General features: G+C 69.5%; 51 protein-coding genes and 3 pseudogenes (1 of these 54 running past the window's edge). 34 read left to right on the top strand and 20 right to left on the bottom strand.

All coding sequences use genetic code 11. The features are described from left to right. Nucleotides 1–488 (bottom strand): annotated as a pseudogene (locus OHS70_RS13025) (amino acid permease); its annotated part reaches 234 nt to the left of the window's first position; the annotation flags it as partial. 162 nt (nt 489–650) lie between these two features. Here OHS70_RS13025 and OHS70_RS13020 point away from each other — a divergent pair. Then, nucleotides 651–1643, top strand: coding sequence for a 4-hydroxy-3-methylbut-2-enyl diphosphate reductase (locus tag OHS70_RS13020; RefSeq protein ID WP_328396954.1), 993 nt, complete (start codon nt 651–653; stop codon nt 1641–1643). A 66-nt stretch (nt 1644–1709) separates the two neighbouring features. Continuing rightward, nucleotides 1710–2450, top strand: a complete 741-nt coding sequence (ppgK, locus tag OHS70_RS13015) for a polyphosphate--glucose phosphotransferase (RefSeq protein WP_328396952.1) — start codon at nt 1710–1712, stop codon at nt 2448–2450. 135 nt (nt 2451–2585) lie between these two features. Here the strand turns inward: ppgK and OHS70_RS13010 are convergent, their stop codons facing one another. Beyond that, nucleotides 2586–3158: a DUF6542 domain-containing protein gene (locus OHS70_RS13010; RefSeq protein ID WP_328396950.1), complete on the bottom strand. Its 573-nt coding sequence runs from the start codon at nt 3156–3158 to the stop codon at nt 2586–2588. A 184-nt stretch (nt 3159–3342) separates the two neighbouring features. Between OHS70_RS13010 and ychF the strand changes: the two genes are divergently transcribed. The 3 genes from ychF to OHS70_RS12995 all read left to right on the top strand — a co-directional run bounded on the left by ychF (nt 3343) and on the right by OHS70_RS12995 (nt 6298). Continuing rightward, the gene (ychF, locus tag OHS70_RS13005) at nt 3343–4431 is read left to right on the top strand and encodes a redox-regulated ATPase YchF (RefSeq protein WP_328396948.1); all 1089 of its coding nucleotides are present in this window, start codon (nt 3343–3345) and stop codon (nt 4429–4431) included. Between the two features lie 786 nt (nt 4432–5217). Continuing rightward, on the top strand, nt 5218–5412 hold the full coding sequence (locus OHS70_RS13000) for a hypothetical protein (protein ID WP_328396946.1): 195 nt from the start codon (nt 5218–5220) through the stop codon (nt 5410–5412). 169 nt (nt 5413–5581) lie between these two features. After that, nucleotides 5582–6298, top strand: a complete 717-nt coding sequence (locus OHS70_RS12995; RefSeq protein WP_328396944.1) for a DUF4142 domain-containing protein — start codon at nt 5582–5584, stop codon at nt 6296–6298. Between the two features lie 310 nt (nt 6299–6608). On the opposite strand, the pseudogene OHS70_RS12990 reads toward OHS70_RS12995, so the two are convergent. Next, nucleotides 6609–7365 (bottom strand): annotated as a pseudogene (locus tag OHS70_RS12990) (SDR family oxidoreductase). Nucleotides 7366–7644: 279 nt separating this feature from the next. Here OHS70_RS12990 and OHS70_RS12985 point away from each other — a divergent pair. Then, on the top strand, nt 7645–8127 hold the full coding sequence (locus OHS70_RS12985; RefSeq protein ID WP_328396942.1) for a cupin domain-containing protein: 483 nt from the start codon (nt 7645–7647) through the stop codon (nt 8125–8127). Here the strand turns inward: OHS70_RS12985 and OHS70_RS39055 are convergent. Continuing rightward, the gene (locus OHS70_RS39055; protein WP_443062599.1) at nt 8115–8288 is read right to left on the bottom strand and encodes a hypothetical protein; all 174 of its coding nucleotides are present in this window, start codon (nt 8286–8288) and stop codon (nt 8115–8117) included. The two genes, OHS70_RS12985 and OHS70_RS39055, sit on opposite strands and share 13 nt — an antisense overlap. A 392-nt stretch (nt 8289–8680) precedes the next feature. On the opposite strand from OHS70_RS39055, the gene OHS70_RS12975 reads away from it, so the two are divergent. Beyond that, on the top strand, nt 8681–10255 hold the full coding sequence (locus OHS70_RS12975; RefSeq protein WP_328396940.1) for a S8 family peptidase: 1575 nt from the start codon (nt 8681–8683) through the stop codon (nt 10253–10255). A 216-nt stretch (nt 10256–10471) separates the two neighbouring features. Here OHS70_RS12975 and OHS70_RS12970 read toward each other — a convergent pair whose 3' ends face one another. Then, nucleotides 10472–11815 carry a glycoside hydrolase family 18 protein gene (locus OHS70_RS12970; RefSeq protein ID WP_328396937.1) on the bottom strand — a complete coding sequence of 448 codons (1344 nt, stop codon included), beginning with the start codon at nt 11813–11815 and terminating at the stop codon, nt 10472–10474. Between the two features lie 274 nt (nt 11816–12089). Between OHS70_RS12970 and OHS70_RS12965 the strand changes: the two genes are divergently transcribed. From OHS70_RS12965 to OHS70_RS12945, 5 genes are all read left to right on the top strand, one after another. Further along, nucleotides 12090–12842, top strand: a complete 753-nt coding sequence (locus OHS70_RS12965; protein WP_328396935.1) for a GntR family transcriptional regulator — start codon at nt 12090–12092, stop codon at nt 12840–12842. Nucleotides 12843–13079: 237 nt separating this feature from the next. Continuing rightward, the gene (locus OHS70_RS12960; RefSeq protein WP_328396933.1) at nt 13080–13262 is read left to right on the top strand and encodes an SPOR domain-containing protein; all 183 of its coding nucleotides are present in this window, start codon (nt 13080–13082) and stop codon (nt 13260–13262) included. 149 nt (nt 13263–13411) lie between these two features. Then, entirely contained in the window at nt 13412–13846 is a 435-nt protein-coding gene (locus OHS70_RS12955) for a (deoxy)nucleoside triphosphate pyrophosphohydrolase (RefSeq protein ID WP_328396931.1), read from the top strand. 141 nt (nt 13847–13987) lie between these two features. Next, complete coding sequence (locus OHS70_RS12950; protein WP_328396929.1) at nt 13988–14404, top strand: ATP-binding protein; 417 nt, start codon at nt 13988–13990, stop codon at nt 14402–14404. A gap of 147 nt (nt 14405–14551) precedes the next feature. Next, on the top strand, nt 14552–17134 hold the full coding sequence (locus OHS70_RS12945; RefSeq protein ID WP_328396927.1) for a SpoIIE family protein phosphatase: 2583 nt from the start codon (nt 14552–14554) through the stop codon (nt 17132–17134). A gap of 137 nt (nt 17135–17271) precedes the next feature. On the opposite strand, the gene OHS70_RS12940 is transcribed toward OHS70_RS12945, so the two are convergent. After that, a complete protein-coding gene (locus OHS70_RS12940; protein ID WP_328396926.1) occupies nt 17272–17982 on the bottom strand; it encodes a PspA/IM30 family protein in 711 nt (236 codons plus the stop codon). Nucleotides 17983–18023: 41 nt separating this feature from the next. Then, a complete protein-coding gene (locus OHS70_RS12935) occupies nt 18024–20150 on the bottom strand; it encodes a TPM domain-containing protein (protein WP_328396924.1) in 2127 nt (708 codons plus the stop codon). A gap of 121 nt (nt 20151–20271) precedes the next feature. On the opposite strand from OHS70_RS12935, the gene OHS70_RS12930 reads away from it, so the two are divergent. Beyond that, the gene (locus tag OHS70_RS12930; RefSeq protein WP_328396922.1) at nt 20272–21372 is read left to right on the top strand and encodes a hypothetical protein; all 1101 of its coding nucleotides are present in this window, start codon (nt 20272–20274) and stop codon (nt 21370–21372) included. Here OHS70_RS12930 and OHS70_RS12925 read toward each other — a convergent pair. The 5 genes from OHS70_RS12925 to OHS70_RS12905 form a co-directional block, all read right to left on the bottom strand. Beyond that, a complete protein-coding gene (locus tag OHS70_RS12925) occupies nt 21369–21629 on the bottom strand; it encodes a hypothetical protein (RefSeq protein ID WP_328396920.1) in 261 nt (86 codons plus the stop codon). The genes OHS70_RS12930 and OHS70_RS12925 overlap by 4 nt on opposite strands. A 578-nt stretch (nt 21630–22207) precedes the next feature. Next, entirely contained in the window at nt 22208–22993 is a 786-nt protein-coding gene (locus OHS70_RS12920; RefSeq protein ID WP_328396918.1) for a succinate dehydrogenase/fumarate reductase iron-sulfur subunit, read from the bottom strand. Then, on the bottom strand, nt 22990–24918 hold the full coding sequence (locus tag OHS70_RS12915) for a fumarate reductase/succinate dehydrogenase flavoprotein subunit (RefSeq protein ID WP_328396916.1): 1929 nt from the start codon (nt 24916–24918) through the stop codon (nt 22990–22992). Before OHS70_RS12915 ends, OHS70_RS12920 begins: the two co-directional genes overlap by 4 nt. Before the next feature lie 17 nt (nt 24919–24935). Continuing rightward, entirely contained in the window at nt 24936–25757 is an 822-nt protein-coding gene (locus tag OHS70_RS12910; RefSeq protein ID WP_328396914.1) for a hypothetical protein, read from the bottom strand. A gap of 57 nt (nt 25758–25814) precedes the next feature. Beyond that, nucleotides 25815–26054, bottom strand: a complete 240-nt coding sequence (locus OHS70_RS12905) for a hypothetical protein (RefSeq protein ID WP_328396912.1) — start codon at nt 26052–26054, stop codon at nt 25815–25817. Between the two features lie 318 nt (nt 26055–26372). On the opposite strand from OHS70_RS12905, the gene OHS70_RS12900 reads away from it, so the two are divergent. The 15 genes from OHS70_RS12900 (at nt 26373) to OHS70_RS12830 (ending at nt 46006) form a co-directional block, all read left to right on the top strand. Next, nucleotides 26373–28769 carry an ABC transporter family substrate-binding protein gene (locus OHS70_RS12900; protein ID WP_328396910.1) on the top strand — a complete coding sequence of 799 codons (2397 nt, stop codon included), beginning with the start codon at nt 26373–26375 and terminating at the stop codon, nt 28767–28769. A 327-nt stretch (nt 28770–29096) separates the two neighbouring features. Further along, nucleotides 29097–30998 (top strand): translational GTPase TypA, encoded by a 1902-nt coding sequence (gene typA, locus OHS70_RS12895; RefSeq protein ID WP_328396908.1) that lies wholly within the window; start codon nt 29097–29099, stop codon nt 30996–30998. A 448-nt stretch (nt 30999–31446) separates the two neighbouring features. Beyond that, entirely contained in the window at nt 31447–33066 is a 1620-nt protein-coding gene (locus OHS70_RS12890) for a peptide ABC transporter substrate-binding protein (protein WP_328396906.1), read from the top strand. Nucleotides 33067–33199: 133 nt separating this feature from the next. Continuing rightward, a complete protein-coding gene (locus tag OHS70_RS12885; RefSeq protein WP_328396904.1) occupies nt 33200–34129 on the top strand; it encodes an ABC transporter permease in 930 nt (309 codons plus the stop codon). Next, nucleotides 34122–35087 (top strand): ABC transporter permease, encoded by a 966-nt coding sequence (locus OHS70_RS12880; protein WP_328396902.1) that lies wholly within the window; start codon nt 34122–34124, stop codon nt 35085–35087. The genes OHS70_RS12885 and OHS70_RS12880 overlap by 8 nt, the downstream gene beginning before the upstream one ends. Before the next feature lie 11 nt (nt 35088–35098). Further along, the gene (locus OHS70_RS12875; RefSeq protein ID WP_328396900.1) at nt 35099–36157 is read left to right on the top strand and encodes an ABC transporter ATP-binding protein; all 1059 of its coding nucleotides are present in this window, start codon (nt 35099–35101) and stop codon (nt 36155–36157) included. Next, on the top strand, nt 36150–37298 hold the full coding sequence (locus tag OHS70_RS12870; protein WP_328396898.1) for an ABC transporter ATP-binding protein: 1149 nt from the start codon (nt 36150–36152) through the stop codon (nt 37296–37298). The genes OHS70_RS12875 and OHS70_RS12870 overlap by 8 nt, the downstream gene beginning before the upstream one ends. A gap of 131 nt (nt 37299–37429) precedes the next feature. Further along, complete coding sequence (locus OHS70_RS12865) at nt 37430–37924, top strand: GNAT family N-acetyltransferase (RefSeq protein WP_328396896.1); 495 nt, start codon at nt 37430–37432, stop codon at nt 37922–37924. 50 nt (nt 37925–37974) lie between these two features. Continuing rightward, the gene (locus tag OHS70_RS12860) at nt 37975–38940 is read left to right on the top strand and encodes a GNAT family N-acetyltransferase (RefSeq protein WP_328396894.1); all 966 of its coding nucleotides are present in this window, start codon (nt 37975–37977) and stop codon (nt 38938–38940) included. Between the two features lie 91 nt (nt 38941–39031). Continuing rightward, nucleotides 39032–40663: a peptide ABC transporter substrate-binding protein gene (locus OHS70_RS12855; protein ID WP_328396892.1), complete on the top strand. Its 1632-nt coding sequence runs from the start codon at nt 39032–39034 to the stop codon at nt 40661–40663. A 72-nt stretch (nt 40664–40735) separates the two neighbouring features. Further along, nucleotides 40736–41659, top strand: coding sequence for an ABC transporter permease (locus OHS70_RS12850; protein WP_328396890.1), 924 nt, complete (start codon nt 40736–40738; stop codon nt 41657–41659). Continuing rightward, nucleotides 41652–42644, top strand: coding sequence for an ABC transporter permease (locus tag OHS70_RS12845; RefSeq protein ID WP_328396888.1), 993 nt, complete (start codon nt 41652–41654; stop codon nt 42642–42644). The genes OHS70_RS12850 and OHS70_RS12845 overlap by 8 nt, the downstream gene beginning before the upstream one ends. Before the next feature lie 9 nt (nt 42645–42653). Continuing rightward, nucleotides 42654–43628, top strand: a complete 975-nt coding sequence (locus OHS70_RS12840; protein ID WP_328396886.1) for an ABC transporter ATP-binding protein — start codon at nt 42654–42656, stop codon at nt 43626–43628. After that, nucleotides 43621–44688: an ABC transporter ATP-binding protein gene (locus OHS70_RS12835; protein WP_328396883.1), complete on the top strand. Its 1068-nt coding sequence runs from the start codon at nt 43621–43623 to the stop codon at nt 44686–44688. Before OHS70_RS12840 ends, OHS70_RS12835 begins: the two co-directional genes overlap by 8 nt. 214 nt (nt 44689–44902) lie before the next feature. Further along, nucleotides 44903–46006, top strand: a complete 1104-nt coding sequence (locus OHS70_RS12830; RefSeq protein ID WP_328396881.1) for a hypothetical protein — start codon at nt 44903–44905, stop codon at nt 46004–46006. A gap of 31 nt (nt 46007–46037) precedes the next feature. On the opposite strand, the gene OHS70_RS12825 is transcribed toward OHS70_RS12830, so the two are convergent. Then, on the bottom strand, nt 46038–48209 hold the full coding sequence (locus OHS70_RS12825; RefSeq protein WP_328396879.1) for an alpha/beta fold hydrolase: 2172 nt from the start codon (nt 48207–48209) through the stop codon (nt 46038–46040). Between the two features lie 168 nt (nt 48210–48377). Here OHS70_RS12825 and OHS70_RS12820 point away from each other — a divergent pair, with 168 nt between their 5' ends. From OHS70_RS12820 to OHS70_RS12805, 4 genes are all read left to right on the top strand, one after another. Continuing rightward, entirely contained in the window at nt 48378–48572 is a 195-nt protein-coding gene (locus tag OHS70_RS12820) for a hypothetical protein (protein ID WP_328396877.1), read from the top strand. Nucleotides 48573–48609: 37 nt separating this feature from the next. Beyond that, on the top strand, nt 48610–49530 hold the full coding sequence (gene mshB, locus OHS70_RS12815; RefSeq protein ID WP_328396875.1) for an N-acetyl-1-D-myo-inositol-2-amino-2-deoxy-alpha-D-glucopyranoside deacetylase: 921 nt from the start codon (nt 48610–48612) through the stop codon (nt 49528–49530). Continuing rightward, nucleotides 49527–50063, top strand: coding sequence for a DUF6113 family protein (locus tag OHS70_RS12810; protein ID WP_328396874.1), 537 nt, complete (start codon nt 49527–49529; stop codon nt 50061–50063). Before mshB ends, OHS70_RS12810 begins: the two co-directional genes overlap by 4 nt. A gap of 245 nt (nt 50064–50308) precedes the next feature. Beyond that, entirely contained in the window at nt 50309–52534 is a 2226-nt protein-coding gene (locus OHS70_RS12805; protein ID WP_328396872.1) for a hypothetical protein, read from the top strand. Between the two features lie 133 nt (nt 52535–52667). Here the strand turns inward: OHS70_RS12805 and OHS70_RS12800 are convergent, their stop codons facing one another. Together OHS70_RS12800 and OHS70_RS12795 are read right to left on the bottom strand one after the other, a co-directional pair. Continuing rightward, complete coding sequence (locus OHS70_RS12800) at nt 52668–53594, bottom strand: hypothetical protein (RefSeq protein ID WP_328396870.1); 927 nt, start codon at nt 53592–53594, stop codon at nt 52668–52670. A gap of 251 nt (nt 53595–53845) precedes the next feature. Next, nucleotides 53846–54070 carry a hypothetical protein gene (locus OHS70_RS12795; RefSeq protein WP_328396868.1) on the bottom strand — a complete coding sequence of 75 codons (225 nt, stop codon included), beginning with the start codon at nt 54068–54070 and terminating at the stop codon, nt 53846–53848. A gap of 116 nt (nt 54071–54186) precedes the next feature. On the opposite strand from OHS70_RS12795, the gene OHS70_RS12790 reads away from it, so the two are divergent. Continuing rightward, nucleotides 54187–55011, top strand: coding sequence for a helix-turn-helix domain-containing protein (locus OHS70_RS12790; RefSeq protein WP_328396866.1), 825 nt, complete (start codon nt 54187–54189; stop codon nt 55009–55011). Then, entirely contained in the window at nt 54998–55201 is a 204-nt protein-coding gene (locus OHS70_RS12785; RefSeq protein ID WP_328396864.1) for a DUF397 domain-containing protein, read from the top strand. Before OHS70_RS12790 ends, OHS70_RS12785 begins: the two co-directional genes overlap by 14 nt. Here OHS70_RS12785 and OHS70_RS12780 read toward each other — a convergent pair. The 5 genes and pseudogenes from OHS70_RS12780 to OHS70_RS12760 form a co-directional block, all read right to left on the bottom strand. Continuing rightward, the gene (locus OHS70_RS12780) at nt 55194–55565 is read right to left on the bottom strand and encodes a DUF6193 family natural product biosynthesis protein (RefSeq protein WP_328396862.1); all 372 of its coding nucleotides are present in this window, start codon (nt 55563–55565) and stop codon (nt 55194–55196) included. The genes OHS70_RS12785 and OHS70_RS12780 overlap by 8 nt on opposite strands. Beyond that, on the bottom strand, nt 55562–55915 hold the full coding sequence (locus OHS70_RS12775; protein WP_328396860.1) for a DUF6193 family natural product biosynthesis protein: 354 nt from the start codon (nt 55913–55915) through the stop codon (nt 55562–55564). The genes OHS70_RS12780 and OHS70_RS12775 overlap by 4 nt, the downstream gene beginning before the upstream one ends. After that, on the bottom strand, nt 55912–56277 hold the full coding sequence (locus OHS70_RS12770; protein WP_328396858.1) for a DUF6193 family natural product biosynthesis protein: 366 nt from the start codon (nt 56275–56277) through the stop codon (nt 55912–55914). Before OHS70_RS12770 ends, OHS70_RS12775 begins: the two co-directional genes overlap by 4 nt. Next, entirely contained in the window at nt 56274–56642 is a 369-nt protein-coding gene (locus tag OHS70_RS12765) for a DUF6193 family natural product biosynthesis protein (RefSeq protein ID WP_328396856.1), read from the bottom strand. Before OHS70_RS12765 ends, OHS70_RS12770 begins: the two co-directional genes overlap by 4 nt. Next, nucleotides 56639–56776: pseudogene (locus tag OHS70_RS12760) on the bottom strand (DUF6193 family natural product biosynthesis protein); the annotation flags it as partial. The gene OHS70_RS12765 and the pseudogene OHS70_RS12760, both read right to left, overlap by 4 nt. Between the last annotated feature and the right edge of the window lie 392 nt (nt 56777–57168).

Genomic DNA, 57168 nt, shown 5'->3' with positions numbered 1-57168 from the left:
CGACACCAGATGGTCCAGGCCGTCGTCGCGCCGGGCAGCCCAGAGCGCCGCGAGCGTCGTCACCGCCGCCGCAACCAGCAGCGCGAGGCGCGGCACGCCCGAATCCGTGCGGGCAAGGGCATGCGGCAGCCTCCGGTCGCGGGCCATCGCGAACAGCAGCCTGCCCGCCGCCGCCTGCGCGGCCAGCGCCGCGAACGCCGCGCCGATCGCCTTGCTCACCGCCACCAGGTCGTGCAGCCAGGTGCCGACCGAGGCGTCCACGGCGTCGTAGAAGGCCGCCCCCTGCAGCGCCGCTCGGCGGCCGGCCGCGCCGACGACACCGGCTCCAGCAGGGCTGCCAGATATGTCTGCGCGACGAACAGCACCCCGGCGAGCGCCAGACAGAACAGCACCGCCCGCGCCACCTTCCGGGAGCCGCCCGTCACCTCCTCCGCGAACGAGGCGATCGCGTCGAAGCCGAGATACGACAGGACCGCGACGGACACCGCGATGCGCCCCGCCCGGGCCTGCCGGACCGCTCGCACCGCCGTCCCCCCGGCTGGGGCGCGTCCCGTGCCGTCATCGCGTCCCTCCATGGGCCCATCACCCGCTCGGGTACGGCAAGTCTGGTGCCGGTGGCCGATCACGTGCCTGTTCTGCGCGGCCTTACGATGGGTCGCATGACTGCTTCGACTCCTGCCCGACGCGTCCTGCTCGCCGCGCCCCGCGGTTACTGCGCGGGCGTGGACCGTGCCGTGATCGCCGTGGAGAAGGCCCTGGAGCAGTACGGGGCACCGATCTACGTCCGCCACGAGATCGTTCACAACAAGTACGTCGTACAGACCCTGGAACGGAAGGGCGCGATCTTCGTCGACGAGACGGCGGAGGTCCCCGAGGGGTCCATCGTGATGTTCTCCGCCCACGGTGTGGCGCCGACCGTGCACGAGGAGGCCGCCGAGCGGAAGCTCGCGACCATCGACGCGACCTGTCCGCTGGTCACCAAGGTCCACAAGGAAGCGGTCCGCTTCGCGAACGAGGACTACGACATCCTCCTGATCGGCCACGAGGGCCACGAGGAGGTCATCGGCACCTCCGGCGAGGCCCCCGACCACATCACGCTGGTCGACGGCCCCGAGGACGTCGCGAACGTCGAGGTCCGTGACCCGTCCAAGGTCGTCTGGCTCTCCCAGACCACCCTCTCCGTCGACGAGACCATGGAGACGGTCGGCGCGCTGAAGGAGAAGTTCCCGCAGCTCATCTCGCCGCCGAGCGACGACATCTGCTACGCCACGCAGAACCGCCAGATCGCGGTGAAGCAGATGGGCGCCGACGCCGACCTGGTCATCGTGGTCGGCTCCAAGAACTCCTCGAACTCCGTCCGACTGGTCGAGGTCGCGCTGGGCGCCGGTGCCCGTGACGCCCACCTGGTGGACTTCGCCGAGGAGATCGACGAGGCATGGCTGGACGGCGTGACGACGGTCGGCCTCACCTCGGGCGCCTCGGTGCCGGAGGTGCTGGTCGAGGACGTGCTGGAGTGGCTGGCCAAGCGCGGCTTCGAGGACGTCGAGATCGTCAAGGCGGCGGAGGAGTCGATCACCTTCTCGCTCCCCAAGGAGCTTCGCCGCGATCTGCGGGCGGAGGCGGCCGACCTCTCCGGAAAGTAGTCCGAACCCCCGAGAATGTGTACGCGCGGGCGGTGACTGTCAGCGCCGGGCCGTAACGTTGTGTCCATGAACGTGTTCGGAGTGGACATCGGCGGGTCAGGCATCAAGGGCGCTCCCGTGGACCTGGAGCGCGGCGACCTGGCGCAGGAGCGCCACAAGGTCCTCACACCGCATCCGGCGACGCCGGATGCGGTGGCGGACGGGGTCGCCGAGGTGATCGGCCATTTCGGCTGGACGGGCCCCGTCGGCATCACCTTCCCCGGCGTCGTCACCGGCGGCGTCACGCGCACCGCCGCCAACGTCGACAAGGGCTGGATCGACAAGGACGCGGCGAAACTGCTCGGCGACCGCATCGGCGGTCTGCCCGTCACGATCCTGAACGACGCGGACGCGGCGGGGGTGGCGGAGGTGACCTTCGGGGCCGGACGCGGCCGCAAGGGCACGGTGATCCTGCTGACGCTCGGCACGGGCATCGGCAGCGCGGTCTTCATCGACGGCCGGCTCGTTCCCAACACGGAACTGGGCCATCTGGAGCTGCACGGCCATGACGCGGAGAAGCGCGCCTCGACGAAGGCAAAGGAGAGCGAGGATCTCACCTGGGAGCACTGGGCCCGGCGGGTCCAGAAATACCTGGCCCATGTGGAGATGCTGTTCTCGCCGGAGCTGTTCGTCATCGGCGGCGGCGTCAGCCGAAAGGCGGACAAGTTCCTGCCGCTGATCGAAGGCGTGCGGGCCGAGATCGTCCCTGCGGAGCTGCAGAACAACGCGGGGATCGTGGGCGCGGCCATGGCGGCGGCGGGCCGCTAGACGGCAGGCCCGACCGGCGGAAACCTCCGGCGGCACGAGTGCGTCACCACGCACCGGCCGCAGGCGGCCGAGCACCGTCCCCGACGGGGGTGGTGCAGGCGGTCGGAGCCGTACGCCTTCAGGCCCCCGGCCGGCTCAGCGGCGGCGGGCGGGGCCGCCGGCCCCGTCGGGGCGGCCGCGACGGCGGCGGCGCCCCATCATCACCCGGACCTTCCGTACGCACGTGATGACCCCGGCGATCAGCGTGCCGCCGTACAGCCAGCCCGCGTGCACCGCCAGCGCGGTGACCACGGCCATCGCCTGCCCGCCGAAGCCGCCGCTGCCGCCGGAGATGGGCACGATCCCGACGGCGAAGGAGATCGGTACGGTGATCGGGGCCGTGACCAGGTCGGCCTCCCGCACCCACAGTGCGGTCAGCGCGCTCACCGGCAGGAACAGCAGCCCGTAGACCACGGCCGAGCCGCCCAGGATCAGCTGGTTCAGGCTGCCGAGCGCCAGCATCACGGCGGCTCCGAACAGCCCGGCCCCCAGGCCGGTCAGCCGCGGGTTGGGAAGCCGCCGCAGCAACGGCACGATCGGCGGCACCTGCCGGGGCGGCCGGACCGGCACGGGAATGACGGCGGGACCCTCGGCGAGCGTGCCCTGCGGTGACAACGGGGCCTGCGGCCGCTGCCGTGGCTGGGGGCTACTTGTCCTGTGCTGCTCCACCTGACCAACGTAGGTTGCCGGGAGGCCCGAAACAGGTACCAGACACGCCCTTTGGATGACGTTGGCACTGAGTTCGACGACCGGCGCCGTCGAAGCCTGCTTCGGCCCGCCCGTAAACTGGGGGATCGGCCCACCTCCGGGCTGTACGGCCACCAGCCAGTCCTCACTCCAGGAAGTCGCCAACGTGTCGCTCACGATCGGAATCGTCGGCCTGCCGAATGTCGGCAAGTCGACCCTGTTCAACGCCCTGACCAAGAACGACGTGCTGGCGGCCAACTACCCGTTCGCCACCATCGAGCCGAATGTGGGCGTCGTCGGCGTTCCGGACGCCCGGCTGACCAAGCTGGCCGGAATCTTCGCCTCGCAGCGGATCCTTCCCGCGACGGTCGACTTCGTGGACATCGCCGGCATCGTGCGCGGTGCGAGCGAGGGCGAGGGCCTGGGCAACAAGTTCCTGGCGAACATCCGTGAATCGGACGCGATCTGCCAGGTCATCCGTGCCTTCAAGGACGAGAACGTCGTCCACGTCGACGGCAAGGTCTCGCCGAAGGACGACATCGAGACGATCAACACCGAGCTGATCCTGGCGGACCTGCAGACCATCGAGAAGGTCCTGCCGCGTCTGGCCAAGGAAGCCCGCATCAAGAAGGACGTGGCCCCCAAGGTCGCGGCCGTCGAGGCCGCCCAGGCGATCCTGGAGGAGGGCAACACGCTCTTCTCGCAGGGCATCGTCCAGGGCTCGGAGAAGGCGGAGCTCCTGCACGACCTGCACCTGCTGACCACCAAGCCGTTCCTGTACGTCTTCAACGTCGACGAGGACGAGCTGGTCGACGACGGCTTCAAGGACGAGCAGCGCGCGCTGGTCGCCCCGGCCGAGGCGATCTTCCTCAACGCCAAGCTGGAGCAGGACCTCGCCGAGCTCGACGAGGAGGACGCCATGGAGCTCCTCCAGTCGGTGGGCGCGGAGGAGCCGGGCCTGGCGACGCTGGCCCGCGTGGGCTTCGACACCCTCGGCCTGCAGACCTACCTCACGGCAGGCCCGAAGGAGTCCCGCGCCTGGACGATCAAGAAGGGCGCCACCGCCCCCGAGGCGGCCGGTGTGATCCACACCGACTTCCAGAAGGGCTTCATCAAGGCGGAGGTCATCTCCTTCGCCGACCTGGTGGAGACGGGCTCGGTCGCGGAGGCCCGTGCGAAGGGCAAGGCGCGTATGGAGGGCAAGGAGTACGTGATGCAGGACGGCGACGTGGTGGAGTTCCGCTTCAACGTGTGAGCGGATGAAATGACACAGATGGGGCCCGACTCTTCGGAGTCGGGCCCTGGCTTTTGCCTGGTGCTGGGATGGTGCTGGGAAATCTGAACCCTCGTCACCCGTCATCCCTTGCTCGCCTCTGCCGTGCCGGGTTTCAGGCAGGGCTTGGGTGCTGAGCGGCCGCAGTCCACAGTCGGCTGCTGATCAGCCGCGATGCTCGTTGCGTGTGAGCTTCGTCCGTGCGGCTGGTGGAGTCACCGCCTTCGCGCCCTCTGACAGTCACCTTCGCCGAGCGCGATGCCGGCCGCAGCCGCAATCTCGCCGTACCCGCCTCTGTGCTCGATCCACGAGGCCGCTTGAGGTGAAGTAAGATTCAATCTACGTAATAATCGATCTACGTTCCCACTTGTCGTGGAGACGGCCATCTTCACAGCGCACGGGCACTTCTTCGGCCCCGTGGAGAAGGTCCTGGTCGTCGGCCGTACCGTGGAGGCTTCCGGAGAGGCCATGGCCGACTACTTCGGGCGGCCCGGAGCCGGTGCCGAACTCGCTGCCGAACTCCTCGAAACAGTCCCCAAGGAGCTGGCCCGGGGGGCCACCGCACTTCCCGGGGCAGTGGAACTGGTGCGCGCCTGCAGGGCGGCCGTACCCATAGCCGTCGCCGGCAACAGCCCCCCGGGAACTGCTGGACACGGCACTGGAATCGGCTGGTCTCGCCGACTGCTTCACCCACTCGTTCGCCGCCGACGAGGTGGGTGCCCCCAAGCCCGCACCGGACCTCTACCTCACGGCATGCGAGGCACCGGTGTGGCGCCGAAGCGTTCCGTCGCCTTCGAGGACTCGGCCACGGGCATCGCCGCGGCGCGTGCTGCCGGACTTTACGTCGCGGTCGTACCGTCCCTTCAGGTGGCCGACCTCGACCACGACTGGCTGGGCGCCAGCCTGGCCCAACCCGAATTGCTGAACTGGGCCAGGGAACTGGGCCACGGCTCCGTCCACTGACCGATGCGGCGTGCCCTCAGAGAGCCGCTCTCGATCCGCTTGACCAGGTCTTTGCGCGGCATTGAACAGCCCGGCGTCCGCGTCCGTACTCCTTGCTGCGTGCCGTGCCAGCCGCCAGAGCTCCCGATGACATGAACGACCAGTTCTCCATGCCGAATCGGGAGGCATCATGCGTTCGAACCGACGCGCGGCCCAGTCCCATACGTCGATACAGGTCACTGCGGTGATCGTTGCGGTGTGTGCCGCTGTCGCCACCTTGCTGATCGTGCTGCCAGGCGATGAGGACGAAGCATCGGCCGGTCCGGCGGCCGTGGGGGCTCCGCGGCACGGCAGCGGTCACTCCGCCGGAGCCGGCGCATACACCGGCACCGACGAAACGGGTACGCAGACTGCACCCTCAGGTCCACAGCCGGTGACGGAGGTGGACAAGACCTTCCTCGTGAAGGTGCGGCAGGCCGGCCTGTGGGAGATACCGGCCGGCCGACTGGCGCAGACCCACGCCTCCAGCGAGACCGTCAAGCGTGCGGGGCTGCACCTGCTCGACGGGCACAGCAAGCTCGACCAGCTGGTCCGCGAGGACGCCAGGATTCTCGGCGTCGCCCTTCCGAATGAGGCCACTGACGAACAACAAGGATTCGTACGGCAGTTGGAGAACGCCCAGGGGGAGGAGTTCGACCGTCTCTTCGCCAACCTCCTGCGCGCCTCGCACGGCAAGATCTTCGCCACGATCGGTGAAGTCAGGGCGGCTACACAGCACGACCTCATCCGCCGCCACGCACGTCAGGCGAACCAGACCGTTCTGGATCACCTCGAAGTCCTCGAGGACACAGGGCTTGTCGACGGCGCGACCTTCCAGGAAGTCGAGGCCGCTGTGACCCCCAAGTAGCGAATTCCGTACGGCCGACCGGCCGGCGCGGGATGAGAGGGTCACATCCCTGGATCTCTTCTTTGCACTGTGCAATGATTCCTCGGGAGGAGGGCCCGGCCCATGGCCGGTCCTGCCCGGGAGCTCGGCACTGGCACGGTGACTCTGCTCGACACGGCACATCGGCTCATCGGTCGGAGCCTTCCTCGCCAAGGCGGTTCGGAGCCTCTCTCCGTCTCCGACGTGACCCGGCGTCGGACAGCCCCTCCACAACGTCTTCAGCAGCCTTCTGGACGAAGACCCCTGCGTCGGGGGCGCCGGTGCCCGGGGGTCAGACCGGCTGGCCGATCGGGCGGATGATCACGGTGTTGATGTCCACGCCGTGAGGCTGACCGATCGCCCACACGATCGAGTCGGCGATCTGGTCGCCCGTGAGCAGGTGGCCGTCGGGGAGGGTGCCCAGGGTGTCCCAGAAAGGGGTTTCGACGCGGCCCGGGGCGACCAGTGTGACGCCGACGCCATCGGCCGTCACCATGCGGCGCGTGTTCTCCGCGAGGCCCGTGACCGCCCACTTCGTCGCGCCGTAGAGGTTGCCCGGCGTGTTCTGGAAGCCCGCCACGCTGCCGACCAGCACGATCCGGCCCCGGCTCGCCTGCAGGTGCGGCAGGGCGGCGTGGATCAGCAGGGCCGGGCCGAGTACGTTCGTCAGGACCATCTCGCGCCAGCCCGCCGGGTCGCCGTCCGCGAGGGTGTCGTGCGTGGCGAAGCGCCGCGTTGGCGACGACCGTGTCCAGACGGCCGAACTCCTTGACCGTTGCGTCGACCGCCGACTGGACCGAAGCGTGGTCCGCCGACTGGACCGAAGCGTGGTCCGCCGACTGGACCGAAGCGTGGTCCGCCGCATCGCCGGGGAGCGTCAACAGTCCCTCGGGGGACCCTGGTTCGGAGGCAAGGCCGTTCAGCCAGTCCGCGCTCCGGCCGGTGACGGCCACCCGGTGGCCGCGGTCGAGCAGCTGACGGGCCGTCGCGGCGCCGATCCCGCTGCCGCCGCCAGTGATCAGTGTGACGGGTGAGACGTGCTCAGGCATGGATCCCCTTGTGCAACTGGTGCTTGGGCAGGGGGATTTCATCACTTCGAGCACACTCGATGTCAATGACCGCCGGTGGACGCTCCCTCTGGGCCGCCAGGTGTGTGACACCGCCGTACCCGCGGTTCACGATGGCCGCGGCCGGGTATGTGAGGCAGGGCCCGGCTCTGACCAGCGCTTCAACGGGGATCCGCGGCAGCACGAGAACCACCTCACCCCTGTGGGCCGCGGTGGGCCGGACCGTAACGACCGCCGACCGAGGCGAGGAGAGGGAGACACGTGTCGTACCCGGAGCCGAAGTACCTGTCGGACGAGGGTGAGGTCAGTGCCGTCTTCCGCCCGGCGGACACCGCGCCCGAGCTCGTGACCCGGGGCGGCACCCGCACCCACTATCTGGCCACGACCGCCTCTTCAGGGGGCGAGTTCGGCCTGTACCGCGTGGACATGCCACCCAAGGCCGGTGGCCCCAAGTCCCACTTCCACAAGGCGATTTCGGAGTCGTTCTTCATCCTCGAGGGCACCGTCCGCCTCTACGACGGCGACGCCTGGACGGACGGGAAGGCCGGCGACTTCCTCTACGTACCGCAGGGCGGACTGCACGCCTTCCGCAACGACTCAGACGAACCGGCGTCCATGCTGCTGCTGTTCACACCGGGCGCGCCGCGCGAGGAGTACTTCGAGAAGGTCGCCGAGGTGGCTGCCCAGTGGCCGCCCGAGCGGCAGGCCGAGTTCTTCCTCGAGCACGACACCTACTGGGTGTAGCAGCGCGGCGCCACCGCGCCGGGTCCGTCGTGAGGCCCGCTCCGCACAGCGAAGGAGAGCGCGGGCATCGGGAAGTCGAGCTTCGCCGAAGCGGTGTCGGTCAGCGCGACGAGTGGGGTGCGGCCTCCGCCCGGAGACGTCGTGGGTGCGGACAGCGGCATTGCCTCTTCGTAACGCCACAGTGAATTCACCGGGCTCGGCGTGGACTTGAAGGAAACCGGAGCTGTCGCGAGGCCGAGGCCGGCCCCAGTGATCGCGGCGGCGGGGGCAGCGCCAGCGGGCCGTCCCGGCGGGCAAGTGCAGTTCACGGTCGGGACCATGATGGGCCGTCCTGATTCACGAGCATGGCCGCTGTGTGGCGCGGCTGTTACGACCCCTCCCTGCCTCTTGTGTGATTCCTGTGGATCCGTCAATCTTTCGCTCGGCAGGTGGACACCGAGCGCCGCGAGCTCAGCACAGCGCAGCAGCAGTCACCCAGGGGAACTTGCGATTCTCTTTGTCATGAGCCTGCCGACAACCCCCACATGCAGGACCAATGAGGAGGACCCCTCACATGTCAGAGACGCGTCATGCGCGGCGAAGACTCGCCACGACCAGCGCCATAGCTGTCGCCGCCCTCGCCTTCGGTACGGCATCCGCCCTGCCGGCCACCGCGGTCGAGCCGGCCCCCGTAGGCACCATCCAGAACGCCGGCGCACCCGGTGCCGTCGCGGGCAGCTACATCGTCACGCTCAAGGACTCGGAAGCCGACGCGAGTTCCGCGTCGGGCAAGAAGCTTGCGAGCAAGTACGGCGCGCAGATCAAGAAGACGTACAACGCCGCGCTCAACGGCTACTCCGTACGGCTCTCCGAGGAGCAGGCGAAGCGGTTCGCCGCGGACCCCGCCGTCACGTCGGTCGTCCAGAACCGGGTCTTCAAGATCTCCGGCAGCCAGCCGAATCCGCCGTCCTGGGGCCTGGACCGGATCGACCAGAAGGCTCTGCCGCTGAACCAGAACTACACCTACCCCGACACCGCGGGCGAGGGTGTGACGGCGTACATCATCGACACCGGTGTACGTATCACCCACAGTGACTTCGGTGGCCGCGCCTCCTACGGCTACGACGCGATCGACAACGACAACACGGCGCAGGACGGCCACGGTCACGGCACTCACGTCGCCGGAACCGTCGGCGGTTCGTCCTACGGCGTCGCCAAGAAGGCCAAGATCGTCGGTGTTCGTGTGCTCGACAACTCGGGCTCCGGTACGACCGAGCAGGTCGTCGCCGGTATCGACTGGGTCACGCAGAACGCCGTCAAGCCGGCCGTTGCCAACATGAGCCTGGGCGGCGGCATCGACACCGCACTCGACACGGCGGTGCGCAACTCGATCGCATCCGGCGTCACCTACGCGGTCGCCGCGGGCAACGACAGCTCCAACGCCTCCAACTACTCGCCCGCGCGGGTTGCCGAGGCCATCACCGTCGGCTCCACCACGAGCACCGACGCCCGCTCGAGCTTCTCCAACTACGGCAGTGTGCTCGACATCTTCGCGCCGGGCTCGTCGATCACGTCGAGCTGGAACACGAGCGACTCGGCCACGAACACGATCTCCGGCACCTCGATGGCCACCCCGCATGTCGCGGGTGCGGCCGCGCTGTACCTCGCGGACAACAGGAACGCGACCCCGGCCCAGGTCTCCACGGCCCTGACCTCGGCGGCCACGACCGGCGTCGTCGGCAGCCCGGGCACCGGATCGCCGAACCGCCTCCTGTACGTCGGCGGCGGCAGCACCCAGCCGCCCGGCAAGAAGTTCGAGAACACCGGCGACTACGCGATCCGCGACAACGCCACCACGGAGTCGCCCGTCACGGTGAGCGGTGTCTCGGGCAACGCCCCGGCGGCCCTCCAGGTGCCGGTGGTCATCCAGCACACCTACATCGGTGACCTCCAGGTCCAGCTGATCGCCCCGGACGGCACCGCGTACACGCTGAAGTCCTACGGGACCGGTGGCAGCACCGACAACATCAACACCACCTACACGGTCAACGCGTCGTCGGAGGTCGCAGGCGGCACCTGGAAGCTGCGGGTGAGCGACAACGCCGCGTACGACACCGGCAAGATCGACTCCTGGGCACTGCAGTTCTGAGCGTCCGGCGGTGAACCGGTGAACTGAACGACGTGAGGGGCGGTCGCCACGGGCGGCCGCCCCTTCGCCGATTCCGCGGTCCTGCGGCGTGCTCGGCCCGAGCATCGAGCCGGTGTGGGACGAGGGGACCGGCAGCTGAGCCTTCGAGCGGGCGAATGCGACAGGGGCGGGGCCCGGCGTGTGCGCCGGACCCCGCCCCTACCCCTGTCAGAAGAGTCAGTGGCGACGGCCCAGCCCGTCGTCGACGGCGGCCGTCAGTTCACCGTCCGCGGTGTCCCCGTCCAGCGACCAGAACATCGCGCCGCCCAGACCCCGGTGACGGATGTAGGAGGTCTTGGCGCGCAGCACCTTCGGGTCGTCGTACGTCCACAGGGTGGTGCCGTCGAAGAGCCAGGCGTGACCTCCCCTGCGGTCCCGGTGGACGGTGTACGTACCGGAGTCGGCGAGTCTTCTGAGGGCCTCGTAGTCCTCGTAGCCGGCCGCCCAGGTCGCGGGCGCGGGTCCGGCCGCCGACTGGTCCAGACCGTCGCCTCCACCGGTGACGCCCGTCCAGCCCTGGCCGTAGAAGGGCATGCCCACCACGAGCTTGTGTGCGGGTGCGCCGCGCCGCAGCCAGTCCCGTACGGTCTGGTCCACGCTGAAGTCGCCGCGGGCGGCGCGCAGCGCGGACTGCTGGGCGGTGTTCTTCTCGCCGGAGACGTGGAAGTCGTAGCCCTGGAGGTTCACGAAGTCGAAGTCCCGCATGATTCGCGGCACTTCGAAGCCGGCGTCTATCTTGGCCGGAGCCGTGGGCACGAACGCCGTCAGTTCGTAGTGCCTGGGCCGCTTCAGCGACTTCCCGTACGCGTCCAGCTGGGTGCGGAACTCGTGCGTCAGCGCGGTGAAGTTCTTCTTGTCCTCCGGCCGGTGGACGGTGTCCGTGTCACCGGCCGAGCCCGGCCACTCCCAGTCGAGGTCGATGCCGTCGAACAGCCCGGCCGCGGCGCCGTCGCCGCCCCGGGCCCCGTCGAACGGCAGGTTGCCCTTGATGTACAGGTCGATGCAGGAGGCGACGAACGCCCTGCGGGAGGCGGGCGTGCGCGCCGCGTCCGAGAAGTGGGTGGACCAGCTCCAGCCGCCCAGTGAGATGAGCACCTTCAGGCCGGGGTGCTTGGCCTTGAGCTCGCGCAGCTGGTTGAAGTTGCCGGCGAGCGGCTGCTCGGAGGTGTCGGCGACACCGTCGACCGAGTTCTCCGCGTCGAGCGGGCGGACGTAGTCCGCCCAGGCGTCGGCCTCGCCGGGGATGTTGCCCGTGAAGCACTTGCCGTCGGCGCTCACGTTGCCGAAGGCGTAGTTGATGTGGGTGAGTGCGGCGGCCTGGCCGCTGGTGTCGATGTCCTTGACCTGGAAGTCCCGCCCGTAGACACCCCATTGGGTGAAGTAGCCGACGCGCTTGTACGCCGGTTTCCCGTGCCGGCCCTCCTGGCTGCCGCCCTGCGCCGATGCGGCCGGGGCGAGAGCGGCGAGGAGCGAGAGCGAGCAGGCGGCAACGGCCGTTCGGACAAAGGTGCTTCGACGCATGGGACTCATTCCTGTGCGTGCCGTGAAGGGCTTTGGTGAAGCCTCCTGGGGAGGGCTTCTCTGAACGGATCCGTGGAACGGTGTCGTGCACGCAGGAACGTATTGGTCTGGACCATTAAGGTCAAGGGTCGACGGGGAATGGTGTGGCCGCACCCGAGGTAAACCCCTGGTTGGGCGTAAATCATCACTTCGAGTGAAACGTTGGCCCATGCTTGCGGTCAACCACCCACCGTTGCCACGCTGTTGCTGTCTGTCAACCTGTTGGGAGTGGCCCGTGACCTTCGGTGAGCAGCCCGCCTATCTGCGCGTTGCGAGCGATCTCCGCGAGAAGATTGTCAACGGATCACTGCCGCCGCACACGCGGCTGCCCTCACAGGCCCGCATCCGCCAGGAGTACGGGGTCTCCGACACCGTCGCCCTCGAGGCGCGCAAGGTCCTGATGGCCGAAGGGCTGGTGGAGGGGCGGTCCGGCTCGGGGACATATGTGCGCGAGCGTCCGGTGCCCCGCAAGGTCGCCCGCTCCGGCTTCCGGCCGCCGTCCGGGGCCAATCCCTTCCGGCAGGAGCAGGCGGCCGACGGGGTTCGCGGCACCTGGGAGTCCAGCACCGAACAGGAGGGCGCGGGCCCGGAGATCGCGGACCGGCTCGGTATCCGCTGCGGCGACCGCGTGATGCGTACGCGCTATCTGTTCCGGGACGCGGGCGAGGCGATGATGCTCTCCACGTCCTGGGAGCCGCTCGAAGTCACCGGCCGTACACCGGTGATGCTTCCCGAGGAGGGGCCGCTGGGCGGTTGCGGGGTCGTCGAGCGGATGGCCGCCATCGACATCGTCGTGGACAACGTGGTGGAGGAGGTCGGCGCCCGCCCCGGCCTCGCGGAGGAACTGCTGGCGCTCGGCGGTGTGCCGGGCCATGTGGTGATGGTCCTGGAGCGGACGTACTACGCCTCGGGCCGGGCGGTCGAGACGGCGGACATCGTGGTCCCGGCCGACCGGTATCGCATCGCCTACCACCTCCCGGTGAAATGAAGCCGATGCCGCAGGTGTGCCCCGAAAGGAGCGCGCCGACCGGCGCCGTGACGCGGGCCCGTCCGATACTTCTCGGGCAGCTGAAGGGGTGTATCCGGCCGGATACACCCCCTCTTGCTATCTCTTTGTGAAAACACGTATCCGCTCAGTAAAGGTCAGGCGTACGCTCAGGCATATGCGTAGTGCGGTTTCCTGGCGAGGGTTACGGGCAATCAGGCCGACCGAGGGAGGGGCGCGATGAACGACGCCGGTGGCGCTGTGCTTCCCTGGCTCGTCATACGGCAGGACGAAAGCGGCAACCGCTATCGCGTCGGCAGGTACGCCACCCGAAGCGAGGCGCAGCAGATAGCGGACGCCCTCGGCGACCGCGGACACGAGCAGCTCTACTCGGTCGAGCACGTCGGCCAGACCGCGTCCTGACGCGGCATGTGGCCGTGACGGCGTGGCGGCGCGCCAGCATCAACGCCCGGCAAGCCTGTCGGGACGCGTCGACACAGAGCCCCGCGGTGTGGGCAAGCAGTACCTGAGCTCTCCGCGAAGGGCGTCGGCGTCGCAGTAGGCTCCCGCGCATGACTGATCGCGTCGTGGTCGTGGCCGGAGCCGTGTACGACAAGGGGCGGCTGCTCGCCGCGCGGCGCAGTGCACCCGAAGAGCTCGCGGGGCGGTGGGAGCTGCCCGGCGGGAAGCTGGAGCCGGGGGAGAGCCCCGAGCAGGCGCTCGTGCGCGAACTGCGCGAAGAGCTGGGGGTCGAGACCGAGCCGGTGGAGCGTATCCCCGGCGAGTGGCAGCTCAAACCCGGATATGTGCTCCAGGTGTGGACCGCCCGGCTGGTCTCCGGCGAGCCCCGGCCGCTGGAGGATCATGACGCGCTGCGCTGGCTCGCGCCGGACGAGACCGACGCCGTCGACTGGCTCGACCCGGACCGGCCTGCCGTGGCGGAGGCCGCCCGCCGGCTGCGGGCCGGGTATCCGGGTATGCGCGACAACGGGACCACCCCCTCATAGGGGGCGCGGGCGTCCGCGCGTACGCCGTTCGTGCCACGGTGCGCCCCTTGCCTCCCGCGCGGCGATACCGCGTGCTGATTTGGGGTATGTGCTGATTAACCGCCTTAAATAGGACATGGCTCCCGCTGGTGGTCTGGGGAAGTGAGCGGCGTGATCGGCACCGACGGCGAATGCGCCGAGTGGAATTTTCCGGCCGAGGCCGATGTGGTGCGCACCGCCCGTCACGCAGTCCGTGACACGCTCCGGGGGTGGGGGCTGGATGCCGCTGTCTGCGATGTGACGGTCCTGCTGGTCAGTGAGCTGGTGACGAATTCCCTGCGCTATGCCTCCGGTCCGATCGGGGTCCGCCTGGTCCGGCCGGACGGCGACGAACCCCCGCCGGTCCTGCTCGTGGAGGTCTCCGATCCCCTTCCGGATCCGCCCACCGAGCGTGCCGCGCGACCCGAGGACGAGACCGGCCGAGGGCTGCAGTTGGTGGCCTGTACTGCTCGTCGCTGGGGGACGCGACGCGGCAGGACCGGTAAGACCGTGTGGTTCGAGCTGGCACTCACTGGTTAGAAGTGTGGAGGGACGACGATCACGCAGGACTCGGCTCAAAACGAACGAGACCTCTCTGTGATCGTGAACGCCGTGCCCGCCGGGGCCGTAGTGCTGAATACTGCGGTCATGGCCGGTCCGGTGCGGTGAGCTGGAGGGGACGGTCGCGTGAGCGAAATACCTGAGACGGCGAGCGGTGTCGTGTGGCAGAGCAGCCCGCCTGGCTCGATCTATGACTACATCAAGGTCGCGTCATTCTCGATCGGTCCCGACGGCCTGGTCGACCAGTGGAGCCGGCGTGCCGCGGAGCTCTTCGGTATCGCGTCGGACGAGGTCAGGGGCAAGGATCCGGTCGAGGTCTTCATGCCCGCCGAGCTTCGCCCGCGCGGTCATCGCAAGGTCGCAGAGATCCTGGACGGCAAGGAGTGGACGGGGCTGGTCCCGTTCCGCATCCCGGACGGCGGCGGGGTGCACGGCGTCGCCGAGGTCTATGTGATGCCGACCGAGACGGACGGTGGCCGGCAGGCCGCGCTCTGTATCGTCGTGGACGTACGCGCACTGCGCCGCATAGAGACGGATCTGGCCGCGTCGCAGGCGATTTTCGGCCAATCTCCCTTCGGGTTTCTGCTCTTCGGTACGGATCTCACCGTGCAGCGCGCCAACCAGCGCTTCGCGACCGTCTTCGGCGGCGCCGCCGAGGACCATCGGGGCCGCACCGTCCACGACTACCTCTCCCGGCCCGAGGCCGACCGCATGAGCGCGGCCCTGCGCCGGGTGCTGGAGACCGGCGAATCCGTCACCGACCTGCAGATCATCGGCACCGTGCCGGGCAGCACCGACCGCAGGCACTGGTCGATCAACCTCTACCGGGTGCACAGCGGAGCCGGCCGGCCCGTCGGGGTCGCGGGTCTCGGCACCGATGTCACACGCCGCCAGATCGCCGCCCGCGAGGCCGCCAGCGCCCGGCGTAATCTCGCCCTCCTCAACGACGCCGGCGCCCGCATCGGCAACTCCCTCGATCTGGAGACCACCGCCCGCGAACTCCTCGACGTCGCCGTCCCCGGCTTCTGCGACCTCGCGTCCGTCGACCTCTACCAGGGCCTGCTCACCGGCGACGAGGCCCCGCCCGGACAGGGATCGCCGCACGCCGAGGGCTTCGGCGGCGGCACTGCCGAACTGCGCCGGGTGGCGTTCGCCAGCGCCGTGTCCGACGCACCGCTGATGACCACCCCGGACTGCAGTCCGAACGGCACCCCCGCCGCGGTCGGCGAGGTCCACCGCTATGCCTTCAACTCGCCCTGTGCGAGCGCCCTGCGCACCGCGCGGGTGCAGGCGATCCCCGGCGAGGAGGGCAGCCTCGTCCAGTCCACGCTCGCCGTGCCGATGGTCGCCCATGACACCGTCGTCGGACTGGCACAGTTCTCCCGTGCCAAGGGGAGCGAGCCCTTCGGGGAACGGGACCGGGCGCTCGCCGTCGAGCTCGCCGCCCGGGCGGCCGTCTGCATCGACAACGCCCGCCTGTACCGCAGGGAGCACGAGCGCGCCCTGATCCTGCAGCGCAGCCTGCTGCCGCCCGGAGACCCCGAGGCCGCCGGACTCGACATCGCCTGCCGCTATCTGCCCGGCACCACCACCACCGAGGTGGGCGGCGATTGGTTCGACGTCATCGAACTCCCCGGCCATCGAACCGCGTTGGTCGTCGGGGACGTGATGGGCCGTGGACTGCGCGCCGCGGTCGCCATGGGCGAACTGCGCACCGCCGTCAGGACGCTGGCGCTGCTGGACCTGGAGCCGGCCGAGGTGCTCTCGGCGCTCGACGAGATCGCCCGCGGACTCGGCAGTCCCGGCAGCCCCTCGAACGGCCGCACCTCGGGCGGCAGTCAGGTCCCCTCCCGTGTCGCCCACAAGTCCCGCGAGGCCGACCTCTCCGAGGTCTATCTCGCCACGTGTGTCTACGCCGTCTACGACCCGGTCACCCGCCGCTGCACCTTCGCCAATGCCGGCCATCTGCCGCCCGTCCTCGTCGAGCCCGGCGAGGAGGCACTGCTGCTGGACGTGCCGCCGGGGATGCCGCTCGGCGTGGGCGGCGAACCCTTCGAGGAGGTGGAGGTCGAACTCCCCGAAGGCTCCCTCCTCGCGCTCTACACCGACGGGCTCGTCGAGTCCCGCGACCATCCGCTCGACGAGGGACTGCGCGCCTTCCGCACCGCGCTCACCGACCCCGTACGTCCGCTGGAGGACGTCTGTGACCATGTGCTGACCACACTCGACACCCGCCACGGCGAGGACGACATCGCGCTGCTGATGGCCCGGATACAGGGGCTGCCCGCGGAGGCCGTCGGCGACTGGCGGCTGCCCCGCGAGCCCCGCTCGGTGGGCCGCGCCCGCGAACTGGCCCGCGCCCAGCTGCTCACCTGGGGCCTCGAGGCGCTCGTGGACACGGTCGAACTGCTCGTCAGCGAGCTGGTCACCAACGCTCTTCGGTACGGCGAGGGGGAGATCAGGCTGCGGCTCCTGCGCGACCGGACCCTGGTGTGCGAGGTGTGGGACGCCGGCCTGGTCCAGCCGCGCCGCCGCCGGGCCCGCGACACCGACGAGGGCGGCCGGGGACTGCAGCTGGTCGGCCTGCTGAGCGCGGGGTGGGGCTCCCGCCGGACCCCGCGCGGCAAGACCGTGTGGTTCGAACTCGCCCTGCCTGACGGGAACTCGGCCTCCGAGCCCACGGTCGAGCAGCTGCTCAGCATGTTCTGACGCGAGGGCGGTCGGCGTGGGGGACGGGGCCGCTGAGCGGGCCGTTGCGCTGCCCGTCCTTCCTCTGCCCGTCCTTCCCCTACGGCTCGGTGCCCCCGCGCCTGACGGGAGCAGGGGGAGGAGCTCCCGGGGATTGCCTACGCCGCCTTGAGCGCGGCCAGCCGTGCCTCGATCTCCGCGTTGTCGCCCAGGCTGTCCAGCTGCTCGAACTGGGCGTCCAGCGACGACGCCGCGAGCTCCTGCTTGCCCATGGCCTTCGCCTCCTCGCGCCGCACCTTGTCCTCGAAGCGGTTCAGCTCGCTCGTCGGGTCGAGCACGTCGATGTTCTTCACGGCGTCCATCATCTGGTTCTGCGCCTGCGCCGACTTGGCGCGCGCCACCAGCTCGTCCCGCTTCGACTGAAGCTCGGTCAGCTTCGACTTCATCTGGTCCAGGCCGGATTTGAGCTTGTCCACGACCTGGGTCTGCGACGCGATCGTCGGCTCGGCGGTCTTCGCCTCATTCTCCGACTGCAGTTGGCGGCCCAGCGCCACCTTCGCCAGGCCGTCGAACCGGTCCGCATCCGCGCTCCGGCCCGCCGCGCGCAGTTCGTCCGCCTTCCTGCTCGCCGCGAGCGCCTTCTGGCCCCACTCCTCGGCGGCCTCCACATCCTCCTTGTGGTCCTGCTCCATCAGCCGCAGATTGCCGATGGTGCTCGCCACCGCCTGCTCCGCCTCCGCGATGTTGTTCGTGTAGTCGCGGATCAGCTGGTCCAGCATCTTCTGCGGGTCCTCGGCCTGGTCCAGCAACGCATTGATATTGGCCTTCGCCAGCTGGGCGACCCGGCCGAGAACGGTCTGCTTGGTCATGGCACTTCTCCTTGTGCGCCGTGGAAAAACGAGCAGTCGGCTCAGAAACGGCCACCGCCCAGCCGGCCGCGGGTGCCGCCGCCGCCGAAGCTGCCGGGCCCGCCGCCGAAGCCGCCGCCCCCGAACCCCCCTGAACCGCCCCCACCGAAACCGCCGCCATGGCCCCCGCCCCTTCCCCCGCCGCCGAACAGTCCGCCGAGGATGATCCCGCCGAGCACCGCGCCCCCGAGCCCACCCCCCGCGCTTCCTGCTCCTTGTACACCGCCCGGCCCGAACGGGTTCCCGTAGCCGCGCACATCTTCCTCGGCCAGCTGCTGCGCGTGCTGTGCCAGCGCGTCCGCCTGCTGCGCCTGAGCCAGCGCACCCTGCGGATCCCCGTCGGCCTCCCCTTCCCGCTCCGTCCCGGCCATCGCCCGCGCCTGCTCCAGCCGTCGCTGTGCCTCCGCCAGCCGGGTACGCGCCTCGGCACCCACCGCCCCCCGATGTGTGGTGATGTAGTCCGCGGCCGCCCCGATGCTCGAGCGCGCGGCGAGCATCGTCCGGTCCAGCAGCGCCCGGGCCCGCCGCATGCCCTGCTCGTTCTCGCGCGCCCCCGACAGCGCCTCGTCGAGCGCCGCGTCCGCCTCCTCCACCCGCCGCAGCGCGTCGATCGGGTCGTACGGTCCCGCCTCCACCTCCCGGCGCACCTCCGCCGCCACCGTCTCCGCGCGCGCGATCCGCCCCTGCAGTCCGGCCGTCGACACGCCCTCCTGCGTACCCTCCAGCAGTCCACGCGCCTCGGCCAGGTCCGTGTCCGTCTCGGTGAGCGCGCCCGGCAGCTTCCCCGCCGCCTCCGCGAGCTCCTGTGCCCGCCGGTCGACGGCGTCGATGAGCTGCCCGGCCTGCGCGACCGCGCCCTCCGCAGCACGTACCTGCACCGCCGCCGCGCCGTGGTCGGCCTCCTCGACCGCCTGCCGGGCCGCCTGAAGACTGTTCGCCGCGAATTCCAGCCGTTCCCTGGCCTGTTGCACATTGCCCGTCACGGGTGCGGACGCGGACGGTGCGTACCGCTCGCCCATCACGCCGAGTGCCGCCTGCGCGCTGACGATGCGGCCGTCGGTCTCCCGGAAGGCCTCGTCCGCGGCGGCGAGCGCCTGCGGGGCGTTGCGCTCCAGCTCGCGCAGCCGGTCGAAGTCCTCGGACTCCGCGTCGAGACGGCGATTGGCAGCCGTGCAGCGGGCGATGATCTCGTCCAGCATCCGGCGGCGGGCGGCGTCGTCCTCCGGATAGGCGTCGTCGAGCTGCTGACGCAGCCGGAACGCGGCGGTCAGCTCGTTCTTCGCCTCCGCCACGGCCTCGGTGAACGGCTTCGCCGCCTCCTCCCCGAACTGGGCGGTGGCGAAGCCCAGTTCCTCCTGGCTGGTGCGCACCGCGTCATCCGTGTCCACCAGCGCCTGCTTGGCCCGGGCGTCGAGTTCGGGCAGCGTCGTCTGCTCCTGCGGCGTTCCCCATCCCTCCTGACCGCCCTGCGGAGTGGTGCGGGTCGCGGTCCGCCGTTTGCGCCGGGCGTACGCGTACGCGGCCAGCGCCCCGGCGCCGCCGACCACCGCGACGGGCAGCACAAGATCACCTGCTCCCGTGCCGGCGCCGGTGTCCGTGCCCGGATCCGCTGCGCCCGGTGTGATGGAGACCTGAGGCACCGGCCGGCCGGACAGCACCGCGTCGTACCCGTCGGCAGCCCCGATCGCGGCGCCGGCCCAGTCGTTCTCCCGCAGCGGGGGCTCCACGGCCTCGCCGGCGACCTCCGCGAGCTGGGCGTCGGTCAGCCGGGAGCGGGCGTCGACGTAGTAGGCGTACTGCCGGTCGTGCGTGGCGACGGCGAGGAGGACGTCGTTCGTGCCGAGTCCGTTCTTCCGCGCCGTCTCGTCCGCCCACTCCTGTGCGGAACGGCCGGAGAAGTCGCGTACGTACACCACGAAGAGCTGCAGCCGCTGATGGTCGTAGAGGCGGTCCAGAGCCTGCTCGACCTGTGGTTCGCGGTCGTCCAGCGCACCGACGCGGTCGGTGATCTGTCCCTCGCGGGAAAGGCTGACGGGGTCGTCGGCGTGTGCGCCGCCGACGGCGGGCACGACCAGCCACCACGCCGCCACCAGTACGGCAAGGACAGCCCGGGTGGCTCTTCCTGTCACATTTGGGAGGCTATGCCGGGTGCTGCGGAGTCGCGACCGCAGCCGCGCACCGGCTGTTGACGGGCGACGCCTCCGATGGCCGAGCCGGGCCGGCCACCGCGCGTGGCTAGGCTTGCGCCGCATGGGAACAGATCACGGGGTGGGGATACGGGGGCGCCTGAGGGCGCTGGGCCGGACGCGGGTCGCGCGGGTGTTCGTACGGGGATGGCGCAGCCGGCGTCTGAGATGGCCGCGACGGATCGCTCTCGCCCTGGCGCTGGTCGTCCTCGTGCCGGCCCTCGGCGCCGCGGCAGCACTGCGTGTCAACTACATGGGGGACCTCAAGGACGGCACCCGCACCCGCGGACAGGACGCGATCTGGCTCGGCCACGCCTGGGTGGACGGCCGCAAGAAGGACGCCGACCTCGACGCGTTCGCCGAGCAGATCAGGGGGACGGGCATCAAGGACCTCTATGTGCACGCGGGTCCGCTGGAGCACGACGGCACGCTGCCCGCCGACCGCTACCCGCGTGCGCGGTGGCTGATCGACTCGGTCCACCGGCGGATCCCGGGCGTCCGCGTCCAGGCCTGGCTCGGCGATGTGCTGGCCACCGAGGGACCGGACGGGCTGCGCCTGGAGAGGCCGGCGTCCAGGGCCGCGGTGGTGCGCTCCACCCGGCAGATCCTGGATGCGGGCTTCGACGGTGTCCACTTCGACCTTGAGCCACTCCACTCAGGCGACCGCGACTACCTGTCGCTCCTCGACGACCTGGGCGAGCTGACGCGGGCACGCAAGGCCCCGCTCTCCGTGGCGGCCCACCAGATCGATCCGCTGCCGGCCGCCCACAGCGTGAACGGCGCGCTCACGGGCAGCCAGAAGTGGTGGTCGCAGGAGTTCTTCGGCGAGGTGGCCCGCCGGGTCGACCAGATCGCCGTCATGTCGTACGACACCTGGATGCCGCTGGAGGGCATGTACGGCGGCTATGTGGCCCAGCAGACCTCCCTCGCCCTCGAGGTCACCCCCGAGGACACCGATCTGCTGATGGGGCTGCCGTTCTTCCACGAGGACGACCTCGGCCACCACGAGAACGCGGAGACCGTCGCCGCCGCGGTGCGCGGCACCCGGCTCGGCCTCGGCCGCACGGACCGCGACCGGAAACGTTTCGGCGTTGCGCTGTACGTCGACTTCGCTGCGGAGGAAGCGGACTGGGCGGCCTACCGGGCGGGCTGGGGCGAACGCTAGGCCGCCCGGCGGAGAGCTTCCTTCGGGTCGTCGACGTACCGGCCCGGTGCGAAGAGCCCGACGGCGGCGATGATCGACCTGCGGCGCTCGGCGTGCCGGCCGCGGGACAGCCCGTAGCCCTCCGAGTGGATCTGCACCGTCGTGGCCACCGAGTCGTGCCGGTGCAGCCGGACCCGCAGTGACGAGCTCTGGAAGTGCACGAAGCGGATGCTGTCCCACGGCACCAGCTCGCCGCGATGCCCGGTGATGCCGTGCACGTCGATGCGCAGCGAGCTGACCTGCCAGTTGTGCAGTGCGATCAGCAGGCAGGTGAAGGTGAAGACCAGTACGGGCAGGGGGAGAACCAGCTCGGGTCGTTCGCAAGCGCCGTCAGAACCACGAGCACCACGCTCAGCGCCGTCGGTACCAGGGCGACCGACAGCTGGCGCCGGACGCGCGCGCCGAGCTCCCGCGGAAGTTCGAGGCGGTACGCGGACGTCTCCGGATGCACTGGTTCCCCCTCGGTAGCGGCGGAGGGAAGGCTAGGCCCTGTCCGGGCGATCTTGTCGGGCCCGCGACGACAGCTACGGCACCTCGCTGTGTTGTCGGAGTCACCCAAGTACGTCCAGTACGAGGGCGATCCTCCGCCTTGCGATGTGTCCCCTCGGCCCTGGCGGGCCTGGGGAGGCCCCATGCCTCGGCCCTGGCGGGCCTGGGGAGGCCCCATGCCTCGGCCCTGGCGGGCCTGGGGAGGCCCCATGCCTCGGCCCTGGCGGGCCTGGGGAGACCCCATACATCTGACGCCGCAGACTGATCCTCGAAGATCGCCCGGACAGGGCCTAGCAGCGCCGCCTGATCACTCCCCCCGGCGTCTGATCTTGTTGCCCAGCCACACCAGCGGGTCGTACTTCCGGTCCACCGCGCGCTCCTTCAGCGGGATCAGCGCGTTGTCCGTGATCCGGATCTGCTCGGGACACACCTCGGTGCAGCACTTGGTGATGTTGCAGTACCCCAGTCCGTGCTCGTCCTGGGCCGACTTCTTGCGGTCCAGGCCCGCCTCGGCCGCGGCGTCCAGGGGATGCATGTCGAGTTCGGCCACCCGCATCAGGAAACGCGGGCCCGCGAACGCCTCCTTGTTCTCCTCGTGGTCGCGCACCACATGGCAGGTGTCCTGGCACAGGAAGCACTCGATGCACTTGCGGAACTCCTGCGAGCGGTCCACGTCGGTCTGCTGCATCCGGTACTCACCGGCCTTGAGCTCCGGTGGCGGTACGAAGGACGGGACCTCCCTCGCCTTCGCGTAGTTGAAGGACACGTCCGTCACCAGGTCCCGCACCACGGGGAAGGCACGCAACGGGGTGATCGTGATGGTCTCGTCCCGCGAGAAGACCGACATCCGGGTCATGCACATCAGCCGCGGTCTGCCGTTGATCTCCGCGCTGCACGAACCGCACTTGCCCGCCTTGCAGTTCCAGCGGACCGCGAGATCGGGCGTCTGGGTGGCCTGGAGCCGGTGGATGATGTCGAGGACGACCTCCCCGTCGTGCACCTCGACGTCGAAGTCCTCGAGCGCCCCACCGTCCTGGTCGCCCCGCCACACCCGGAAGGTGGCCACGTACTGACTGGCAGCTGTCGAACTCACTCGTAGAGCTCCTCTTCGGCGAGGTACTTGACCAGCTCCTCTTTTTCGAAGAGGCCGAGCAGGTCGGGACGGATGGGCTCGGTCGTCGTGCGTACCAGATCGATCTGTCTGCGCTGCGGAGCGGCGGCCGCATCGGCGCCGCCGGGGTCGGCCGGCCGGCACAGCAGATTGACCCGCCGCCAGGAGCGCTCCATGGCGGGACAGTCCTCGCGGGTGTGCCCGCCGCGGCTCTCCGTGCGCTCCAGCGCCGCCAGTGCGATGCACTCGCTGACCAGCAGCATGTTCCGCAGGTCCAGCGCGAGGTGCCAGCCGGGGTTGAACTGCCGGTGCCCCTCGACCCCGGCCCGCCGTGCCCGTGCCCGCAGCTCGCCGAGTTTCCGCAGCGCCTGCTCCATCTCCTCCGCGCGCCGGATGATGCCGACCAGGTCGTTCATCGTCTGCTGCAGCTCCTGATGGAGCGTGTACGGGTTCTCCGGCGCGGCCCCTTCGGGCAGTCCCTCCGCGCTGAACGGGCGCAGCGCCTCGGCAGCCGCCGCGTCGATCTGGGCCTCGTCCACCGCGGGCCGCTCGCCGAGCCGCTCGGCGTACTCCGCGGCGTGCAGCCCGGCCCGCCGACCGAAGACCAGCAGGTCGGAGAGGGAGTTTCCCCCGAGCCGGTTGGAGCCGTGCATACCGCCCGCGACCTCACCGGCCGCGAAGAGGCCTGGGACGCCGATGGTGGCGGCGGTGTCCGACTCGACGGCGATACCGCCCATCACGTAGTGACAGGTCGGCCCGACCTCCATCGCCTCGGCCGTGATGTCGACATCCGCCAGCTCCTTGAACTGGTGGTACATCGACGGCAGCCGGCGCCGGATGACCTCGGCCGGCATGCGGGTGGACACATCCAGGAACACCCCGCCGTGGGGTGAGCCGCGGCCCGCCTTGACCTCGGAGTTGATGGCCCGGGCCACCTCGTCGCGCGGCAGCAGTTCGGGAGGACGCCGGTTGTTGTCCGGGTCCTCGTACCAGCGGTCGCCCTCCTCCTCCGACTGCGCGTACTTCTCCTTGAAGACGTCCGGGATGTAGTCGAACATGAACCGCTTGCCCTCGGAGTTGCGCAGGACCCCGCCGTCACCCCGCACCGACTCGGTGACCAGGATCCCCTTCACCGACGGAGGCCAGACCATGCCCGTCGGATGGAACTGCACGAACTCCATGTTGAGCAGCGGCGCTCCGGCCAGCAGGGCCAGCGCGTGGCCGTCGCCTGTGTACTCCCAGGAGTTCGACGTCACCTTGAAGGACTTGCCGATGCCGCCGGTGGCGAGCACCACCGCCGGCGCCTCGAGCACGAAGAACCGGCCGGTCTCGCGCTCGTAGCAGAAGGTGCCCGAGACCCTGTCCCCGTCCTTCATGACCCGGGTGACCGTGCACTCCTGGAAGACCTTGAGCCGGGCCTCGTAATCCCCGAACTCCTCCTTGTCCTCCTGCTGCAGCGAGACGATCTTCTGCTGGAGGGTACGGATCAGTTCCAGGCCGGTCCGGTCGCCGACGTGCGCGAGCCGGGGGTACTCGTGGCCGCCGAAGTTGCGCTGGGAGATCCTGCCGTCGGAGGTGCGGTCGAAGAGCGCGCCCCAGGTCTCCAGCTCCCAGACCCGGTCGGGGGCCTCACGGGCGTGCAGTTCTGCCATCCGCCACTGGTTGAGGAACTTCCCGCCGCGCATGGTGTCGCGGAAGTGGACCTGCCAGTTGTCGTGGGCGTTCACGTTGGCCATGGCGGCGGCGATGCCGCCCTCGGCCATCACGGTATGGGCCTTGCCGAAGAGGGACTTGCAGATCACCGCTGTACGGGCGCCCCGTTCGCGCGCCTCGATGGCGGCCCGCAGGCCCGCTCCTCCCGCGCCCACCACCACGACGTCCCACTGCTGCCGTTCGAGTTGCGTCATGTCAGAAGGCCCCAGAACTAGAAGAGTCGCGGATCGTCGAAGGCGCCGGAGGCGAGGAGGTAGACGTAGAAGTCGGCGAACGCCACGCTGATCAACGACGTCCAGGCGAGCAGCATGTGACGGGCGTTCAGTTTCCCGACCCAGCCCCACAGCCGGTAGCGCACCGGGTGTTTGGAGAAGTGCCGCAGCCGGCCGCCGATGATGTGCCGGCAGGAGTGGCACGAGAGGGTGTACGCCCAGATCAGCACGATGTTGACCAGGAAGACGAGAGTGCCGAGGCCCATGTGACCCCACTCGTAGTGCTCGTCGCGGAAGGCGAGCACGGTGTCGTACGTCAGGATCGAGGCGACCGGGAGGGCGGCGTAGAAGAAGTACCGGTGGATGTTCTGCAGGATGAGCGGGAAGCGGGTCTCGCCGGTGTACTTCGCGTGCGGCTCGGCGACGGCGCAGGCCGGGGGCGAGGCCCAGAAGCCCCGGTAGTAGGCCTTGCGGTAGTAGTAGCAGGTCAGCCGGAAGCCGAGCGGGAAGATCAGGATCAGCAGCGCCGGGGACAGGCCCCACCAGCTGCCGAAGATCTCCCAGTTGGGGCCGCCCCGCATCGGGACGCAGTTCTCGGCGAGGCAGGGCGAGTAGAACGGTGAGACGTACGGGGCCGCGTAGTAGTCGGCGCCCGAGAACGCGCGCCATGTCGAGTAGACGATGAAGGCGAGCAGTCCGGCGGCGGTCAGGGCCGGGGTGAGCCACCAGCGGTCCGTCCGCAGATGGCGGGGGCCGATGGCGGCGCGCGTGGCCCCGTGTACGCCGGTATTGATTTGTGGTGGTTCGGTACCTGTGGCCAACGAAGACTCCGGGTGGAGTGGGATCGGGGTACGGGCTGGGGGCTGCCTACGGGCAGGTCAGGGTGCGTGCCGGTCGCGAGCGCCCAGTCCCTCGTCGTCCGAGTCCGTCCACAGTGAGTTGTCGTACGGCGTGTCGGGGATGGTGACCAGCTCGGGGCGGCCCTGGGGCTTCGGCGCGCTGGGGGCGGCCGGGCCGGCGCCGCGCAGCTGATCGACGGTCTGCTCCAACTGCCCGACGCGTCGGACGAGCTCGTCGATGCGGTGCTGCATCGCCGTCAGATCTTCCTGCTGGGACATGACTTGCCCTCACTTCCGCAGGGTGCGGTGGCATCGCTCATGCGCCTGCGAGTGTCGCGCGTCACATCCCTGCTTGTGAAGGGATGTGCAGGGATTCCCGGCGCATGGGACGTCAGTGCGCCCCTCATGGTCGTTGTCTCGCCCCCTATTTTGTCCCTGTCTGTGGATGTATGTGGGATTCGTGGTTGCGCTGCACGGGTGACCTTCCGGCCGCCCCTCGCCGTGTCGGCGGCGACATCCGGATCCGGTCCACTTCAGTGGTGGGAATCGGTGTGATCATCTCTAAATTAGACAAAACAGGACGAAGAGGTACAAGCCATGTCCCTGGTCGACGCGCCACGCGGGAGGACATGCTCCCGAACGCTCCGTTCCGTCGCCCTGCTCGCCGGCGGAGTGCTCGCCCTGCCCGTCCTGGCGGGCTGCAGCCACGACAACGGGAGCGACGCCAAGGCCACCGCCCAGGACATCGCCGCCACCCCCCGGGACATGGTCACCGACGGCGGCACGCTGCGCTGGGCGGTCGACACGACCCCGGCCACGTTCAACGCCTTCCAGGCCGACGCCGACGCCACCACCGGCCGTATCGCGGGCGCCGTGCTGCCGTCCCTCTACACGCTCGACGGCCAGGGCCGCCCGCAGCGCAATCCCGACTACCTCGAATCGGCCAAGATCGTTGAGCGTGAGCCTCAGCAGGTCGTGCTCTACAAGCTCAACCAGCAGGCGGTGTGGAGCGACGGCCGTGAGATCGGCGCGCCCGACTTCGTCGCGCAGTGGCGGGCGCTCAGCGGCAAGGACTCCTCGTACTGGACCGCGCGTAACGCCGGATACGAGCGCATCGAGAAGATCGAGCGGGGCACCCACGATCTCGAGGTCAAGGTCACTTTCACCAAGCCCTACGCGGACTGGCAGTCGCTGTTCACCCCGCTCTACCCCAAGGAGGTGACCGGCACCCCCTCCACCTTCAACGACGGCGCCCGCGGCAAGCTCCCGACGACGGCCGGCCCCTTCCGGGTGTCGGCGGTCGACCGCAAGGCCGGCACCACCACCCTCGTGCGCAACCCCCGCTGGTGGGGAGCGCGGGCCAAGCTGGAGCAGTTGGTGCTGACCGCCGTGCCCCGCGAGCAGCGCCTCACCGCGCTCGCGGAGGGCAAGGTCGACCTGGCCGAAATCGACAGGTCCACGGCGGAGCGTATCTCCCTGGCCCGCCAGGCCCCGGGACCGGCCGGGCAGTCACCCGCCCACGGCCCCGGATCGGACATGGCACCCGCCGACGCGCTCGCGTCCTGGGCGCAGGCGAACGGCTCCGACCGGAAGAAGGCCCGAGCGGCACAGCTGGTCCGCGCGGAGCTCGCCGAGGCGCGGGCGGCGTACGGCGAGGAACAGAAGGCGCTGCGCGACTTCGTCGTCCGCAAGTCGCTGGAGCCCGCGTACACGCAGCTCGCCATGAACGGTGAGTCCGGACCGCTGGCCGACGAGCGCGTACGCCGAGCGGTGGCCAGGGCGATCGACCGCAAGGAACTGGCCAAGATCGTGCTGGGCCCGCTGGGCCTGCCCGCCGAACCTCCCGGCAGCCATCTCGCACTGGCCGGGCAGCGCGCCTACGCCGACAACAGCGGGGCGCTGGGGCAGCAGAGCACCCAGGAGGCCCAGGCGCTGCTCGCCGACGCGGGCTGGACACCGCTGGGGGCCCCCAAGAAGCACGTACCGGCGAAGGCGGGCGGCGAGGCCGGAGCCGGGACCAAGGACGGGAGCGGCACGAAGGAGACAGGCAAGGCGACGGAGAAGGGCAGCTCCGACAAGAACAACAAGAAGGAAAGCCCGGACAGGAACAAGAAGGCGTCCGACCGCGCGTCCGACGAGGGGATGTACATCGTCGGCGACGACAAGCCCGCGGGCCTTCGGAGCGGCTCCGGCGGTACACACGTCGTCGCGCCCGCCCCCGCCGAGGCCTTCGGGAGCCTTGCCGTCCGGAGCAGGGCCACGTCCCCCGACGGAAGCTCCGTGACCGTGCCGGGCACCCGTGCCCAGGAGCAGCAGGGCGGCATGGCCGGTGCGTACGCCCCGCCCGGCAGTGCGGCGCCCAGCCACCCCACGGCCGGTGGACCGCTCGGCAGGAACGGCAAGCCGCTCTCGCTGCGCTTCGTGCTTCCTTCAGGGCCGGGCTCGGAGCCGATGCGCGCGGTCGGCAACAAGATCGCGCAGATGCTCGACCGCATCGGTGTGCACACCGAGATCACCAAGGTCGCCGACGAGAGCTACTTCAAGGACCACATCGCCGCCGGCGACTACGACCTCGCGCTGTACTCCTGGCCCGCCACCGCCTACCCGGCGACGGACGCCCGGCCGATCTACGCCAAGCCCCGGCCCGCGTCGGACGGCTCGCTGCTGGTGGAGCAGAACTACACGCGGGTCGGCACGGACTACATCGACCAGCTCTTCGACCTGGCGGCCGGCGAGCTGGACGAGGAAGACGCCCGTGACCTGGTACGCAAGGCCGACGCCCGCATCTGGGCCGCGGCCGGCTCCATCCCGCTCTACCAGCGGCCCGAGCTGGTCGCGGTGGCGCCCAGGGTGGTGAATGCCGGAGCCTTCGGCTTCGCGACCCCGCGCTACCAGGACATCGGCTTCAAGAAGGCGCAGCCGAAGGCCGGCTCCCAGCCGGGTGCCGGGGCCGGCTCCAACGCCGGACCGAACCCGGGCACCGGCGAGAAATAGCAGGTCACAACCTCAGAAGTGGCTCAAGTTCCTTGCCCGCCGGTGTCGCCGGCGGGCAAGCTCGTGCCGACCCTCCTCGACCCAGCTCAGTCCGTGTCCGGCGCGCCCCCACACGCGCGCCGGCCTGCCGCGCCACCGCTCGATCCCCGCCCTGCCTCACCCCACCCGTGCCCGGCGTGATCCGTGCCTCGTTCGTCGTGTCCACGATCACTCAGGGAGGCCTGTTTCCCGGCGGCCCCGTACCATGGGACAAAGCCGTGGCGTATCTGCCCGGCGGGGCGGAGCGTCAGACGCCTTATTCCACGATCGAGAGAAGCGCCAGCCAGCATGCCCACGCGCCATGACATCCGTAACGTAGCCATCGTCGCCCACGTCGACCACGGCAAGACCACCCTGGTCGACGCCATGCTGAAGCAGGCCGGCGCCTTCGCCGCCCACCAGCAGCTCGACGACCGCATGATGGACTCGAACGACCTGGAGCGTGAGAAGGGCATCACGATCCTCGCCAAGAACACCGCGGTGAAGTACCACCCGAAGTCCGGCGGGGATCCGATCACGATCAACATCATCGACACCCCCGGCCACGCCGACTTCGGTGGCGAGGTCGAGCGCGGTCTGTCGATGGTCGACGCGGTCGTGCTGCTCGTCGACGCCTCCGAGGGCCCGCTCCCGCAGACCCGTTTCGTGCTGCGCAAGGCCCTGCAGGCCCGGATGCCGGTCATCCTGTGCATCAACAAGACGGACCGCCCGGACTCCCGGATCGACGAGGTCGTCAACGAGACCTACGACCTGTTCCTCGACCTGGACGCCGACGAGGACCAGATCGAGTTCCCGATCGTCTACGCCTGTGCCCGTGACGGCGTCGCGTCGCTGACCAAGCCGGAGGACGGCACCGTCCCGGCCGACAGCGACAGCCTCGAGCCCTTCTTCTCCACCCTGCTCGAGCACGTCCCGGCCCCGGAGTACGACGAGACCGCGCCGCTGCAGGCCCACGTCACCAACCTGGACGCCGACAACTTCCTCGGCCGTATCGCGCTGCTCCGCGTCGAGCAGGGCGAGCTCCGCAAGGGCCAGACCGTCACCTGGATCAAGCGTGACGGCTCGATGGCGAACGTCCGCATCACCGAGCTGATGATGACCGAGGCGCTCACCCGCAAGCCGGCCGAGATGGCCGGCCCCGGTGACATCTGCGCGGTCGCGGGTATTCCCGACATCATGATCGGCGAGACGCTGGCCGACCCGGAGAACCCGGTTGCCCTCCCGCTGATCTCGGTGGACGAGCCGGCGATCTCCATGACCATCGGTACGAACACCTCCCCGCTGGTCGGCCGCGGCGGCACCGGCAAGGGCGCGGACGCCAAGTCCGCGGTCAAGGACCGCAAGGTCACCGCCCGTCAGGTCAAGGACCGCCTGGACCGCGAGCTGATCGGTAACGTCTCGCTGCGCGTGCTGGACACCGAGCGCCCCGACGCCTGGGAGGTCCAGGGCCGCGGTGAGCTCGCGCTCGCCATCCTGGTCGAGCAGATGCGCCGCGAGGGCTTCGAGCTGACCATCGGCAAGCCGCAGGTCGTCACCCAGATCGTCGACGGCAAGGTCCACGAGCCGGTCGAGCGCATGACGATCGACGTGCCCGAGGAGCACATGGGCGCGGTCACGCAGCTCATGGGCGTCCGCAAGGGCCGCATGGACAACATGTCCAACCACGGCTCCGGTTGGGTCCGCATGGAGTTCGTCGTGCCGTCCCGTGGCCTCATCGGCTTCCGCACGGAGTTCCTGACGAACACCCGCGGTACCGGTATCGCCCACTCGATCCACGAGGGCCACGAGCCGTGGTTCGGCACCCTCCAGACCCGTAACAACGGCTCCCTGGTCGCCGACCGCTCCGGTGCGGTCACCCCGTTCGCGATGATCAACCTGCAGGAGCGCGGCGTCCTGTTCACCGAGCCCGGCACCGAGGTGTACGAGGGCATGATCGTCGGCGAGAACTCGCGCTCCGACGACATGGACGTGAACATCACCAAGGAGAAGAAGCTCACCAACATGCGTGCGGCTTCCGCGGACAACACCGAGAACGTGGTGCCGCCGCGCAGGCTCTCGCTGGAGCAGTCGCTGGAGTTCTGCCGCGACGACGAGTGCGTCGAGGTGACCCCGGAGGCGGTCCGCATCCGCAAGGTCGTCCTGGACCAGAAGGAGCGCGGCCGCGCCGCCTCCCGCGCCAAGCACGGCTGACGGACCGACAGGACCGGGCGCGGCCGGCAGGGCTCGTAAAGCCTCGGAAAAGCGCTGTACAGACGGCCCGGCCCCCCGCAGACACTGTGGGGGGCCGGGCCGTTCGTCAACTCGTTTTCAGGGCCCGAGTGTCCGGATATCGACCGTCGCTCTCCGGAACGTGTGTTAACGGTCCGTTTCGCGGGTGTCTGTCTGTGCTCACTTTGTCCGGATTTCGGGCTGCAGGGTGCCTTCGATGTTGTCAAAACGAGACCCTTTAAGTGTGGTTTACAGCCCTGTCCTACTTAATAGTTGGCTCCATTGAGCTCGGGTCAATGGGTCATGCGCTGTGGGGAGCGCCGACTCACGAGCACACTCGGGGTACTTGACGAGCCCGCTGTCAGGGGTGTCAGCGCGCGTAGAACAGTGCCCTTCTTGTTGTGACAAGTGGACTCATGAGGAGGAACCCATGCGTGGTGCCAAGAGCGCCAAGTGGGTCGCGGGTGCGATCATCGTCGCGATGGCGGCCACTGCCTGTGGCAGCAGCGACGGCAAGGACAAGGGTGACAAGAACCCGTCGGGTAAGCCCGAGGGTTACGTCTCCATCGACGTCGGCGAGCCGCAGAAGCCGCTGATCCCGGCCGACACGAACGAGACCAACGGCTCGTACGTCATCCAGTCGATCTTCACCCAGCTGCTGGACTTCGACGCCAAGGGTGAGATCGTCCTCACCAACGCCGAGTCCGTGGACACCAAGGACTCGAAGACCTGGACGGTCAAGCTCAAGTCCGGCTGGAAGTTCCACAACGGCGAGGCCGTCACCGCGCAGTCCTACGTCGACGCGTGGAACTGGTACGCCAACATCAAGAACAACCAGCAGAACGCCTTCTGGTTCGCCGACATTGCCGGCTACGACGAGGTGCACCCCGAGAAGGGTGAGCCGAAGGCCGACAAGATGTCGGGTCTGAAGGTCGTGGACGACACCACCTTCACGATCGAGCTGACCGGCAAGGTCCCGTACTTCAACTACAAGCTCGGCTACGCGACGTTCGCGCCGCTCCCCAAGGTCTTCTACGACGACCCGAAGGCGTTCGGCCAGAAGCCGATCGGCAACGGCCCGTACAAGTTCGAGAAGTGGACCCACAAGAAGCTGATCCAGGTCGCCGCCAACCCTGACTACCAGGGCCCGAACAAGGCTGCGAACAAGGGCATCCAGTTCAAGAACTACGCGACTCTCGAGTCCGCGTACCAGGACGTCGTCTCCGGCAACCTGGACATCATCCGCCAGGTCGGCCCGACGGACCTGCCGAAGTACAAGGCGGACCTGGGCGACGGCGCCATCGAGCAGCCCTACGCGGCCATCCAGTCGCTGGTCCCGGCGTTCTACAGCAAGACGTTCAAGGACGTCGACCCCAAGGTCATCCAGGGTCTGTCCATGGCGATCGACCGCGAGACGATCACCAAGACCGTCCTGAACAACACCCGTACCCCCGCGACGAGCTTCACGCCGCCGCAGGTCAAGGGCAACCAGGACCTGGGCACGGACGTCTTCACGTACAACCCGACCAAGGCCAAGCAGCTGGTCAAGGACGGCGGCGGCGTCCCGGGCAACAAGGTCTTCATCCAGTACAACACCGACGGTGGCCACAAGGAGTGGGTGACCGCTGCCTGCGAGTCCATCCGCAAGGCGACCGGTGTCGACTGCGTCGGCGACCCGAAGCCCGACTTCCCGACGGACCTCGAGGCCCGTGACAACAACCAGGTGAAGTCGATGTACCGCGGTGGCTGGGTTGCCGACTACCCGGTCAACGTCAACTTCATCAAGGAGCTCTACCACACCAAGGCCGAGTCCAACAACGGTCGCTTCTCCAACAAGGAGATCGACAAGATGATGGAGAAGGCTGACAAGGCGAGCTCCCTGGACGAGGCCGTGGCGGCCTACCAGGAGGTCGAGAAGAAGCTCCTCGAGGAGATGCCCGCCATCCCGCTGTGGTACTACCGCATCAACGGTGGTCACGGCAAGGGCGTCGACAACGTCGCGGTCGACTTCCACGGTGACCTCGAGCTGACCGGCGTCACCGTCAAGTAACCGGCCTGCTGGCCTCATCCCCCACTCGGCCGTCATCCGCCGCCGTCGGCCATGCGCCGGCGGCGGTGGTGGTCCGGAGGCTGTCCGTAACAGGCAGCCTCCGTACCGCTGTTAACCCCTCACGGAGGCACCCATGGGGCGCTACGTCGCACGACGACTGCTCCAGATGATCCCGGTGTTCATCGGGTCAACCCTGCTGATCTTCGCAATGATGTACGCGCTGCCCGGTGACCCCGTGCGTGCGCTGGCAGGCGAACAGAACGTGGACCAGGCGCAGATCGACGCCATGAGACACGAACTCGGGCTCGACAAGCCGCTCTTGATGCAGTACCTGATCTATCTGGGCAACCTGTTCCAGGGTGACTTCGGAACGCAGATCGCCAGTCAGCGGCCCATCGCCGAGGTCATTGCCGAGGCGTACCCGGTCACCATCCAGCTGACGATGTTCGCGTTCACCTTCACGGTCGTGGCGGGCATCACGCTCGGTGTCATCGCGGGCCTCAAGCCCGAGTCGCTGCGGGACCGCGGACTGCTGATCCTCACGCTGCTGCTGATCTCGGTCCCGTCCTTCGTGCTGGGCCGTCTGTCCCAGTACCTCTTCTCGTTCGAGCTCGGCATCCTCGAGGCGAACGTCTCACTCGAAGAGAACTGGAACGAACTGCTGCTGCCCGCATCGGTTCTCGCCGCACTGTCCCTCGCCTATGTGGCGCGACTGACGCGCACCTCGATCGCCGAGAACCTGCGCTCCGACTACATCCGGACGGCCGTCGCCAAGGGTCTGCCGCGCCGCCGTATCGTCGGTGTGCACCTGATGCGCAACTCGATGATCCCGGTCGTCACCTTCCTCGGCACCGACCTCGGCACGCTGATGGCCGGCGCGGTCGTCACCGAGGGCATCTTCAACATCCACGGCGTCGGCAGCCTCATCTTCGAAGCGCTGAGGCGACGTGAGGGAGCCACGGTCGTCGGCATCGTCACGCTGATCGTGCTCGTCTACCTCATCTGCAGCCTGCTCGTCGACCTGCTTTACGCGGTCCTGGACCCGAGGATCCGTTATGCCTGAGAAGATCGCAGAGACCGCGCAGAGCTCCGAGAAGATCTCGACTGTCGCCGCGCCCGACACGGCCCTCGTGGCCGAGGCGGGTCCCGTGTCCGCCAAGGCGCGCAGCCTCTGGTCCGACGCGTGGCACGACCTGCGGCGCAGCCCGCTGTTCGTCGTCTCGGCGGTCCTCATCCTGATGCTGATCGTCATGGCGGTCGCGCCCTCGCTGTTCACCAGCGCCTCGCCGCGTGACGGCGACCTGGTGAACCACTACCTGCAGAAGCCGAACTGGGGTCACTTCTTCGCAGCCGACTGGTTCGGCTACGACATCCAGGGCAGGTCCATCTACGCCCGTGTCGTCCACGGCGCCCGCGCGTCCATCACCGTCGGTATCAGCGTCACCATCCTGGTCACGATCGTCGGCGGCACCCTGGGCATGCTGGCCGGCTACTACGGCGGCATCATCGACAGCCTGCTGTCCCGGCTCACGGACATCTTCTTCGGCATCCCGTTCCTGCTGGGAGCCATGGTCATCCTGACCAGCTTCGAGAAGCGAGCCGTGTGGACCGTGATCCTGGCGCTGGCCTTCCTCGGCTGGACCTCGATCGCCCGTGTCGCCCGAGGCGCGGTGATCACCGTCAAGCAGGCCGACTACGTGGTGGCGGCCCGGGCGCTCGGCGCCTCCACCTCGCGGATCATGCTGAAGCACATCATGCCGAACGCCCTCGCCCCGGTGATCGTCGTCGCGACGATCGCGCTGGGCGGCTACATCGGCGCCGAGGCCACGCTGTCCTTCCTCGGTATCGGCCTCGCCGAGCCGACGGTCTCGTGGGGTATCGACGTCTCCGACGGCTTCCAGCAGATCCGGAATGCCCCGTACGTCCTGATCGTCCCCTCGGTGATGGTCTCGATCACGGTGCTCGCGTTCCTCATGTTCGGCGATGCTGTACGCAACGCCCTCGACCCGAAGATGCGCTGAGGGAGGCGTACGTGACCATCATCGACAAAACTGCGGACGTTCCTGCTCCGCGCAACGCAGGGGACAACGAGGGTCCGCTCCTCGAAGTCCGCGACCTGCACGTGGAGTTCCACACCCGTGACGGTGTCGCCAAGGCCGTCAACGGCGTCAACTACACCGTCAGCGCCGGCGAGACGCTCGCCGTCCTCGGCGAGTCGGGCTCCGGAAAGTCCGTGACCGCGCAGGCGATCATGGGCATCCTGGACATGCCGCCCGGCCGCATCCCCCGGGGCGAGGTGCTCTTCCGCGGTCAGGACATGCTCAAGATGTCCGCCGAGGAGCGCCGTCGCATCCGTGGGTCCAAGATCGCGATGATCTTCCAGGACGCGCTGTCCTCGCTCAACCCGGTGCTCTCCGTGGGCTACCAGCTCGGTGAGATGTTCCGCGTCCACCAGGGCCTGTCCAAGAAGGAAGCCAAGGCCAAGGCCATCGAGCTGATGGACCGGGTGAAGATCCCGGCCGCCGCGGCGCGCGTGAGCGACTACCCGCACCAGTTCTCCGGCGGTATGCGTCAGCGCATCATGATCGCCATGGCGCTGGCCCTGGAGCCGGACCTGATCATCGCGGACGAGCCGACCACGGCGCTCGACGTGACGGTCCAGGCCCAGGTCATGGACCTGCTCGCCGATCTGCAGCGCGAGTACAACATGGGTCTGATCCTGATCACCCACGACCTCGGCGTGGTCGCCGACGTCGCGGACAAGATCGCCGTGATGTACGCGGGCCGGATCGTCGAGACCGCTCCCGTGCACGAGCTGTACAAGCGCCCGGCCCACCCGTACACCCGGGGTCTGCTCGACTCGATCCCGCGCCTGGACCAGAAGGGCCAGGAGCTGTACGCGATCAAGGGTCTGCCGCCCAACCTGCTGAAGGTCCCGACCGGTTGCGCCTTCAACCCGCGCTGCCCCAAGGCGGACGACATCTGCCGTACGGAGATCCCGGCACTGGTGCCGGTGACCGAGCAGGACGGCAGCGAGCTGCCGGGCCGCGGAAGCGCGTGCCACTTCTGGAAGGAGACGATCCATGGCTGAGCTGGGCAAGACGAACGAGGCCGTGGACGCGACTCCGAACGTCACCGAGGTGGAGACCGTCGAGGCGCCCACCGAGGAGGCGGCCGTCGCGGCGATCGAGGCTCCGGTCGAGCGCGGTGAGCCGATCCTGCAGGTGCGCAACCTGGTCAAGCACTTCCCGCTGACCCAGGGCATCCTGTTCAAGAAGCAGGTCGGCGCGGTCAAGGCCGTGGACGGGGTCTCCTTCGACCTCTACCAGGGCGAGACGCTCGGCATCGTCGGCGAGTCCGGCTGTGGCAAGTCCACGGTCGCCAAGCTGCTGATGACGCTGGAGAGCGCGACCGCCGGTGAGGTCTTCTACAAGGGCCAGGACATCACCAGGCTGTCGGGGCGCGCGCTCAAGGCCGTGCGCCGCAACATCCAGATGGTGTTCCAGGACCCGTACACCTCGCTCAACCCGCGTATGACGGTCGGTGACATCATCGGCGAGCCCTTCGACATCCACCCCGAGGTGGCTCCGAAGGGCGACCGCCGCCGCAAGGTGCAGGAACTGCTCGATGTCGTCGGTCTCAACCCCGAGTACATCAACCGTTACCCGCACCAGTTCTCGGGCGGCCAGCGCCAGCGCATCGGCATCGCGCGCGGTCTCGCGCTCAACCCCGAGATCATCATCTGCGACGAGCCGGTCTCGGCGCTGGACGTGTCGGTGCAGGCACAGGTCATCAACCTGATGGAGAAGCTGCAGGACGAGTTCAACCTCTCCTACCTCTTCATCGCGCACGACCTGTCGATCGTCCGGCACATCTCCGACCGGGTCGGCGTGATGTACCTGGGCAAGATGGCCGAGATCGGCACGGACGTGCAGATCTACGACCACCCGACGCACCCGTACACGCAGGCGCTGCTGTCGGCGGTCCCGGTTCCGGACCCCGCCATGCGTGAGGGCCGTGAGCGGATCATCCTCACCGGCGACGTCCCGTCGCCGGCGAACCCGCCGTCGGGCTGCCGCTTCCGCACCCGGTGCTGGAAGGCCGAGGACAAGTGCGCCACCGAGGTTCCGCTGCTCGCGGTGCCCGAGCGGTTCAAGGGTGCGGACACCCCGGCCGCGCACGAGTCGGCGTGCCACTTCGCCGAGGAGAAGGACGTCGTTCACGCGGTGTAGTCCTGTCCTGAGCATGTGAGTGAGGCCCCGTCCATCGCATCGGTGGGCGGGGCCTCGCCGCGTCCGCGTGTGCGCCGAGAACCGTGGCGAAACCTGTTGCACCAGGTCAGGCAGGAGGTGAGGCTGAGCGGATGGACTACGGGATCATGGACCGGGACGGCCGGCGCATCGCGCTGTGCCGGGTCGACGACGACAACTGGCGGGCCGTCGCCGACATCGCACCGCGCGACGACCAGCGGGCATTCGTCGCAGCGCTCGCCGCCCGCTATCTGCTGCTGTCGATGCGCGGCGGGGTGTGGCACTCGCTCGGTGTGCAGGCGGACGAGACGATGGTCGGCCATGTGATGTGGGCGTACGACGACGAGAACGGCAGCCACTGGATCGGCGGCATGGTCGTCGACGCCGCCGAACAGGGCAAGGGTGTGGGGCGGCAGACCATGGTCGCGCTCATCAGGTGGCTGTCGGAGCGTGCCGGCTGCCAGGAGATACGCCTGTCCTACCACCCGGACAACACCGGGGCAGCCAACCTCTACACGAGTCTGGGCTTCGTGCACACCGGGGAGTTCGAGGACGCGGAGCCGGTGGTCGCCCTGCGGGTCGGGGCGACGGGAGCGGCATCCGCCTGACGGGCGGAAATTGCGTTGCGCGGCCGCGGCCGCGCCCGGACAGTGTCCGCATGTCCCTCACTGTCCGGCCGGCCGTCCTCGAGGACGCGCCCGCCGTCTGCGCGCTGATGAACGCCGTCGATGTCGTCGAGATCGGCCGCCCGGAGACCGATCTGCACACGGTCGAGGCCGACATGTCCCATGGTGAGACCGACCTCGCCCGTGACTCCTGGCTGGCGTGCGACGACAACGGGCCGGTGGCGTACGGGATCGTGTGGAGCGAGTCCGAGGGCGAGGACATCGGCGCCGACCTCTACTCGCTGCCCGGCCGCGACGAGGCCGCGGCCGACGTGCTGGAGCGCATGGAGACACGTGCAGCCGGGAAAGCGGCGGCCGGCGGGGCCGCCCGGGCCGTCGTCCATCTGCATCTCAACGCCCGCCCCGCGCTCGACACCGCGCTGCTGGAGCGCCGCGGCTGGCGGACGGTACGCCGCTACCAGGTGATGACCCGCCCGCTGTCCCCAGGCGTCGACACCGTACCCGAGCCGCCCGCCGGACTGACCCTGCGTCACTGCCGCGACGAGGCCGACCGGCGTATCGCGCACGCCTTGGCGCAGGAGACGTTCGCCGAGCACTTCGACCACCACGAGCGCAGCTACGAGCAGTGGCTGGACGACATGGACGCGGCCCGCATCGACTGGTCGCTGGTGTGGATCGCCTCTGTCGCGGGCGAGGGCGACGTGGCCGTGCTGCTGAGCCGCGACGACCGTGAGGCCATGGGCTGGATCCGCACCATCGGTGTGCGCGCAGCGGCCCGCGGCCGCGGAATCGGCGGCCATCTGCTGCGCCATGCCTTCGGCACGTTCGCGGCGCGCGGCCGTGACTCCATCGGGCTGGGTGTGGACACCGAGAACGCGTCGGGGGCGCTGGGGCTTTACGAGGCGCACGGTATGACGCTGCACTACGCCGTCGATACCTGGGAGGCGGTCCTTCAGGCCGTCCTTCAGGCGGACCAGGAGTCCACTCGGGTGTCATGAAAGTGCCTTAGATCCCTTATGTGGTGACATTGGGCCCGGGGGCACCGCCCAGCGGTAGCTGGGGGAGGCACTTGGGACCAAGGAGGCACCCATGCGTGGAGCCACACATGCCAGGTGGGCCGCGTGTGCGGTCGCCGCAGCTCTGGCGGCGGCAGGCTGTGGCGGCGGAGGCGACGGCAGCGGTGCCGGTGGCGCCGAGGGCATCGTGTCGTCCTCGTGGGGCGATCCGCAGAACCCGCTGGAGCCCGCCAACACCAATGAGGTGCAGGGCGGCAAGGTTCTCGACATGATCTTCCGTGGTCTCAAGCGGTACAACCCGAAGACCGGCGCGGCCGAGGACATGCTCGCCGAGAAGATCGAGACCACGGACTCGGTAACCTTCAGGATCACCGTCAAGGACGGCTGGACCTTCAGCAACGGCGAGCAGGTCACCGCCAGTTCGTTCGTAAACGCCTGGAACTACGGCGCGAGCCTGAAGAACAACCAGAAGAACGCCTACTTCTTCGGCTACATCGAGGGATACGACCAGGTCCACCCCGAGAAGGGGCAGCAAACGGCCGAGACCCTGTCCGGACTCAAGGTCACAGGCCCGCTCACCTTCACGGTCAAGCTCACCCAGAAGTTCTCCACCTGGCCCGACACCCTCGGCTACGCCGCCTTCGCGCCGCTGCCCAAGGCGTTCTTCGACAGCCACGACAGCTGGGTCGCCAAGCCCGTCGGCAACGGCCCGTACACCGTCGACTCCTACGCCAGGGGCTCGAAGATGTCCCTGCGCACGTGGGACGGCTACCCCGGGACCGACAAGGCGAAGAACGGCGGCATCGACCTCATCGTCTACACGGACAACAACACCGCCTACACCAGCCTGATCGCCGGAAACCTCGATCTGGTCGACGACGTACCCGCCGCGCAGCTCAAGAACGTGCAGGCGGACCTCGGAGACCGGTACATCAACACGCCGGCCGGCATCATCCAGACCATCGCCTTCCCCTACTACCAAAAGGCTTGGAACACCCCCGGCGGAGCGAAGGTCCGCACCGGCCTGTCCAAGGCGATCAACCGCGAGCAGATCACCGACACGATCTTCCTGAAGACCCGCACACCCGCGAAGGACTGGACCTCACCCGTACTCGGCGAGGACGGCGGCTTCGACCCCACCCTGTGCGGCGACGCCTGCGAGTACGACCCCGCCGCGGCCAAGAAGCTGATCCAGGAGGGCGGCGGTCTGCCCGGCGGCCAGGTGAAGATCTCGTACAACGCCGACACCGGCTCCCACAAGGACTGGGTGGACGCCGTCTGCAACTCCATCAACAACGCGCTCGGCAACACCAAGGCCTGCGTCGGCAACCCCGTCGGCACCTTCGCCGACTTCCGCGACCAGATCACCCAGCTGAAGATGAGCGGCCCCTTCCGGGCCGGCTGGCAGATGGACTACCCGCTGATCCAGAACTTCCTCCAGCCGCTCTACTACACCAACGCCTCGTCCAACGACGGCAAGTGGAGCAACAAGCAATTCGACAAGCTCGTCGACCAGGCCAACGCCGAGAGCGACACGGCCAAGGCGGTGGACACCTTCAAGCAGGCAGAGAGGGTCGTACGGGACCAGATGGCGGCCATCCCGCTCTGGTACCAGAACGGCAGCGCCGGCTACTCGGAGCGGCTGTCCGACGTCGCCCTCAACCCCTTCAGCGTCCCGGTCTACAACGAGATCACGGTCAGCTGACGCCGGAAGGCAACCGGTCAGGCGCCCCGCAGCACCGGACCGTCCCCCTTCCCACGACCCCCGGAGCCCTTCATGGGACGTTATGTGATCCGGCGTCTGCTGCAGATGATCCCGGTCTTCATCGGCACCACGCTGCTGATCTTCCTCATGGTCAACGTCATGGGTGACCCCGTCGCGGGCCTGTGCGGCGACCGGCAGTGCGACCCGGCGACCGCCGCGCAGCTGCGCAAGGAGTTCGGCCTCGACAAGCCCGTGCTCCAGCAATACCTGATCTACATGGGCAACCTCTTCACCGGGGACTTCGGCACGGCGTTCAACGGGCAGCCGGTCACCGAACTGATGGCGGACGCCTTCCCCGTCACCATCCGGCTGACCCTGGTCGCGATCTTCTTCGAGATCGTCATCGGCATCACGCTGGGTGTGGTCACCGGCCTGCGGCGGGGCCGTCCGGTCGACACCGGGGTGTTGCTGGCGACCCTGGTGGTCATCTCCGTCCCGACCTTCGTCACCGGTCTGTTGCTCCAACTGCTGCTCGGCTACGAGTGGGGCATCATCGACCCCTCGGTCTCCCCCGAGGCGCCGCTCGACGAACTGATCGTGCCGGGACTGGTGCTCGCCTCGGTCTCGCTCGCCTACGTCACCCGGCTCAGCCGCACCTCGATCGCCGAGAACGCCCGCGCCGACTACGTCCGTACGGCAGTTGCCAAGGGCCTGCCCCGGCGCCGGGTGGTCGGAAGGCATCTGCTGCGCAACTCGCTGATCCCGGTGATCACCTTCATCGGCACGGACATCGGTGCGCTGATGGGCGGCGCCATCGTCACCGAGCGGATCTTCAACATCCACGGCGTCGGCTACCAGCTCTACCAGGGCATCCTGCGGCAGAACAGCCAGACCGTGGTCGGGTTCGTGACCATTCTCGTCCTGGTGTTCCTGCTGGCGAATCTGATCGTCGACCTGCTGTACGCCGTACTCGACCCGAGGATCCGCTATGCCTGACCCGCAGCAGCCCGGCCGCGACCCGGACAACGCCATCGCACCCACCGGCGAGGGCGGCACGATGGACCTCGCGATGGACGAGGGCGAAAGCCTCGAAAAGCTGCTGGACACCCCCAAGGGCGAGGAGGGACCCGCGGGCAAGCCGCGCAGCCTGTGGACCGACGCCTGGCGCGATCTGCGACGCAACCCCGTCTTCATCGTCTCCGCGCTGGTGATCCTCTTCCTGGTCGCCATCTCGATCTGGCCGTCGCTCATCGCGAGCGGGGACCCGTTGCAGTGCGACCTGGCCAAGTCGCAGGAGGGCTCCCAGCCCGGCCATCCCTTCGGGTTCAACGGCCAGGGCTGCGACGTCTACACCCGTACCGTCTACGGCGCACGCGCCTCGGTGACGGTGGGCGTGTGCGCGACACTCGGGGTCGCCCTGCTCGGCTCCGCGCTGGGCGGGCTCGCCGGGTTCTTCGGCGGCGCGGGAGACGCCGTACTCTCCCGGGTCACCGACATCTTCTTCGGCATCCCGGTGGTCCTGGGCGGTCTGGTCTTCCTGTCCATGGTGACCAGCTCCAGCGTCTGGCCGGTGATCGGCTTCATGGTCCTGCTGGGCTGGCCCCAGGTCGCCCGGATCGCCCGCGGCTCGGTCATCACGGCGAAGCACAACGACTACGTCCAGGCGGCGCGGGCGCTCGGCGCGTCCAGCTCCCGGATGCTGCTGCGGCACATCGCGCCCAATGCCGTGGCGCCGGTCATCGTCGTGGCGACCATCGCGCTCGGTACGTACATCTCGCTGGAGGCGACGCTCTCCTACCTCGGCGTCGGACTCAAACCGCCCACCGTCTCCTGGGGCATCGACATCTCGTCGGCCTCCCCGTACATCCGCAACGCCCCGCACATGGTGCTGTGGCCGGCCGGCGCGCTGGCGGTCACCGTGCTCGCCTTCATCATGCTCGGCGACGCGGTGCGCGACGCCCTCGACCCCAAGCTGCGCTGAGGAGCCCTCATGTTGCTCGAAGTGCGCGATCTGCACGTGGAGTTCCGCACGCGTGACGGCGTCGCCAAGGCCGTCAACGGCGTTCACTTCACGGTGGACGCGGGCGAGACGCTCGCCGTGCTGGGGGAGTCCGGGTCCGGCAAGTCCGTGACCGCGCAGGCGGTCATGGGAATCCTGGACATGCCCCCCGGCCGGATCACGGACGGCGAGATCCTCTTCCAGGGCCAGGACCTGCTCAGGCTCAAGGAGGACGAGCGGCGGGGGATCCGTGGGGCCGGTATGGCCATGATCTTCCAGGACGCGCTCTCCTCGCTGAACCCGGTGCTGACCGTCGGCGACCAGCTCGGCGAGATGTTCACCGTCCACCGCGGCATGTCCAGGAAGGACGCCCGGGCCAAGGCCGTCGAACTGATGGACCGGGTGCGCATCCCGGCCGCCGGGGAACGCGTCGGGCAGTACCCGCACCAGTTCTCCGGCGGTATGCGCCAGCGCATCATGATCGCGATGGCGCTCTCCCTCGAGCCCGATCTGATCATCGCCGACGAGCCGACCACCGCGCTCGACGTGACCGTCCAGGCCCAGGTCATGGATCTGCTCGCCGAGCTCCAGCGCGAACTGGACATGGGCCTGATCCTGATCACCCACGACCTCGGCGTGGTCGCGGATGTCGCGGACCGGATCGCTGTGATGTACGCGGGCCGGATCGTGGAGTCCGCCCCCGTCCACGACATCTACAAGGGCCCCGCTCACCCTTACACCAAGGGTCTGCTGGAGTCGATCCCGCGCCTGGACCAGAAGGGCCAGGAGCTGTACGCGATCAAGGGCCTGCCGCCCAATCTCCTGCACATCCCGCCCGGCTGCGCCTTCAACCCGCGCTGTCCGCTGGCCCGGCCGGTGTGCCGGTCCGACGAGCCGCCGCTGTACGAGGTGTCCGAGCACCGCAGGAGCGCCTGCCACTTCTGGGAGGAGACGCTCCATGGCTGAGCCGGTCCTGGAAGTACGCGACCTGGTCAAGCACTATCCGCTCACTCGGGGCATCCTCATCAAGAAGCAGATCGGCGCGGTCAAGGCGGTCGACGGTGTCGATCTCGACCTGGCCGGGGGCGAAACGCTGGGCATCGTGGGGGAGTCGGGCTGCGGCAAGTCCACACTCGCCAGGATGCTGGTCCACCTGGAGCGGCCCACGGCCGGGGCGATCCGCTACAAGGGCGAGGACATCACCAGGCTGTCGGGGCGTGCGCTCAAGGCCGTGCGGCGCAACATCCAGATGGTGTTCCAGGACCCGTACACCTCGCTCAACCCGCGTATGACGGTCGGTGACATCATCGGCGAGCCGTACGAGATCCACCCCGAGGTGGCTCCGAAGGGCGACCGCCGCCGCAAGGTGCAGGAACTGCTCGATGTCGTCGGTCTCAACCCCGAGTACATCAACCGCTATCCGCACCAGTTCTCGGGCGGCCAGCGCCAGCGCATCGGCATCGCGCGCGGTCTCGCGCTCAACCCCGAGATCATCATCTGCGACGAGCCGGTCTCGGCGCTGGACGTGTCGGTGCAGGCGCAGGTGATCAATCTGCTGGACCGGCTGCAGAGCGAGTTCTCGCTCAGCTATCTGTTCATCGCGCACGACCTGTCGATCGTGCGGCACATCTCCGACCGGGTCGGCGTGATGTATCTGGGCCGCATCGTGGAGATCGGCAAGGACGCCGAGATCTACGACCACCCCACCCACCCGTACACGCAGGCCCTGCTGTCGGCGGTCCCCGTCCCCGACCCGGAGGCGCGCGAGCACCGGGAGAGGATCATCCTCACCGGAGACGTACCCTCGCCCACGAACGTCCCCTCCGGCTGCCGCTTCCGCACCCGCTGCTGGAAGGCGCAGGAGCGGTGCGAGCTGGAGGTGCCGCTGCTGGCGGTGCCTGCTCATCTGCGGCCGGTGCCGGGGCCCGTCCACCACGCGTCGGCGTGCCACTTCGCCGAGGAGCGGCATGTGGTGCCGAGCGAGGGGCCCGGCAGGCCCGGTGCCCCGCGTGGCGAAATCCGATGAATGTCCGTCAAATTCTTTAACATGCAGGCAACTTGGCTGCATCGCATCCGATATACGAACGCGGCACACTGAACTTCGTACGGCCGTGCGGGTGCCGTTGACCGGCCGCAGTCCCGTTCAGGGGCTGCGGCCGGTCGTCCGCGCCGCCCGCCGTCGCCGGGTTGGCCAGTCACCCCCTTGCTCCACGCGTGCGCACCGCTGCAGGATCGCCGGTGTGACTCTTACGCGGGGGGCTCGGATCACGGGAGCGGCGCTGTGCGCCCTGCTCGCGCTGATCGTCGGAGCATGGATCGTAAGGGACCTGTCGGCCGCCGACGAGCCGCTCGACCTCTGGCGGTTCTGGACCGGCGGCGTCCGCGGACCGGACGCGGCGCCCCTCACCACCACCGTCACCGACCTGGCGCTGCTCACCGTGTACGCCGGCGCGGCCGTAGCCGCCCTGCGCTCGTCCGTCGCCGCCGCTGCCCTGACGGCCGTGGCCGTGATCACGCTCGCCCTGCGGCTGCCGTCCCTGTGGGTGCTCACCGCCTCCTGGATGGATCAGCAGGCCACCGACTCCCTGCGCACCAGGGCGCTGTACAGCACCTTCGCGGTGCTCGGCCTCGCCGTCGCGCTGATCGTCGCGGTCCTGGCCGGACGCCGCCCGACGGGCGCCGAGGCGCATGAGGACCCCCACGTGCCGCGCGCCGACCCGGGCGCGGCCCGCCGGCTGACACCGGCCCGGCCCGCCAGGGGCGCGTCCGTGCTCGCGTTCCTGCTGCTCTTCGCGGCAGCGGGGGTGACGGTGGCCTGGCAGATCCGCTGGGCGTACCTCTCGGGTGCCGACGGCTATGCCGACCTGCTCACCGGCAGCGAGCGTGCCCCGCTGAGGCTGCTGCAGACCCCGTCCGCCTGGCTGGCCTGTGCGACAGCCCTGCTCGCGCTGACCGCCGCCGTCGGAGCGCTCAACCGGGCGGTCTTCACGCGCCCGTTCGGTGCGGTGGTGGCGGCTGTCCTGATCGCGGACGGCGCGGTGGGGCTCGACTTCACGGTCCGGCGAGAGCTGTTCCGGGGTTTCGGGGAGCTGCGGATGGAGGAGCAACTGCTCGTTGCCACCTGGCTTTTCGAGCTCGTCGCCGGAGCCGTGCTGCTGGTCGTGTCGGCCCGCCGCGGTGAGAGCGGACCGGCGGACGGTGTACCGGGCGGGTACGGTGCGGCGGGCGGCACGCCGCAGCCCGGGTACTCCGGCTACGGCTGTCCGCAGCCGGGCCCGCCGGACGGCCAGGGCGGCGGCCACGGTCCGCCCCCGCCGCCGTCGTCCCCGCCGCCCGGCTGGTAGCCCGGCCCCGGATGGCCCCGGGTTGCCGATCTCAGGCGTCCATGCCCAGTGACCTCTTCAGGAATTCCACCTGGAGCAGGAGCAGATTCTCCGAGATCTGCTCCTGCGGCGTCATATGTGTCACCCCGGTCAGCGGCAGCACCTCGTGGGGGCGGCCCGCGGCCAGCAGCGCTGCGGACAGCCGCAGAGTGTGTGCCACGGCCACATTGTCGTCCGCCAGACCATGGATGATCATCAGCGGCCGGTGCGGAGTCTCCGCCACCGTCAGCCCGTCGTCGCCGACCAGCGAATTGGCCCGGTACACCTCCGGCTGCCCGAGAGGATCTCCGAGATACCGCTCGGTGTAGTGGGTGTCGTACAGCCGCAGATCGGTCACCGGTGCGCCCGCCACCGCCGCGTGGAACACGTCCGGGCGGCGCAGCACCGCCATGGCCGCCAGATAGCCGCCGTACGACCAGCCCCGGATCGCCACCCGCTCCAGGTCCAGCGGAAACTCCGCGGCCAGCGCCCGCAGCGCCTCGATCTGGTCGTCCAGTGTGAGCGGGAAGTTGTCCTTGACGGCCTTCTCCCAGGCCGGCGACCGGCCGGGCGCGCCCCGCCCGTCCGCGACGATCACGGCGAACCCCTGGTCCGCGAACCACTGCGAGGTCAGATAGGGATGGTGTGCGGCGAACACACGCTGACCGTGCGGCCCGCCGTACGGATCGAGCAGCACCGGCAGCGGACCGTCACCTTCCGCGTACCCGGCCGGCAGCAGCACCGCCGCCGGGATGCGATGCACCCCCGCCTCGACCAGCCGCGGCCGGGACGTGAGCACCGGCTCCTCCGCGTACGAGGCGACCTGCGCGATCTGCTTCCCGTCCCGCAGCACCTGCACCGTCGCGCCACTGGTGTCCGTACGGGACGACGAGAGCACCGTCACCCCGCCCGATCGCACCGCGCCGTGCACCCCGGCCCCCTGGGAGACGCGCTCCACGCCCAGCTCGTTGACCCGGTACACATGGATCTCGCCGACCTCCGGCTCCGAGGCCTCCTCGCCGGCCGCCGCCGACACCAGCACGTCGCTCTCGTCGATGTCGAGCACCGCGCGGAGCTGCAACTGCGCCCCGGTCAGCACCCGGTCCCCGACCGCGAGCACCCGCGCCCCGCCCTCGTCCGCGATCCGTACCAGCCGTCCTCCGCCGAAGTCCCGCGCGGACGACCTGCCCGGTGCCCAGGCCGGCACCCCGGGGGACAGTTCCAGCCACGCCCGGTCCTCGTCGACATGCACGGTGCGGGTCGCGCCCGACTCCGGGTCGACCGCCAGATACAGCTGGATGCGCTGGTCACGCGACTGGACCAGAAGCAGCGGAGCCCCCTCGGACGACCAGTGCACCCGGGCCAGATACGGATAGGCGGCCCGGTCCCAGACCACCTCCGTGCGCTCCGCGCCGTCCGCCAGTGCCACGAAATACAGCCGCACCTCGGCGTTGGCCGTCCCGGCCGCCGGATAGGCGATCTGCGCCGGCTCCTGGTCGGGATGCGCCGGGTCCGCGATCCACCAGCGCCGTACCTCCCGGTCGTCGACCCGGGCCACCAGCAGCCGGTCCGAGTCCGGCCCCCACCAGAAGCCGCGCGAGCGGCCCATCTCCTCCGCGGCGATGAACTCCGCCAGGCCGTAGGCCGTGTGCTCGTCCTCCGGCTCGGCCAGCGCCCGGTCGTCCTCGCCCTCGGCACCCGTCACCCGCAGCGCGCCCCGCGCCACATACGCGATGTGCCGGCCGTCCGGGGACGGCCGCGGGTCGAGGACCGGCCCCGGAGCGGGCAGTTCGCGCGCGGTGCCGGCCCGCAACTCAGCCGTGAACAGCCGCCCGGACAGCGCGAACGCCGCCAGCTCGACCGCCTGGTCCGCCGCGTAGCCCACGATCCCGGCCGACCCCTCGCGGCTGCGTTCACGCCGGGCCCGCTCCTCGGCCGACAGCTTCTCCTCCGCCCCGCCGAGCAGTTCCCGGGGATCGGCGGCCACGCGCTCCTGCGGCCGGCCGCCGTCCCCGTCCAGATCGAGCACCCACAGCAGGCCGGACCGGTCGGTGCCGGAGGAGGAACGGAGGAACACCACGCGCGAGCCGTCCGGGGACACCGTGAAGGCGCGGGGGGCGCCCAGCGTGAAGCGCTGGGTCCTGGCGTACTGACGCGGGAAGGAGAGCTGCTGCCTCGAGGTCATGCGACCGAACCTAGCGGTCGTGCGCCCCCATGTGCTGCCGTGCACCGATCGATGCGAAGGTACGGATAGTTATGATCCGTAGCGCAAGGTGGGTATGAACCCCATGACATCTGCTCCGGCACATGCAACATGACCGTCCCGACCGAATATCTATGGAGGTGAACCGCCGTGGCACTCTCGATTTCGGCGGTGGTGCTGCTGGCGATCGTCGTCTTCCTGCTGATCCGGAAAGCCGGGCTGAAGGGCGCACATGCGACGGTCTGCGTGTTGCTCGGGTTCTATCTCGCCAGTTCGTCGGTGGCTCCCACCATCACCGAACTGACCACCAACGTGGCGGGGATGATCGGGGGCATCAAGTTCTAGTCCCGCCGCACGGCCGGGCCCATCTAGGCTGTCCGGTATGAAGGAGCTTCCCGCCCGTCGTCTGCTCCTCGTGCATGCGCACCCGGACGACGAGTCGATCAACAACGGCGCGACGATGGCCAGGTACGCGGCCACGGGCGCCCAGGTCACGCTGGTGACCTGCACGCTCGGCGAGGAGGGCGAGGTCATTCCGGCCGAGCTTGCCCATCTCGCACCCGACCGGGAGGACCGGCTCGGCGCCCATCGCGTCGGCGAACTGGCCGCCGCGATGAAGGCGCTCGGCGTGAGCGATCACCGCTTCCTCGGCGGCCAGGGCCGGTTCAGGGACTCCGGGATGATGGGCGTCGAGCAGAACCACCGTGAGGGCGCCTTCTGGAAGGCCGACGTGGACGAGGCGGCCGCCTGTCTCGTCGAGATCATCAGGTCGGTGCGCCCGCAGGTGATGGTCACGTACGACCCCAACGGCGGATACGGGCATCCCGACCACATCCAGGCGCACCGGGTCGCGATGAGGGCGGCCGAGCTGGCCGCCGAGCGCGCCTTCCGCCGTGACCTGGGCGACGCCCACACCATCGCGAAGATCTACTGGAACCGCGTCCCGCGGTCGGTGGCCGAAGAGGGCTTCGCCCGTCTTCAGGCGCTCGGTGGAGCGGACTTCCCGGGCATTGCCGAGATCACGGATGTACCGGGCGTGGTGGACGATTCCGAGATCACCACGGAGATCGACGGCACCGGGTACGGGGAGCGGAAGGCGGCCGCGATGCGCGCCCATGCCACCCAAATCGCCGTGGACGGGCCCTTCTTCGCACTCTCGAACGATCTGGGGCAACCTCTCTTCGCGCACGAGTACTACCAGTTGGTGAGCGGTGTGCGGGGCGCGCCGGAAGGGGAGCGTGAGCGCGACCTCTTCGCGGGGATCCAGGGGAATGTCGGTGCCCAGGGGATGGTGACGGCATGAGCGCGCGGAAAAGGCCGGACAATTCAGGCGCTTCAGGCGCTTCAGGCGCTTCAGGCGCTTCAGGTACTTCAGGTACTTCGGGTGCTTCGGGCTCTCGCGGAGCTCGGCGTGCTTCCGGTGCGCCGGACGTTCCCGGCGGCTGGCTGACCCGGCCGCCCAGTGCGCCGCACCCCGGGCGGGTGGCCGCCTATCTGGTGCTCGTCGTCCTCGGAGCGGTCGTCGGTGTCGCGGGCACGCTGGTCCAAGGTGCCTGGTTCCCGGGCGGATTGCTGCTCGCGCTGCTCGGTTCGGCAGCCCTGTTCTACGGCGCGCTGCGGGCATGTGGCACCCAGCTCGGCGTGGCCTCGGCGGCCATCGGCTGGCTGCTGGCGGTCGTCGTGCTCAGCTTCGGACGCCCGGAGGGGGACGGTGTGTTCGCCGCCGGGATCGGGCCTCTTGTCTTCATGCTCGGGGGGATGGTACTGGCTGTGATGTGTGCCACCATGTCGCGATCGCTGCAACCGGGCGGCCGGCCGGGCGGACTTGAGGGCTAGCGGGAGGCGGGACCCCCAGGACGCAGCAGGTCCGGCCGACCCCTATGGTGGGTCGCCCCAACGGTCACCCCGAAGGGTGGGAAGCCGTTGAACTGACCGAGTCCGCACGGTCGGCACCGGGCCGCTTCCCGCAGTCCCCGGGCCTTTGCCGGCAGCGGACAGTATGGTGGTGCGCGCCGCCGAGCCGCCCGCAGCAGTAGCTGTCCAGTAAGAACGGGCGGCGACGCCAACCGGGAGAACCTGCTTTGAGTCGTGAAACTGACAGTTCGTCCTCCGGCCCCCAGGGGCGCGGTGGAACCGCGTACCCCTCTGGGACGCCGCCGTACGGAACCCGGCAGTATCCGTCGCTGCATCCGACGCAGGACGCTCCGGACGAGCCTGCCACGGCCCCTGAGGCGCAGCCGGACGAACCCAAGACCGAGACCACACTGACGACGCGCATCCGGATCAACATCCCGGGTTCGCGGCCGATCCCGCCGGTCGTCATGCGTACGCCGATGAGCGACGTGAACGCGGCCGCCGCCGCGAAGGCCGGTCCGGGAGCTGCCGCCGGCGCCGGTGCGAAGAGCGCGGGCGGTAACAGTCAGGACAGCGAGCGCACGGGCAGCACGCCGGTGCCCGAGGCCCGGCCGCAGGTGCCGGCCCCGGCCCCCGAGCCGCAGCCGGAGGAGAAGCCCGCGGGCAGCGACTGGTTCGCGCCTCGCAAGCCGGCCCCGTCGGCCCCCACGCCTGCGCCGCAGGGCGGCGCCGGTGCGAACGGCTCGGGCGGTGGCACGATCGGCGCCGGTACGGGCGGCCCCGGTACGCGGTCCAACCTGGCGGCGCTCGCCGAACAGACCGGGGCGCCCGCCGCACCCGCGGGTCCGGCGCAGGGCGGCCCCGGCCTGCCCCGCCGCCCTGCGCAGGGCGGGGCTCCCGGTACCACCCCGCCCCCCGTCGGCAACGGCTTCGCCCCCGGCCCGGGACGGAACACCCCTCCGCTCGGCGTACGCCCGCCCGGCGTCGGGCCTTCGGGCCCGACGGGTGGACCGGCCACCGGCAGCATGCCGCTTGCACCGCATCCCGGCGGTGTTCCGGGCCAGGGCACTCCAGGCGTTCCCGGCCAGGGCAGTGCCGGGGTCGGTGGTCCCGGCGCACCCCGCCCCGGCGGACCCGGCCGTCCCGGCGTTCCGGGCGGTCCCGGTGGCGCGCCCCGGATGTCCGACGACACCGCGGTACTCACCCCGCAGCAGCCCGCGCCCGAGCAGGGTGCCGGCGGTCATGTCTCCGGCGACACGCTGACCAGCGGTATCCCCGTGGTCCCGTCCGACGGACAGCACCGCTCGCCGTTCGCGCCGCCGCACACGGGCTCCGGCACGGGTCCGAACCCGATCGTGCCCCCGGTCCCCGGCCCGAGGGCCAGGGAGGCGGACTTCGCGGACTTCTCCGCGCCCGAGTTCGCGGGCGGACCCGGCGGCGCCGCCGGACCCGTCACGCCCGGCCCCTCCGCCCGGCCCGCGCCCCGGACGGCATCCGCACCCGCCAAGCAGGGCCGTTCCAAGATGGTCCTCGTCGGCGCGGGCGTACTCGGTCTCGTCGGCATCGCCTACGGCGCCGGTCTGCTGCTCAACCACTCCGACGTGCCCAAGTCCACGACGGTGCTCGGCGTCGACATCGGCGGAGGCACCCGGGACGAGGCGGTCAACAAGCTCGACGCCGCTTTCGGCAAGCGGGCGGGCGCGCCGCTCCAGCTCTCGGTGGGCGGCGAGAAGGTGCAGCTCGCCCCGGACAAGGGAGGCCTCTCCCTGGACAGCCAGGCCACCGTCCGCGGTGCCGCGGGCAGCGACTACAACCCCGTCTCGGTGATCGGCTCCCTCTTCGGCGGCGAGCGCGTCGCCGAACCGGTGATCGTCGTGGACCAGGAGAAGCTGAGCGTCGCGCTCGCCGACATCGGCAGCGCTTCGGGCACCGCGACCGAGGCCACGATCAAGTTCGTACCGGGCAAGGCCGTCCCCGTACCCGGCAAGGCGGGCCAGGCGCTGGACGTCACCCGCTCGATGATCGCGGTCAAGGACGCCTACCGCGCCCAGGTCGAGACCGGAAAGCCGAACGTCGTGCAGCTGCCGGTCGCCACCCGCCAGCCGACCGTGGGCCAGGCGGAGCTCGACCGCGCGATGAAGGAGTTCGCCCGGCCCGCGATGTCCGACCTGATCACGATCAAGGCGGGTGCCAAGCAGATCGCGTTCGGCCCGGCGAAGTCACTGCCCAAGATCCTTTCGATGAAGGCGATCGACGGCCGGCTGGTCGAGGTCTACGACAAGAAGGCGATCGAGCAGCTGCTCGACGGCGTCTTCGACGGCATCACGATCACCAAGGGCGACGGCAAGCAGCACCAGGTTTCGGCGGACGACGTCGCCCAGGCCATGGGGCCGGCGCTGCGCGGCAAGACACCGGCCGAGCGTACGGCGGTCATCGAGCTCGATCCGAGCTGATCGTTCCCCGCCTCGTAGGAGCCCCCGTCCCGGTCCGCCGGGACGGGGGCTCCTACGTCGGGTGACGGATCGGTTCGCGTCGTGCACCCGAGGCGCACCGGCGGTCCGGTCGGGCCGGACGCCGGGCACGCGGTCATGCCCCGCCCCGCATCGCGGCTCGGGCGGCCGCCGCCCCGCGTACGGCCGCCGGCACGCCTGTGGCCGCCGGTGCCGTGGCCTTGGTCTGCGCCTCCTGGGCCCGATCCTGGCGGCAGTCGGGGCACAGCCCCTCGTCCGCCACCGGCCGGAAGAGCCGCGGCTGGGTGTGCTCGCCCGCGCACTCGCGCATGAGGGCGACCCTGGGCGGCTCCGGGGGCGCCTCGACCGGAGGCACCTCGCGCAGCAGATACCGCACCAGCCCACCGGGCCGGTGGATGCTCGCGCCGGCAGAGGGCAGGCCGCGCCTGATCCCGTCCCGCACGGCATCGGGCGTATGCCCGAGCCGAAGCCACTGGGCGGCCAGCGCGGCCAGCTGGCGCAGCATGCCGCGCGGCACGCACAGCCGAGGGTCCAGTTCCCGTAGCGCGGCAACGAGTTGCCGCGCCTCGGTATCGGCGTGGTCGGGCGGGGGAGGGTTGGAGGTGTTCACCCCAGGGGTCACTTCTGGATGACGACCGACGGACGGGTCGTCCGGCTCACCGACGGTCCGTTCTCCGGCAGCCGGTTCCGGTGCGGTCGGCTCGGGCTCCACTGGTGCGGCCTCCCTCAACCGGGCGACGTCCTCGGCAGTCAGCGGGACGTTGGAGACGAGCTGCCGGGTCCGCCAGAGCCCACCGGGCCCCTGTTCCTTCCACTCGTGGAAGTAGCCCTCGTCCTTGAGCTGCTGCTTGGCCCGCTGGAAGGCCTTCGGTTTGATACCGGCGCGCTCGGCGCTGGCCGACAGCGACTCGTGCTTGTCGGCGGGGAGTGACAGCTGCCAGCTCAGCAGGCGGAAGGCGTCGGAGTTGAGCCTCGGATGGCGGATGAGGTCGTTCGGCACCTGCGAGTAGAAACGGGCAGGCGGGATAACATGACGAAACATTCCTTGTGCTCCTGTGGATTAGCACGGGGGGTGCAGGCCCTCGGCGCCGGGTGCAACCAGCGACGGGGGCCGTCTTGCGCTCACCGTACATCAACATCCGTGTACGCACGGTCACTTCGGGGGAGCGCACCGGGGGCAGGTGCACGGCGGCCACCGGAGGCCTGAACCGACCGGTGCGGCCCCGCGCTCGGGCCGGTACGTGACGGCCGGCCCCCAGCTCCGCCCGCCGTCGCGCGAGACGCGCAAAGTCATCACCACTCGCCTCCGTACCGCTCCTGCTTCTGCCGGAGCCACCTCCTGACCTGCGCCGTTTCGTCGTCGGATGCGGTGCGCAGATCGGAGGCGCGGATGGTGGCGACGAAGTACACAAACCTGACGCGCCTGTGTTCGCCGTCCACACCGATGACCTTGCCGGGCCCATAGGCGTCCGTACCCGTGTGGGCGACGAAGGTCCCTGCTGCGTGTGCCACACCCATAGTCCTGCCGACTCCTTCGCTCTCCGTGAGGAACTGCTCACAGGCTGGCGGGGGCGGCGTTACGCTCGGTAGGGGTTGGCGCGTGACAACGCAAGCGTCACAAAGAGGAGTTGCCGATGGCGATCGAGGACAACCCGCAGTCCCGCACGAGGTACGGCGAGGAACTGAAACGTCGGCGGGAGGCGGCGGACCTCACCCAGGAGGAGCTGAGCGAACGTGCGGTCATGTCCCGCACCCATATCGCCCACATCGAGGCGGGCCGCCGCCGCCCGGACGTGGCGGACGCCCGTCGCCTCGACCAGGTCCTGAGGACGGGCGGCTTCTTCGAGCGCTTCCTGCCGACGCTGGACGGCAGAGCTGTGGCGGAACACTTCGCGGAGGCGCTGGAGTTCGAGCAGCAGGCGACGGTGATCCGGGAGTACGCGCCCAAGTTGGTACCCGGCATTCTCCAGACCGAGGCGTACGCGCGCGAAGTGCTCGGCTCCGGGTCCCCGCCGAGGAGCGACGAGGAACGTGACAGGCTTCTTGTCACCCGCCTGGAGCGAGCCCACATACTCGACAACTTCGACACACCGGTGGTGTGGACGCTGCTCGACGAGTCCGTGTTGCGGCGCCCCATTGGCGGCGCGGCCGTGATGTGCGAACAGCTCCGTCACATCCTGGCGTTGGGCGAGAGCCGCCGCATCCGCGTCCATGCGCTCCCCTTTGAAGTGGGGTATCACGCCATGATGGAGGGTTTCGTCTCGCTCATGTGGTTCGACGACCTCCCGCCCATCGCCTATGTGGAAGGCTTGAAGTCGGGGAGGGTCTGGGAACTTCCGTCCGTGGTACGGGACTGTCAGGCGGCTTACGATCAGGCCCTGGGCGACGCCTTGTCGCACCGCCAGTCGCTGGCCTTGATCAGATCCGTCGCAGAGGAGTACGAGCATGAAGCGCAGTGAATCCACTCCGGCTTGGCGCAAGTCCAGCTACAGCGGCGGCAGCAGTGGCGACTGCCTCGAAGTCGACGACGCCCACCCGACGGCGGTCCCGGTCCGCGACAGCAAGCACGCCACGGGCCCTGTCGTTGTCTTTGGCCACGCGGCCTGGACTGCCTTCGCCGCCGCCGTCCGGAACAGCGACCTCAACTAGGCACGTCGTCCGCCGTGCCGATGACGGCCGGACCGCAGCCTTCCGGGAGGTTCGCAACGACCAGTGCGTACGCCTCCTCGACGGTGTCGACTTCGCCAAGGCTGCCTACTGAGCGGTCATGCACCTGGAAGCCGCCTCCGACCAGGCTGTACACAACGGGCACAAAAGACCCCGGAAGGCCGGTGCACCGGCTGAGAAACAAGGTGCCGTGGCTCACGAAGGGGAACAACTCCCGCAGTCGGGGCTGTGCGTACGCGGCACGGACCGTCGCGGAATCGATCAGGTCGTCGTCGTACGACAGGATGCTCTGCCACCGGGCGGCGACGATGTCGGCGGCCGACGTGGTGTTCTCGTCGTCGGTCACAGGTCGTCCGGGGTGCCGTCGACGGCCGGGCCGCAGCCCTCAGGGAGGCTGGCCGCGACCAAGTCGTACGCCTCCTCCACGGTTTCGACCTCGCCGAGGAATGTGTTGTCGGACTGACGACGCACTCGGTAGCCGCCGGAGGCCTGGGGGAACGCGGTGCCGACGTCATGGGTCCACGGGTACTTGGTGCAGCGACTCAAGTACAGGACCCCATGGCTGACCATGGGGAAAAGCTCCCGCAAGCGAGGGTGAGCGTACGCGGCGCGGGGCACCGCGGAGTCGATCCGGTCGCCGTAGTACGCCAGGATGCTCTGCCACTCGGCGTCCACGATGTCCGCGGCCGCGGTCACAGGTCGTCCGCCGTTCCGATGATGGCGGGGCCGCAGCCCTCGGGGAGGTTGGCCACGACCAGCGCGAACGCCTCCTCCACTGTGGCGACTTCACCAAGCGAGCCTACGGAGCGGGCATCTACCTGGAAGCCGCCACCGACCAAGCGATACACCACAGGCACGTGGGAACGCGGAAAGCCGGTGCACCGACTAAGGAACAGGGTGCCGTGGCTGACAGCGGGGTACAGCTCCCGCAGTCGCGGCTGCGTGTAGGCGGCGCGGACCATCGAGGGGTCGATCAGATCGTCGTCGTAGGCCAGGATGCTCAGCCACTCGGCAGCCACGACATCTGAAGCGTTCTGGGAGCTTTCACTGTCGGTCACAGGTCTCGCGCCGTTCCCTCGATGGCGGGCCCACAGTCCTCGGGGAGGCTGTCGACGACGAGTGCGAACGCCTCCTCAAGGGTGTCGACCCTGCCGAGGGTTCCGACGCCGTGGGGCCTCCGGACCCAGAATCGCCCGTCCTCCCCCTGGGGATACACAGCGCCACCGACGGGAGTGCCGCCTGATTGCTGTGTGAAGAACATGACGCCGTGGCTCACTCCGGGAGTCAGTCTCCGAAGCTGTGGCTGCGCGTAGGCGGCCCGGACCGTGGTCGGGTCGACCAGGTCGTGGTCCCCCTCCAGCAAGTACCGCCACTCGGCGGCCACGATGTCCACGGCCGGGGTGGTGCTCTCATCTTGGGTCACAGGTCGTCCGCCGCGCCGATGATCGCCGGGCCGCAGCCTTCGGGGAGGTTGGCAACGATCAGTTCAACCGCTGCCTCGACGCTGTCCGGCTCGCCCAGGATGACTCCGTCGGAGTGTCGGATGACCATGAAGCTTCCCCCGGCCCTTGTTCACAGAACACCTGTGCGAACAGCGTCTCATGGGCGCCGTGTGACGATCAAGGCCGGACCGATCTGGTGGACCGTCAAAATGACTGCCAACAGGGGCATTTGGTCGCCGCGAGTGCCGAGTGTCACGGGCTTTCGGCTCGAACCCGACGGGTCGTCGGAAAGGCTCCGCGCAAGTATCCGCGGCGCGGTCGAACCTGCCTTGCGGTGGTCGGAAGCCCGGACCGAATTCCCTCGATTCCCTCGCTAGGCGGTGAAGTCTGCGGCCGGGTGCTGAACCCCACTGTCGATGGTGTCCCGGCCGGCCGTGCGAGAACCGGTCGGCAGGCAGGTACCCGGCCGGGGCGTCCCTCACCGGCGCCGGTCCGACGGGCGTCACC

Origin of the sequence: Streptomyces sp. NBC_00390 (assembly GCF_036057275.1) — a bacterium.
Lineage (GTDB): Bacteria > Actinomycetota > Actinomycetes > Streptomycetales > Streptomycetaceae > Streptomyces.
The sequence above is the reverse complement of the archived record's forward strand: the minus strand, read 5'-3'. Positions and strand labels throughout refer to the sequence as shown.

Bases quoted from the DNA above. Each gene is read 5' to 3' on its own strand.
- OHS70_RS13020 (WP_328396954.1), top strand. From the start codon at position 651: ATGGGTCGCATGACTGCTTCGACTCCTGCCCGACGCGTCCTGCTCGCC.
- ppgK (WP_328396952.1), top strand. From the start codon at position 1,710: ATGAACGTGTTCGGAGTGGACATCGGCGGGTCAGGCATCAAGGGCGCT.
- OHS70_RS12995 (WP_328396944.1), top strand. From the start codon at position 5,582: ATGCGTTCGAACCGACGCGCGGCCCAGTCCCATACGTCGATACAGGTC.
- OHS70_RS39055 (WP_443062599.1), bottom strand. From the start codon at position 8,288: ATGCCGCTGTCCGCACCCACGACGTCTCCGGGCGGAGGCCGCACCCCA.
- OHS70_RS12975 (WP_328396940.1), top strand. From the start codon at position 8,681: ATGTCAGAGACGCGTCATGCGCGGCGAAGACTCGCCACGACCAGCGCC.
- OHS70_RS12970 (WP_328396937.1), bottom strand. From the start codon at position 11,815: ATGCGTCGAAGCACCTTTGTCCGAACGGCCGTTGCCGCCTGCTCGCTC.
- OHS70_RS12960 (WP_328396933.1), top strand. From the start codon at position 13,080: ATGAACGACGCCGGTGGCGCTGTGCTTCCCTGGCTCGTCATACGGCAG.
- OHS70_RS12955 (WP_328396931.1), top strand. From the start codon at position 13,412: ATGACTGATCGCGTCGTGGTCGTGGCCGGAGCCGTGTACGACAAGGGG.
- OHS70_RS12940 (WP_328396926.1), bottom strand. From the start codon at position 17,982: ATGACCAAGCAGACCGTTCTCGGCCGGGTCGCCCAGCTGGCGAAGGCC.
- OHS70_RS12930 (WP_328396922.1), top strand. From the start codon at position 20,272: ATGGGAACAGATCACGGGGTGGGGATACGGGGGCGCCTGAGGGCGCTG.
- OHS70_RS12915 (WP_328396916.1), bottom strand. From the start codon at position 24,918: ATGACGCAACTCGAACGGCAGCAGTGGGACGTCGTGGTGGTGGGCGCG.
- OHS70_RS12905 (WP_328396912.1), bottom strand. From the start codon at position 26,054: ATGTCCCAGCAGGAAGATCTGACGGCGATGCAGCACCGCATCGACGAG.
- OHS70_RS12900 (WP_328396910.1), top strand. From the start codon at position 26,373: ATGTCCCTGGTCGACGCGCCACGCGGGAGGACATGCTCCCGAACGCTC.
- typA (WP_328396908.1), top strand. From the start codon at position 29,097: ATGCCCACGCGCCATGACATCCGTAACGTAGCCATCGTCGCCCACGTC.
- OHS70_RS12890 (WP_328396906.1), top strand. From the start codon at position 31,447: ATGCGTGGTGCCAAGAGCGCCAAGTGGGTCGCGGGTGCGATCATCGTC.
- OHS70_RS12885 (WP_328396904.1), top strand. From the start codon at position 33,200: ATGGGGCGCTACGTCGCACGACGACTGCTCCAGATGATCCCGGTGTTC.
- OHS70_RS12880 (WP_328396902.1), top strand. From the start codon at position 34,122: ATGCCTGAGAAGATCGCAGAGACCGCGCAGAGCTCCGAGAAGATCTCG.
- OHS70_RS12870 (WP_328396898.1), top strand. From the start codon at position 36,150: ATGGCTGAGCTGGGCAAGACGAACGAGGCCGTGGACGCGACTCCGAAC.
- OHS70_RS12865 (WP_328396896.1), top strand. From the start codon at position 37,430: ATGGACTACGGGATCATGGACCGGGACGGCCGGCGCATCGCGCTGTGC.
- OHS70_RS12860 (WP_328396894.1), top strand. From the start codon at position 37,975: ATGTCCCTCACTGTCCGGCCGGCCGTCCTCGAGGACGCGCCCGCCGTC.
- OHS70_RS12855 (WP_328396892.1), top strand. From the start codon at position 39,032: ATGCGTGGAGCCACACATGCCAGGTGGGCCGCGTGTGCGGTCGCCGCA.
- OHS70_RS12850 (WP_328396890.1), top strand. From the start codon at position 40,736: ATGGGACGTTATGTGATCCGGCGTCTGCTGCAGATGATCCCGGTCTTC.
- OHS70_RS12845 (WP_328396888.1), top strand. From the start codon at position 41,652: ATGCCTGACCCGCAGCAGCCCGGCCGCGACCCGGACAACGCCATCGCA.
- OHS70_RS12840 (WP_328396886.1), top strand. From the start codon at position 42,654: ATGTTGCTCGAAGTGCGCGATCTGCACGTGGAGTTCCGCACGCGTGAC.
- OHS70_RS12835 (WP_328396883.1), top strand. From the start codon at position 43,621: ATGGCTGAGCCGGTCCTGGAAGTACGCGACCTGGTCAAGCACTATCCG.
- OHS70_RS12825 (WP_328396879.1), bottom strand. From the start codon at position 48,209: ATGACCTCGAGGCAGCAGCTCTCCTTCCCGCGTCAGTACGCCAGGACC.
- mshB (WP_328396875.1), top strand. From the start codon at position 48,610: ATGAAGGAGCTTCCCGCCCGTCGTCTGCTCCTCGTGCATGCGCACCCG.
- OHS70_RS12810 (WP_328396874.1), top strand. From the start codon at position 49,527: ATGAGCGCGCGGAAAAGGCCGGACAATTCAGGCGCTTCAGGCGCTTCA.
- OHS70_RS12800 (WP_328396870.1), bottom strand. From the start codon at position 53,594: ATGTTTCGTCATGTTATCCCGCCTGCCCGTTTCTACTCGCAGGTGCCG.
- OHS70_RS12795 (WP_328396868.1), bottom strand. From the start codon at position 54,070: ATGGGTGTGGCACACGCAGCAGGGACCTTCGTCGCCCACACGGGTACG.
- OHS70_RS12790 (WP_328396866.1), top strand. From the start codon at position 54,187: ATGGCGATCGAGGACAACCCGCAGTCCCGCACGAGGTACGGCGAGGAA.
- OHS70_RS12785 (WP_328396864.1), top strand. From the start codon at position 54,998: ATGAAGCGCAGTGAATCCACTCCGGCTTGGCGCAAGTCCAGCTACAGC.